The organism is Kribbella ginsengisoli (assembly GCF_039537185.1).
Classification (GTDB): Bacteria; Actinomycetota; Actinomycetes; order Propionibacteriales; family Kribbellaceae; genus Kribbella; species Kribbella koreensis.
The window spans coordinates 171,243-227,354 of sequence record NZ_BAABAA010000003.1 but is presented as its reverse complement, the minus strand read 5'-3'; the positions used below and the strand labels follow the sequence as shown (position 1 = coordinate 227,354).

Genomic DNA, 56,112 nt, shown 5'->3' with positions numbered 1-56,112 from the left:
CAGGCCTGGCGGTTCGTGCCGCTCGACTTCGGGATGGCCGGCGCGTACGGCGTACCGGAAGGAAGCGGGTTGGCCGATTGGCCGATCACGTACGCCGAACTCGAGCCGTACTACAGCCTGGCCGAGCAGCGTTTCGGCGTGAGTGGTGGCGGGGTGGATCCGTGGCACGACGCGCGGTCGGTTGCGTTGCCGATGCCGCCCTTGCCGCGGACCGAGCCGGCGCGACTGCTGGCTGCCGCGGCGGATCGGTTGGGGTGGGGGACTCTCGACGTACCGCTGCTGATCAACTCGGTGGAGTATCAGGGGCGGCCGGGATGTGCGCGCTGTGGGCAGTGTGTTGGATTCGCCTGCCCGGTCGAGGCCAAGTCGGGTATGCACAACACCGCGCTGCCGGCCGCATTGGCGACCGGGCTGTGCACACTCGTCGCGGAGACGACGGCCTCGCGCCTGGTGACCGGCGGCGGGGGCAGGGTCACCGGCGTCGAACTGGTTGCCATCGACAACGGTCGCGTCTGGCGGCGTACGGTGGACTGCGCTGAGGTCGTCGTCGCGGCGGGCGCCACCGAGACTCCGCGGCTGTTGCTCAACAGCGGGATCGGCAACGAGCACGACCAGGTCGGCCGCTATCTCCAGGCCCATGTCTACGCGGGCGCGATCGGCCTGTTCGACGACGAGGTGTCCGATCTGATCGGCCCAGGAGTGTCGATCGCGACCTGCGACTTCCGCCACGGCAACGACGGCATCATCGGCGGCGGCATGCTCGCCGACGAGTTCGTACCGACGCCCGCCGCGACCTACGACTATCTGACGGCCGCCGGCCTCATCCCGCGCACAGGCCTCGACAGCAAGCAGGCGATGCGCCACGAATCCCGCCGGATGATGCGCGTCGTCGGACCGATCCAGGAGGTCACCTCACCCGACTCCAGAGTCCGGCTCGACCCTTCGGTCACCGACCGCTTCGGCCTCCCCGTCGCCCGGATCAGCGGCTCGATCCACCCCGAAGACCTCCGCACCCAAGCGTTCATGAGCGCGAAGGCCCGCGACTGGCTCCTCGAGGCCGGCGCCACCCGTACCGCCGTCTCCGCCCTCACCACCCGCAACCAAGCCAGCGTCGGCCAGCACCAAGCCGGCAGCTGCCGAATGGGCACCGACCCCGCCCACTCCGTCACCGACCCCGACGGCCGCGTGTGGGGACACGAGAACGTGTACGTCGCCGACGCGTCCCTTCACGTCACGAACGGCGGCGTGAACCCAGTTCTCACAGTCCTGGCCAATGCCTTGAGAATCGCCGACCACCTGACGAAGGCCTAGGCGTTGGTGAGGGCCGAGTGTTTGCCGGTGGTGAGGGATTGGCCTCGGTCGATCATCTGCTCGGCGATCTTGTCGACCGCGGTGGAGAAGGCGGGGGCGTTGTCGGGGTCCCAGTCTTCGAGGCGGGCGAGGATCCAGACTCGGTAGGCGCCGACGAAACGCTGGAAGAGTTCTAGGCCGGGTTGGGTGAAGCGGTAGTGGCCCAGGGTTTCGGAGAGATAGCCGTCGGCGACCAGTTGGGCGGCCAGCGGTTCGAAGACGCCTGGTGGGACCTTGAGGTCGCCGGTGATTTCCTGCAGGGTGGCGGATCCGCTCTCGGCGCCGCCCCGGAAGACGCGCATGATCATCCAGGCCTGGGCGATCGAGAGCGGGATGCCGGACTCGGCCAGGACCTCGGGGCCGGGGTTGCGTTTGTGGTTCTGGACGACCAGGGCGAAGAGTTTCTGCAGCTCGTGCTCGGAGTCGAAGGACGCGGGTGCGGCGAAGCTGTCGCCGACGCCGGAGTTGCCGCCCGCCGCGACCCGGGCGGTGTCGCGGAGCGGGACCTCCTTCAGGAGCAGGGCAACGAGGAAGCCGACCACGGCAACCGGTACCGCCGCCAGGAACACCACGTGCAACGCGTCGGCGTACGCCGCGGTGATCGGTTCGCGCGCTGCCTCAGGCAGCTGCCGCAAACCCTCGACCGACGCGGCCGCCCGAGGATCGACGCCTGCAGGAATTGCCCCGGCCAGCTTGTCGGGCAGCGTCGATGCGTAGAAGGACCCGAAGACGGCGACGCCGAACGAGCTACCCATCGTCCGCAGGAAGCTCACCCCCGAGGTGGCCACCCCGAGATCCGCGTAGTCGACCGTGCTCTGGACGACAACCGTCGGCACCGGCATACACAGACCGACCCCAAGTCCCAGTACGACCATGAAGCCCGCCGTGGTCAGGTACGCCGTGTGGTTGGTCATCAGCGACAACAGGTAGAGCCCGCCCGCGATCAGCACCGTCCCCACGATCGGGAAGATCCGGTACCGCCCGGTCTTGCTGATGATCGTGCCGACCCCGATCGACGCGACCAGCAACCCGAGCACCAGCGGCAGCATCTGCAGCCCGGAGTCCGTCGCCGAGGCGCCGTGCACGTACTGCAGGTACGTCGGCAGGAACGTGACCCCACCCAGCATCGCGAACCCGATGATGAAGCTCAGCAACGCACAGACCGAGAACACCCCGGATTTGAACAACCGCATCGGCAGCAACGGCTCGGCCGCCCGCAGCTCGACCAGGATGAACAGCCCGAGCGCGATCAGCGACCCGACCGTCATCACGATGATCGTCGGCGACAGCCAGTCGTACTCGTTCCCGCCCCACGTCGTGACGAGGGTCAGCCCGGTCGCGGCCAGCCCGATCAGCAGAATGCCCAGGTAGTCGATCGCCGGTTTCACCGCCGCCTTGACCGACGGCAGCGTGATGGCCGCGACGATCAGCACGATGACGCCCAGCGGCAGGTTCACGTAGAACGCCCACCGCCAGCTCAGCTGGTCGACGAAGAGCCCGCCGAGCAGCGGCCCGGCGACCGTGGAGACGCCGAAGACCGAACCGATGAAGCCCTGGTACTTCCCTCGCTCGCTCAACGGCACGACGTCCGCGATCACCGCCGTCGCGGTCACCATCAGCCCGCCGGCGCCGAGCCCCTGGATCGCCCGCGACCCGACCAGCCAGAGCATGTCGTTCGCCATCCCGCAGAGCGCGGACCCGGCCAGGAACAGCACGACGCTGATCAGGAACATCCGTTTGCGCCCGTACAGGTCGCCGAACTTGCCGACCAGCGCCGTCATGATGGTCTCGGCCAGCAGGTACGCCGTCACCACCCAGGACAGGTGGTTGGCGCCGCCGAGATCGCTGACGATGGTCGGCAACGCGGTCGCGACGATCGTCTGATCGAGGGCCGCGAGCAGCATTCCGAGCATGATCGCGACCACCACGGCGTTCTGGGTGGCTTTTCCGACGGGCTGAGCCTCGGTCTCCATGAGCTGAATGTAGCGACTCAGGCACGGAGCGCTACCACGGAATCACCGCGATCGGGTCTCGGAATTTCCGGCCCGTACGATGGGCGGGTGCCATCGACACTGCCCGAGGGGGAGGTTGCGCCCCGGGACGGGTCGCTGCCGGAGCCCGCGATCCGCGAGGCTGCCACCAGGCCTTTCGGGTTCTACCTGCACGTCCCGTTCTGCGCCGCGCGCTGCGGATACTGCGACTTCAACACCTACACCGCCAAGGAACTCGGCGGCGGTGGTTCGCAGGCGTCGTACGCCGAAACCGCGGTGGCCGAGGTCCGGCTGGCGCGCAAGGTGCTCGGTGACCTCGACCGGCCGGTCGACACGATCTTCTTCGGCGGCGGTACGCCGACCCTGCTGCCGGCCGAGGATCTGGGGCGGATGCTGGCCGCCGTGCGGGACGAGTTCGGGCTGGCCCCCGGCGCCGAGGTGACGACCGAGGCGAATCCCGAGTCCGTCGATCCGGCGTACCTGGCCGCGATCCGCGAGGCCGGCTTCAACCGTGTCTCCTTCGGCATGCAGAGCGCCACACCGCACGTGCTCCAGATCCTCGACCGCAAGCACACGCCCGGCCGCGCGCTCGAAGCGGCCAAAGAGGCGACCGCCGCCGGGTTCGAGCACGTCAACCTCGACCTGATCTACGGCACGCCGGGCGAATCCCTCGAGGACTGGCGCAGGTCGCTGGAGTCCGCGCTGTCCGCCGAGCCCGACCACGTGAGCGCCTACGCGCTGATCGTCGAGGACGGCACCCAACTCGCCCGCCGGGTACGCCGCGGCGAGCTGCCGATGCCCGACGACGACGATCTCGCCGACAAGTACGTGCTGGCCGACGACCTGCTGACAAACGCCGGCCTCGGCTGGTACGAGGTCTCCAACTGGGCCCGTACGCCGGAAGCCCGCTGCCGCCACAACGAGCTCTACTGGCGAGGCGACACCTGGTGGGGGATCGGCCCCGGCGCCCACAGCCACGTCGGCGGGGTCCGCTGGTGGAACGTCAAGCACCCCACCGCGTACGCCGAGCGGCTCGCGGCCGGCGACAGCCCGGCGTACGCGCGGGAGACCCTGGACGCCGAGACGCGCCGGGTCGAGCGGGTGCTGCTCGAGATCCGGCTGGCCGACGGGCTGCCGCTGGACGTCCTCGACGAGGCCGGCCGCAACGCCGTGAAGGATGCGGTGGGCAACGATCTGCTGACCGAGCGGAACGGCCGGCTGATGCTCACGCGCCGTGGTCGGTTACTGGCCGACGCCGTCGTCCGTGACTTGCTGCCGTGATCCGGAACTGACAGGGAAAAGCCAGGAAAAACAGCGATCCGTCACCGGCGTGGTTCGCTCAGTGACATTTGTGGCGGGTATGTACTGACCAATGCCGGGTCATGTCTCAGCGTAACGATGTGGTCCTTGACACAGTCAGTTGAAACGCTCGAAACTCAATCCACTTTCCCTCACCGAAAGCGCTCTCAACCCGTCCTCTGTAACAGGGAGCATTTCCCATGCGGCCCAGTGCCCGCCAACGCAGCGCCGTAGTGGCCCTCGCCTGCAGCCTCACCCTGCTCGCGTCCGCCTGCGGCGGCAGCGACCAGCAGTCCTCCTCGGCCTCCGGCTCCGGCGACGACGGCCCGAAGATCGAACTGACCATCGCGACGTTCAACGAGTTCGGTTACGACGACCTGTACGCCGAGTACGAGGCCGAGCACCCGAACATCAAGATCACCCCGCGCAAGGCCAAGACGGTCGACGAGCACATCAAGAACCTCGACACCAACCTGGCCGCCGGTTCCGGGCTGGCCGACATCGAGGCGATGGAGATCGGCTGGATCTACAACTACCTGGCCAAGGCCGACAAGTTCGTCGACCTGCGCGACTACGGCGCCAACGACCTCGGCGACCGCTGGCTGGACTGGAAGGTCGCCGGCGCGACCACCAGCGACGGCAAGATCATCGGCTACGGCACCGACATCGGCCCGGAGGCGATCTGCTACCGCAAGGACCTGTTCGCCAAGGCCGGCCTGCCGACCGACCGGGCCCAGGTCGCCAAGCTGTTCCCGGACTGGGACTCGTACTTCGCCACCGGCCGCAGGTTCAAGGCCAAGGTGCCGGGCTCGGCCTGGTACGACTCCTCGGTGCTGGCCTGGGAGGCGATGCGCAACCAGCTGATCGAGGCCTACTACTCCAACAACGACCGGTACCTGGGGGACGAGAACCCGCTGCTGAAGCAGACCTGGGACCAGATCGTCGAGGGCTACCAGGACGGCCTGTCGGCCAAGCTGCCGGCCTGGAGCGACTCCTGGACGAAGGCCTTCCGCAGCGACGCGTTCGCGACGATGGCCTGCCCGGGCTGGCTGCTCGGCGTGATCCAGGACAACGCCGGGACGTTCGGCAAGGGCAAGTGGGACGTGGCCGACGTGTTCCCCGGCGGTGGTGGCAACTGGGGCGGTTCGTACCTGACCATCCCGAAGCAGTCGGGCAACCCGGCCGAGGCGGCCAAGCTGGCCGCCTGGCTGACCGCGCCGGAGCAGCAGATCAAGGTCTTCAAGAAGATCGGCTCGTTCCCGTCCACCGTCGACGCCTACGAGGCGCCGCAGGTGAAGAGCCAGGTGAATGCCTACTTCAACAACGCGCCGACCGGCAAGATCTTCATCGACCGGGCCAAGAGCGTGATCCTCAAACAGCACAAGGGCCCGCGCGAGGGCGAGGTCAACACGGTCTTCACCGACGCGCTGGCCCGGGTCGACGAGGGCAAGCAGAAACCCGACGACGCCTGGAAGCAGGCCCTGCGCGACGCGGAGAAGGCGGCCAACACCCGCAAGAACGGTTAGCCGCTCGGCAGACCAGCCCCGGCCCGTACGGCGGTGTTTCCGGCAGCCAGCCCCGATTGGTACTACGGTGGCAAAGGTCAGAATCAGCCGGGGAGGTCCGTAGTCGATGCAGGGTGGTCTGGGCAGTGGATCTCCGACGCTGGAGCAGGTGGCTGCGCTGGCCGGAGTCTCGCGCGCGACCGTCTCGCGGGTGGTGAACGGCTCACCGAAGGTACTGCCGGAGACGGTGGCCGCGGTCGAGCGCGCGATCGGTGAGCTCGGCTACGTGCCGAACCGGGCGGCCCGCGCGCTGGTGACGCGCCGGACGGACTCGGTCGCGCTGGTCGTGCCCGAGCCGGACAGCCGGGTGTTCTCGGACCCGTTCTTCGCCGGCATCCTGCGCGGGATCAGCATGACGCTGGCGCCGACCTCGTCGCAGCTCGTCCTGCTGATCGAGCCCGCCGAGGGTGACGACCAGCGGTTGCTGCGGTACCTGCGCGGCGGACACGTGGACGGCGCGATCATCGTCAGCCACCACGGTCGCGACAACGTGCTGCAGGAGCTGGCCCAACTGCCGCTGCCGATCGTGTTCAGCGCGCGGCCGCTCGGCGTCGAAGTACCGGTCGCCAGTGTCGACGTCGACAACGTCGCCGGGGCCCGGACCGCGGTCGAGTATCTGCTGTCGAAGGGGCGCCGCAAGCTCGGTACGGTCGCAGGTCCGCTCGACATGACGGCCGGCCTCGACCGGCTCACCGGCTATCAGGAAGCCATGAAGGAGGCGGGGATCGAGCAGGCCGTTGCCTATGGCGACTTCACCGCCGACGGTGGCGAGCAGGCGACGTTGCGGCTGCTCGACCAGCATCCGGACCTCGACGGGATCTTCGTTGCCAACGATCTGATGGCGACGGCGACGCTGCGGGTGCTGTCCCATCTCGGCAAGCGGGTGCCGGAGGATGTCGCGGTGGTCGGCTTCGACGACTCCGTGGTGGCGACGACGACCACGCCGATGCTGACCACAGTGCGCCAGCCGGTCGAGAAGCTCGGCGCGAGGCTGGCCGAGATGCTGCTGGCCAAGCTCGCGGGTGCCGACCTGACCAGCCCGGAGATCTACGACACCGAGCTGATCATCCGCGGATCTGCCTGACCCTTCCCCCCTTTGCTTTGTCTTTGTTGTCAGGGTGGGTCGTTCTGGAACTGGAACTGCACTCGGATCGAGCCGTCGAGTGGTACGACGAGAGTCGTGTCGGACGCACTCCATTGCTGCGGGACCAGGAACAGCCGGTTCTGGCCGACCACGAGCAGCCGCAACCCGCGGTACCGGTAGTTGAAGGTCTGCTCGGTGCCGGCCGTCCGCAGCGAGGTCTCCTCGATGCCGGGTGAGCGCAGTTGCAGGCGTTCCTTGGTGTCGAGGATGACGACGGGGAACTGCTTGAGGTCCTCGGCGTCCGACTTGGCCAGGCCGCGTCCGGAGTACTGCGCCGTCGTGGCTGTCGCCCAGAACGCGCAGATGGTGGTGACGACGGCGAGCAGTCCGAGCAGCATGTACTGCGGGGTGAGGCCGGCCGCTTTGCCGCCGTAGTACGAAAGGTAGGCGAGGGTTGCCGCTGACAGACCGATCACGGCCGGTACCACCAGGGCGTAGTAGGGGATGTGGCCGAGTAGGGGATAGCCGATCAGGCCGACGACGCCGAGGAGCAGGAGGGCGATCGTGACGATCTTGGCGCGCCGGATGGTCGTGGCGGTCGGCTGGATCGCGTTGTGCAGCAGGAGTCCGGCGACGGCGAGCAGGGTGACGCCGAGCAGGGGGACGAGCAACGGCTGGGGGCTGCGCATCACGTAGTCCTGGGTGCGCAGGCCGATCGTGTCGACGTCGATCCCGAAGTACTCGTACTGCGCGCGAGCCGACACGTAGCCGAAGTAGAAGAGCAACCCGCTGATCAGCGTCACCGGCGCGACGATGCGGGTCGCGAAGGTCACCCAGCGCTCGAGCTGGGACTGGTCGTCAGCCACTCGGCGGGCCCGGGGTGAAGGAGATCTGGCTGCCCGGCACCTGACCTTGGAGCGACGCGCAGTCGGCCTCGGTCGCGCACTCGGCCGATGCCGACAGGATCAGCTGGACGGCGTTGCCGCTGCCGATCTGCCGGACGCCGACGAAGCAGGGCTTGAAGGTGTTCGACTGCCAGACCAGGTCGGTGCCGCACGGTGGCGACTTGTCACCGCAGCCGGTCTGGTCCAGTTCGAAGACGCCGCCCGGTTCGAGGTGCGGCGAGCCGACCTTGACCGTCGTACCGTCCGGGATCGGGTTGCGGCCGAGCCAGTTGACCTCGGCGCACTGATAGCCGTTGTCGGTGCTCTCGACGTTGCCGCCGATCGGCGCCGAGGCGATCTCGATCGACGGTTTCTGCTGGCTGGGCTGGCTGCTCTCGGGTCCGGTGGGCTCGGTCGGTGGCTCGCTGGCGGCCGGACTGTCCGTGTCGATGGTGATCGGGTCGCCGCTCGAATCGTTGCCACCGCAGCCGATCAGCAGCGGTAGCAGGCAGAACGTCGCGAGCGCACGCGCAAGGGTCATCGCGACCACCCCCATAGTCGGCCCCTGTCATCAGCATGCGCGTTCGGGCAGGTCCCGACAACAGTTCGGCGCTCACGCTCTGTCGAAGGCCGTCGCGATCGTGGTACATCTACGAACAGACAAGGGGGGATCCATGTCCGATCATGAGATCCGGATCGCGCTGGTGCTGAACGGTGGCGTCAGCCTGGCGGTCTGGATGGGTGGAGTGACGCACGAGCTGGACCTGATCCGGCGGGCGTCCGGCGCGGCCGGGGCGCCGAAGGCGCAGGAGTACGACGAGGAGCTCGCGACTCGGTGGCGCGAGCTGTGCCGTCGTGGCGGTGAACGGCGAAAAGTGGTGGTCGACGTCATCGCCGGTACCAGCGCCGGCGGGCTGAACGGGTCGTTGCTCGCGACAGCCATCTCGCACGGGTCGACGCTCGATCCGCCGGGTGCCGACGGCGAGCGCGGGCCTTGGCTGCGGCAGCGTTGGGTGGGCCTGGGGTCGCTTGAGGTCGGCAAGCTCGTGCCTGCTTTCGGCGTCGCGTCGACGTCGGTGCTGGACGGGAAGTACTTCCTCAAGGAGCTGAAGAGCCTGCTCGATGGGGTCGCGAAGGCCGGTAAGCCGACCGCGGCCGACCCGGTCACGCTGTTCGTCACGGCGTCCGGGCTCGGGGTGCAGCAGTTCGAGGCGAAGGACGCGGCGGGACAGGCATTCGTCGTACCGGATCATCGGTACCTGTTCTGCTTCACCAGCGAGAAGGCTGCTGTCTACGACGGGGCCAAGCGGTCGTTCTCGGTGGATCCGAAGAACGGGTTGCACGACACGGATCTGCTCGCCCGGGCGGCGCGCGCGTCGGCGTCGTTCCCGGCCGCGTTCGGGCCGGTGCTGGAGACGCCCAAGATGGCTGCGGCGCCACCCCGGGTTCAGCCGACGCAGGCGAAGTCGGGGACCTGGCTGGTCGACGGTGGGGTGCTGGACAACGCGCCGTTCGGGCCGGTGCTGGACGTGGTCGCGCGGCGGCCGGTCACCGGACGAGCGAGCCGGTATGTGCTGTACGTCGTGCCGTCGGCCGGAATCGGTACCGCGGCCGAGACCCGGCTGGCGGACGCCAGCGAACCGGGCTGGCGGGTCTCGGCGATGTCAGCGGTGAAGTTCCCGCGGGAGGTCGACTTCCGGTCCGACGTGGAGCAGCTCGAACGGTTGCTGCTGGAGGCCGACGCGTCCTGGTCGGACTCACAGCGGCTCTTCGATCGTTGCATCGAGCAACAAGCTGAGCGGGACCGGTTGCGGCAGGCGGCCGGGTTGCTGCAGCCGGCGTACGCGCGTGGCCGTGCTGCCGGTGGGGTCTGGGAGGCCGTCACGATCGCGACGCACGACCAGTCGACGGTGCTGGATGCGGCGACCGCGTTGTCGGAGTCGGAGATCGACGAGATCCTGGCCACCGATCATCCCTGGGTGCCGGATCCCGATGGGTCGGTCGCGCCGCTGGTTAAGGACTTCGCCGGAAACCCCTCCTGGGCTTGGGGAACGGGCGCGGCCGAGCGGGTCGTACGGCTGGTCCTGCGGTCGCTGCGGACCAGGATCGACAAGGCGGCTCGCGACGAGCGGGCCGATCTCGAGCGGCGGTTGAAGGCGACGAGCGACAGCCTGCAGAAGGTACAAGCCGTTCGTGACGCGTTGTCCGAGGAACTCGCCGAGGCGGATCTGGATCTGCAGCCTGCCGGGGGAGCGGAGGCGGTCGCGGTCGCGCTGAATGACATCTTCGAGACGCTGCAGGTGCAGCGGGCGCTGGGGGACGAGTTCGCGGCCCTGATCGAGGTAGTCGGCTCCGATGTGGTCGAGACGGCGCTCGAGGTGGAGATCGTCTCGCGGTGCACATCGGCGCGGACCCCGCAGCAGCGGAGTGCGCCGTTCCAGTTCCTGCGGCTCGGACCGGACATCCCGCTCACACTGCTCGACTCGTTGCCGGCCGGGTCGATCGCGAACGACCTCAAGGAACGCATCCTGTACGGGTCGCAGGTCGGCCATTTCGGTGCCTTCGGGGCGTCGGACTGGCGGCGGTGGGACTGGCTGATGGGCCGGCTGCACTGCGTCGCCCATCTGGGCGCGATGCTCGGCGCCTCGCCGGACTGGATTCGCGAGACGCAACGGCTGGTGCTGGAGGCCGAGGAGTGGGAGCTGGACGACGTCGCCGAGCGGGTGCAGCGGCTGGCTCATGACTTCCCGGTCGACGCCGGGCTGGGTGCGCTCACGACGATGCGGAACGAGCTCAACACCAGCCGCGAGGGCATCGAGACGACCAGGGGACTGGCCGACCGGATGGTCGAGGTGTCCGGCGGGCTGGGGCCGTCGGTCGGGCACTGGGTCAAGTCGATGGCGGGACGGAAGTACAAGCCGGATACGTGGGTGCTGCAGGTCGCTCGGTGGTTCACGGAGCCGGCCAGGTTCAGCCTGTGGCATCGGCTGGTCAAGAATCCGGACCTGACGCCGGCGCGACGGCCGTTGATCTTTCAGCGGTGGCTGCCTGCCGCGTTGGTGGGTGCTGCGGTCGTGTTGCTCGTGGCGGCGGGCGTGGTCGATCTGGCGGCGGTGCGAATCGTCGCCGGGGTGCTCGCGGGCGTGTTGCTGACGCTCGGGGTGGCGCTTTTCGTGGGGTCGCTGTTCATCCGGCGGGTGCGGCGGCGGATCCGGGGGTGGATCGAGGAGAAGGTGCCGGCGATCAGTCCTGCGTCACGAAATCGATGAGCTCCTCGACCCGGCCGAGCAGTTCGGGTTCGAGATCGGCGAAGCTGCGGACCTTGGACAGGATGTGCTTCCAGGCCGCGGCGACGTCGGCCTGGTCGGTGGCCGGCCAGCCGAAGGTCTCCAGCACGCCCTTCTTCCACTCCTGACCGTGCGGGATCTTCGGCCAGGCGGCGATGCCGACCGAGGACGGCTTGATCGCCTCCCAGATGTCGATGTACGGGTGGCCGACGACGAGCACGTCGCGGTTGTTGATCTCAGCGGCGATCTTCGACTCCTTCGAGCCCTCGACCAGGTGGTCGACCAGGACGCCGAGGCGCCGGCCGGGACCGGGCCGGAAGCGGTTCACGATCGCCGGCAGGTCGTCGATGCCTTCCATGTACTCGACGACGACGCTCTCGATCCGCAGGTCGTCACCCCAGACCCGCTCGACCAGCTCGGCGTCGTGCCGGCCCTCGACGTAGATCCGGCTGGCGCGGGCGACCTTGGCCCGCACGTTCGACACCGCGACGGACCCGGACGCGGTGTGCGTCTTCTTGGCCGGGGCAGCCTTCTTGGGCGCGATCAGGTTGACGGGTTTGCCGTCCACCCAGAAGCCGGGTCCGAGCGGGTACGTCTTGATCTTGCCGTGCCGGTCCTCGAGATCGACCACGCCGTGCTCCCAGCGCACGACGGCCCCGACGTACCCGGAACTGGGCTCCTCGACCACCAGCCCCTTCTCGATCACCAGATCGACGGTCCGCCCGTTCTTGGGCTTGCGCCAATCCCCTGCCAGCACGTCGCGTCCATACCGATCAGCCACCGTCCAACCGTATGCGCTCGACGCCCCCTTCCCCGTCAACCACACACCCAGGTCCACCGCCGAATCCCTTCGGGTCAAAGAGGTCGGGACGGTGGGGACCGGCGCATGCACAACTCCCGCGGCAAGCGATTGCCTCCGGCGTGGCGGGGTGATTCCCGGGAGTTGTGCGTGCACGGGGGTCCGCCCGATGCCGTCGGTCGCGACGCGACTGGCGCGTTGGTGGGGATGGTGACCCCCGGGGCTGTCCCCTCGCCGCGCCGAACCCGCAGCCACGCCCGCCAAGGCGTTAGGTGACGTGCTGTCCGCGGTAGTTCTCCAGGTACCAGGCGCGGGTCGGATGGCGGGCGAGTTTGCCGCTGGAGGTTTTGTGGATGGTGCCTGCGGGGGCTCGGACGACTTCGTGGACGTGGAGGTTGTGGTGGTGGTTGATCGCGGCGCGGATGGTGTCAGTGGGGTCGTCGGGGGTGGTGTGCTCGACGACGATGATGAGGTGTTCGGAGGCTGCTGAGGGAATGGAGAAGGCGGCTACCCGGCCCGGTTTGAGGGCTGGGTGGGTTTGGTGGATGGTGGCTTCGAGGTCCTGGGGGTGGTGGTTGCGGCCGTCGATGATGATGAGGTCCTTCAGGCGGCCGGTGAGGTAGAGCTCGCCGTTGTGGAGAGTGCCCAGGTCGCCGGTGCGGAGCCAGGGGCCGGTGCCGTCGGCGAGGGTGGCGTCGAAGGCTTCCTGGGTTCTGGTGGGGTTGGACCAGTAGCCGCGGGTGACGTTCGGGCCGGCGATGTGGATCTCGCCGATTTCGCCTGGGGGGAGTGGGTTGCCTGCTGGGTCGGCGATCACGACTGTTTGGCCGCGGGGTGGGCCGCAGGAGACGAGGCCCCTGTGGTCGAAGGTGGTGATGGTGGGCTCGGCGTCGATGGGAGCGCTGGCGACGAAGACGACGGCTTCGGCGAGGCCGTAGGCCGCGACGTGGGCCGTTGGGGTGAAGCCGTGGTTCTCGAAGGCCTCGGTGAAGGCTTCGAGGGTTGCTGGGCGGATCGGTTCGGCGCCGTTGAGGAAGGCTTTGTAGTTGGACAGGTCGAGGTCGGACTTGTCCTTGATCCGCTGGACGCAATGGTCGTAGGCGAAGTTGGGTGCGGCCGTGTAGACGTCCAGGTCCTCGTCGGCCAGCTGGAACCAACGCGCCGGGCGCATCAGGAACGCGACCGGGTCGGTGAACGCCGATCGGTCACCGTGCAGGATCGGTACGCCGAACGCGAGCATCAGCCCCATGTCGTGGAACAACGGCAGCCAGCTCACCGTCATCGACCGGCCCGGTCTGAACTCGAACGCCTCGATCAGCTGGCCGATGTTGGCGACCAGGTTGGCGTGCGACACCATCACCCCGGCCGGCGAGCCCGTCGATCCCGAGGTGTACTGGAGATACGCGAGATCATCCGGATCGATCGCCTCCAGCTCCCACTCAGCGGTCGACCCGGTCGAGAGGCTCGCCGTGAACAGCGATCGGCGGGTCAGCGCCAGCCGCGTCGTTGCTTCAGCGGTCGACCCGGTCGTTGGTTCAGGGGTCGACCCGGTCGGCCGTACGGCGGTCGCGCCGGTCGCCGGTACGACGCTCGTTGCCGGCCCGGGGTCGTCGATGGCGATCGTTGGCAGACCGAGCCCTTCGCTGACGGTCAGGGCGCTCGTGGTGGTCAGGGCGCACACCGGGGAGCAATCGGCCAGTACGCCGTCCAGGCGCGCGCGATGGCCGGGCAGATCGGGTGGGAAGAGCGGGACCGCGATTGTGCGCGCGTAGCAAGAGCCGAGCATGGCTACGAGGTAGTCGAGTCCCTGAGGGGCGAGGATGGCGACACGGTCGCCCGGCTCGGCTTGGGCGCGGATTGCTGCGGCGACCGCCCGAGCCCGCGCATCGACTTCACCCCAGGTCAGCGTCGTCCGGGAGTCGGCGCGGTGGTCGACGTACGTGTAGGCAGGTTGGTCAGGCTTCTCCTCGGCCCAGCGTGTGACCAGGTCGACGATCGTGGTCACGAGCCCGGCCAAGGGGCGACCGGTACGTCGGTGACGCGGCCCGGCGGCGGGATGACAGGCAGGCCGAGCACTTCGAGCATCGCGAGCTGGGTGTGGAAGGCGAGCGCGTCGGCCGTCAGCTCGACGTAGATCTGGTGCCCGTCATCGGCCGCGCGGTCGAGCAGAACCTCGACTGAGGTACTCGGCTTCGTCCCGGCAATCCAGTACTCCGCGCCGAACGGCGCCGCGTCGGTCGAGGTCGTCGAGTAGAACGGCAAACGCACCTCCGCCGGCGCGAGATCGGCCAGCATCGGCCCGAGCTGATCCGGCGTCCGAGCCAGCGCACCAATCACCCGAGCGCCCTCGGTCGCCGTCAACGCACCAGCAACCACCGCGGCCGCAATCTCCCCACTCCCCTCAGCCACAATAGCCCCCGGCACCACCCCGCGCCCCCGCCAAGCCAACGCCAACCCCACCTGCACCGCAAACCCCACCACCAACTCATCCCCAGCCGCCACCACGTCCGTCAACACGGCATCCCGCAACGACACCCCAGTCGCCCAAACCATCAACGGATCAAGTTCGGCAATAACCTCCACAAACCCAGGCACACTCTCAGCCAACTCCCGCAACCCAGCAGGCTGTACGCCGTCCGCCTCACGCAGATGCGAGCCGACCAATGCCCCCGCCCCGCCGACCAATGCCCCCGCCCCGCCGACCAATGCCCCCGCCCCGCCGACCAATGCCCCCGCGCCTGCTACCAGCCCGCCCCCGGCGGCCGCAGCCCCCGGTCCAGCGGCCGATACCTCCGGGCCAGCGCCCGCCATCAGCCGGCCTCCGGCGGCCGCACCAGGCGGCACCGATGCCGGCCCCCGCGGCCGCGCTGAAGCGGATCCTCCCGGCTGTGCCGACGCAGACCCCGGCTGTCCCGGCTGTGCCGACGCAGACCCCGGCTGTCCCGGCTGTGCCGACGCCGATCCCGGCCGTGCTGGCGTGGGTTCTCTCAGCGGTTGGCTGGGGAACACCCATAGCGGTTGGGGCGGGGTGGTGCTGGCCTTGCCGGCGAAGTTGCCTGGGTGGGGGGTGCCTTGGGCTAGGGATGTCAGGGCGGCGGTTAGGTCGGCTCGTTCGCGGCCGGTGACGGTGGCTCGGAGAGGGCCTCGGCCGAGGCGGCGGGCGAGGGTGTGGGCGACATCCGCCGTGCTGCTGCCGGAGTCGGTTCTCAGGTGCTCGGCTAGTTGGCCGGCGTACGTGCGGATTCCGTCTAGGGACGTGTCTGACAACAGGAGGCGGGTGGGGCCGGTTGATGGGGTGGGGGCGGCGGGGCGGGCTCGGTGGATGACGGCTTCGGGGCAGGAGATGGTTGAGCCGACTGGGAAAGGGATGAGGTCGGGGGTGAGGCCGCGGTCGGCGGTTTGGACTGCTTCGAAGAAGTCGGCGGTGGGGTTGCCCTCGGGGTCGGTGCATAGGGCAAGTACCTGGTCCAGGTCGCGTCCGGCGTCGGCCAGGCGTTTGAGGACGACGACCCGGCACCCAGGACCGTCCAGGACCGCCACCGCCAACTCCACAGCTCCGGCACGCAGGTCAGCCATTGCTTCGGAGAGCGAGGTGCCGGTGAGGTCGCGCGGCGGCGTACCGGCGTGTTCGAGGGCTTCCCAAATCACCTGCCGCAGCGTCAGCCCGTTTGCGGCCGACTCGAGTAGTCGCTGGGCCAGTCCGATGACCGCGATCTCTGAGCCGGACAGAACCCCCGGAGGGGTGATCGCAACACCGTCGGGCTCGGCCGAGCTCAGCAGGCCGCGGACCAGTTGGTTGATGGTTGGGTAGCGCCAGACGGATGTCGGCTCCAGTCGGCGCCCGAGGACTTCCTCCAGCTCGCCCGTCGCCGCGACCGCATCCCGGGAGGCGATGCCGTACTGCTCCAGCAGCCGGTCCGGATCGAGGTCATCAGGCGACAGGTCGCAGGCGCGGGCGACCCGGTCGACCAGGAAGCGTCTGAGGTCGAGCTCGCTGATAGCCATCTCGCGAACGAAGATAAGTCATCGCTCGCGAGATGGCGGTGACCTCAGTAGCTTTCGACGGCGTGGGTCGGGGCGGGGTGCCGGATGGGGGAGACGATCGTGAGCAGGAGGTAGACGAGGAAGCCCGCCACCAGACCGACGACCCACGAGTAGTCGTAGAGGGGCTGGAGGAACGGGATCAGCCCGTCGGCCGGGAACGGACCGGCCCCGGGGTTCGAGTACGCGCCACCGACCGCGAGCAGGGAGCCGACGAGGGTGGCGACGACGGCTCGCCAGTTCCAGCCCGCGGCGTACCAGTAGCGGCCGTTGGGGAGGTACAGGTCGGCGAGGAAGAGGTTGGTGCGGTCGACGAACCAGTAGCCCGCGATCAGTACGCCCGCCACCGACGCGAGCAGGCCGCCGTAGAAGGACAGCCAGACGAAGATGTAGATCGACGGGTCGGAGATCAGCCGCCACGGCTGGATCACGATGCCGATCACGCCGGTCAGCAGGCCGGCGGTGCGGAAGTTCAGCCAGCGCGGCAGGGCGTTGGCGAAGTCGTACGACGGGCTGACCACGTTCGCCGCGACGTTGCAGGACATCGTCGCCAGGATCGCCATGATCAGGCCGATGGTGACCACCACCGGGTTCTCGAACCGCCGGGTCAGCTCGACCGGGTCCCAGATCGCCGAGCCGTAGACGATCACCGTGCCGGAGGTGGTGATGATCGAGACCAGCGCGATGAACGACATCGTCGTCGGCAGCCCGATGATCTGCCCGATCACCTGCTGGCGCTGGCCTTTGCCGAACCGGGTGAAGTCGGGCATGTTCAGCGACAGCGTCGCCCAGAACGCGATCATCCCCATCAGCGACGGCGCGAAGATCTTCCAGAAGTCGGCGTCCCAGCCGAGCTTCGACGGCTGCGACAGGATCGGGCCGAAGCCGCCGGCCTTGACCAGCACGGTGATCATCAGCGCCAGGAAGGCCAGCGTGACTAGCGGTGCGGCCCAGTTCTCGAACCGGCGCAGCGCCTCGATGCCGCGCCAGATCAGCACCATCTGCAGCGCCCAGAAGAAGAAGAAGCTCAGCCACATCGTCCACGGATGGCCGCCCACCGACGAAGCCCCGGACCAGCCCGAACCGGCCAGCTCGCCGACGATCACGTAGATCGCCTGGCCGCCGATCCAGGTCTGGATGCCGAACCAGCCGCATGCGACGAACGCCCGCAGCAGCGCCGGGAAGTTCGCCCCGCGGACCCCGTAGAAGGCCCGCGCGAAGACCGGGAACGGGATCCCGTACTTCGTCCCCGCGTGGCTGTTCAGCAGCAACGGCACCAGCACGATCAGGTTCCCCAGCGTGATTGTCAGGAAAGCCTGCAGCCAGTTCATCCCGAGCGCGACCAGCCCGGCCGCGAGCAGGTAGCTGGGGATGTTGTGTGCCATCCCCATCCACAGCGCGGCGTAGTTGTACGTCGTCCAGTGGCGCTCCGGCAAGCGGGTCGGAGCCAGCTCCGCGTTCCCGTACCGGCTGTCGGCGATGGACGCCGGATCGGACAACTCCACCCGCCCGTCCGGATGGGTGATCTGTTCAGGAGAAGCCTGGGCCGCATGCGCCATCGTCGCCACCTCGTCCGCAGTCGTGTTTCGCACCAACGTGCGGGATCGCGGACGCCATGTCAACGCATAACCCCACAGCGTGAGCGCTGATCGGTTCGGTTACTTCACCAAGCGCAGGGCGAAGGGGTACCGGTACGGCTTGCCGTTACTGGCCGCCATCGTCGCCATGATCGCGAACACGACCGCGAGGATCCAGATCGCCGGCAGCGTGATGAACCCGATCAGCAGGAACATCAGGATGTACGACGCGACGTACCCGATGGTCGCGGTGATCTGGAAGTTCAGCGACTCGACCGCGTGCGCGCGGACGGTCGGCGAGTCGTTGCCCTTGACCAGCAGCACGATCAGCGGCGCCAGGAAGCCGAAGATGATGGTGCCGACGTGCGCGACCAGCGACCAGGTCCGCTCCTCGTCCGGCCGCATCGGCTGTCCGGAGTACTGCGGTGGCGGCGGCGGATAGTTTTCAGTCATGACGCGAACGCTAGATGCCGCGTCAGGACCTCAGCGCCGTCCTGCTGGATCAGTGCGCACTCGACTTCCCAGCCGTGCGCTTTCAGGCAACTACTCGTCTTTGGCGAGGCCCAGCAACGGCAGGGTGGGACGCCGGGGAGCGCCTAGGGCGGCGTAGCCGCGGCGTACCGCCTGCTCGAGGTGGGCCTGCGGCCAGGGCCAGTCGTCGGTGTGGGCGAGCGCGTCCTCGAGCGAGGTTCCGTTGTGGTGCAGGCCGGAAATGGTGTTCGCGACCGTGCCGATGTCGCCGTTCTGGTCGCGGACGAACTCGGCGTCGACGACCGCGCCGTGCCCTGGGACGACCTTGGCGGTCGCGGACAGCAGGCCGATCAGCCGGTCGACCGTGTCGGCCCACTCCAGCGGATACGAGTCCTCGCCGTACGACGGGGGCGCCGACTCCTCGATCAGGTCGCCGGCGAAGAAGACATCGACATCCGGTACGACGACCACCACGTCGCCGTCGGTGTGCCCGTTGCCCAGGTGCAGCACCTCGACCCGCCGGTCGCCCAGCTCGATCACCTTGGCCACGGCGAACGTGTTGTCGATGGCAACGGTCTCCGCGACCGCGGCGGCGGTGTTCTCCTGCGCGTAGCTCGTCGCGTCCTTGAAGGCAGGGTTGCCGAAGACGTGGTCGAAGTGCGCGTGCGTGTTGACGATCCAGCGGATCGGCGCGTCGGTGATCTCGCGGATGTGAGCCAGCAACTCCTCACCCTCGGCCGGAGTACCGCGTGTGTCGATCACCAGCGCGCCCGCACTGCCGACGACCAGCCCGATGTTCACGTCGTACTCCGCGTACCGCCGGACCCAGGTCCGGTCGCCCAACTCCACCCACGCACTCATACCGCGACCCTAACCGGAGGGGTCAGCGCGAGATGACGTCGCCTGCCAGTACCTGACTCTTGTCGATGCCTTCGAGCAGCAGCCCGACGTTCTCGCCCGCGCTCGCCGTCTTGAGCACCTTGCGAAACGCCTCGACCCCGGTGACACGGGTCATCGCCACCTGCTGCCCGGCGCGCATGATCAGCACCTGGTCGCCTTCGGACACCGTGCCGCTCGTGATCCGGCCGGTCACCACCGTCCCGCGCCCGGTGATCGAGAAGACGTCCTCGACCGGAAGCACGAAGCTCCCCGCGTCCTGCGGCCGCGGCGCGTCCTGCAGCGGACCTGCCGCGTGCGCCTGGTTCAGCAACTGCTGCGGATCCATCGGGTTCGGCTCGCGCTTCCAGAACTTCCATCCCATAGCCGCCGACTCTAGTGGTATCCACCCGCCGGGACGGGGGTTGAAGGCCCCCGATCGGCCGCCTAAGGTCGCAGAGCTGAACCGATTCATCCGATCTCTACACCGATGAAGAAATCGAAGGGTGGCGGCGTGACGACACGACGGGCACTGGTGGTCCGGGGTGGCTGGGAAGGGCATGTCCCGGTCGAGGCGACCGAGCTGTTCATCCCCTTCCTGAAGGAGAACGACTTCGAGGTGACGGTCTCGGACACCACCGAGAGCTACCTCGACCTGGCCGGCGTCGACCTGGTGCTGCAGTGCATCACCATGAGCGAGATCACCGCCGAGCAGGTCGAGGGCCTGGAGGCGGCGGTCCGCGCCGGTACCGGTCTGGCCGGCTGGCACGGCGGCATCATCGACTCGTTCCGCAGCAACACCGACTACAGCTTCATCACCGGCGGCCAGTTCGTCTCGCACCCCGGCGGCGCCGTCGACCACCGGATCGAGATCGTCTCCGACGATCCGATCGTCGAGGGTCTGACGCATTTCGACCTCCGCACCGAGCAGTACTACGTGCACGCCGACCCCACCAACAACGTGCTCGCCACGACCACCTTCCGCGCGCACCCGGACTTCCCGTGGATCGAAGGCGCGACGATGCCGGCCGTCTGGACCCGCACCTGGGGCGATGGCAAGGTCTTCGTCTGTACGCCGGGCCACTCCGTCGCCGACCTCGACACGCCAGAGGTCCGCACCATCATCGAGAGGGGCCTGCTGTGGGCGAGCAAGTGACCAACGTCGGCATCGTCGGCACCGGTGTCATCAGCGGTACGTACCTCGAGCACCTCGCCAAGCTCCCCGGCGTCCAGGTGGTCGCCGTCGCCGATCTCGACCTCTCCAGGGCGCAAGCGATCGCCGACCAGAATCCGGGCGTCCGGGCCCTGACGTCCGAGGACCTGTTCGCCGACCCCGACGTCGACATCGTCCTCAACCTGACCATCCCGGCCGCGCACGCACCGGTCCACCAGGCGGCGCTGCAGGCCGGCAAGCACGTGTACGGCGAGAAGCCGCTGGCTGTCGACCGTGCCGAGGCGGAGCCGCTGCTCAAGCTCGCGGCCGCCAACAACCTCCGCATCGGCTGCGCGCCCGACACCGTGCTCGGCACCGGCACGCAGACTGCCCGCGTCGCGCTCGACCGCGGCGACATCGGCGTACCGACGGCAGCGTCGGCCTACTTCGTTACGCCCGGGCATGAGCTGTGGCACCCAGCCCCCGAGTTCTACTACCAACAAGGTGGCGGCCCGCTCCTCGACATGGGTCCGTACTACATCACCAGTCTCGTCACGCTGCTTGGACCGGTGAAGCGGGTCACTGGCCGGGCTGGGCGCTCGCAGGAGCAGCGGAAGGTCCACACCGGGCCGCGGGCGGGGGAGACGTTCCCCGTCGACGTACCGACGCACGTGACCGGCGTACTGGAGCACGAGTCGGGTGCGCTCACCACTGTGCTGATGAGCTTCGACGTGTGGGCCGCACGGCTCCCGCGGATCGAGATCTACGGCACCGAGGGCAGCCTGTCCGTCCCGGACCCGAATGGCTTCGACGGCACGGTGGAGATTGCCACTGCGACCAACCGTGACTGGACGCAACTCCCTGTAGCCGGTGGGTACGCCGGTGCCGGCCGCGGCGTCGGTGTGGCCGACATGGCTCGCGCGCTGCGCAACAACGAGCCGCACCGGGCCGATGGAGCGCTGGCATATCACGTGCTCGATGTGATGGAGTCGCTGCTCGAGTCTGCGGCTCAGGACCAGTCGGTGGACGTGGCGAGTACGGTCCAGCGGCCTGCCGCCGTACCTTTGGGGGCATCCCCGGAATTAGCCTGAGACACGGCCCACGCCGTTACGCGTCGGTAGGTGTCGTGCGGGCTCGGTAGACTGGCACTCGAAACTCGGGAGTGCCAGCCCGAGGGGCCGACGTGAGAGGGGTGGTGCGCGTGCTGGACGAACGCAAACTGGACGTGCTCCGGGCCATCGTCGAGGACTACGTGGCCACCCATGAGCCGGTCGGCTCGAAGACCCTGGTCGACCGGCACAACCTCGGCGTCTCCCCGGCCACGGTCCGCAACGACATGGCCGCGCTGGAGGAGGAGGGGTACATCACCCAGCCGCACACCAGCGCCGGCCGGATCCCGACCGACGCCGGCTACCGGCTGTTCGTCGACAAGCTGAGCACCGTCAAGACGCTGTCGCCGGCCGAGAAGAAGGCGATCTCGTCCTTCCTGGTCGGCGCGGTCGACCTGGACGACGTAGTACGGCGTACCGTCCGGCTGCTCGCGCAGATCACCCGGCAGGTCGCCATCGTGCAGTACCCGACGCTGAGCCGGTCGAGCGTGCGGCACGTCGAGGTGGTGACGATGACACCGCGGCGGCTGTTGCTGGTGCTGATCACCAGCACCGGCCGGGTCGAGCAGCGGATCGTGGAGACCCACGACGACGTCGACGAGCAACTGATCGCCGACCTGCGCTCCCGGCTGAACACGGCGCTGACCGGCCAGCGGCTGACCGACGCGGCCACCTCGCTGGAGAGCGTCACCGAGACCTTCGCACCGCCGAACCGGCCGCTGGTGGCCGCCATCGTGACGAGCTTGCTGGAGGCCTTCACGGTCGAGGGCGAGCAGCGGATCGCGGTCGGCGGCGCGGCCAACCTGACCCGCTACGGCGACGACTTCGAGCGCAACGTGAAGCCGGTGCTGGAGGCGCTCGAGGAGCACGTGATCCTGCTCAAGCTGCTCGGCGAGGCCACCAACCCGCAGACGCTGACGGTCCGGATCGGCCACGAGAACCCGTACGAAGGACTTGCCACCACCTCGGTCGTCGCCACCGGCTACGGCTCCAAGTCGGAGGCGCTGGCCACCCTCGGCATCGTCGGCCCGACCCACATGGACTATCCGAGCACGATGGGCGCTGTCCGCGCCGTCGCGCGCTACGTCAGCCAGATCCTGGCCGACTCGTGAACCACCACCACACACTGCCTACCAAGTGGCTTGGAGTATGAGCACCGATTACTACGCCGTCCTGGGCGTCAGTCGCGACGCGACACAGGACGAGATCAAGAAGGCCTACCGCAAGCTGGCCCGCCAGTACCACCCGGACGTGAACGACTCCGAGGACGCGCACCACAAGTTCCAGGAGATCGGCCGCGCCTTCCAGGTGCTCAGCGACCCGCAGAAGAAGCAGGTCCACGATCTCGGTGGTGACCCGTTCGCGAGCGGTCCGGGCGCGGGCGGCGGCGCCGGCTTCGGCCAGGCGTTCACCTTCACCGACATCATGGACGCCTTCTTCGGCCAGACCGGCGGGGCGACCCGCGGGCCGCGGCCACGCACCCGGCGGGGCCAGGACGCGCTGATCCCGCTGCGGATCGACCTCGCCGAAGCGGCCTTCGGGACGACTCGCGAGCTGAAGGTCGACACCGCGGTGCTGTGCCCGACCTGTTCCGGCTCCGGCGCCCAGGTCGGCTCCGAGCCGGTCACCTGCGAGATCTGCCACGGCCGGGGCGAGGTCACCCACACGCAGCGCTCGTTCCTCGGCGAGGTCCGGACGATGCGTCCGTGCCCGAACTGCCGCGGCTTCGGCACCACCATCCCGAACCCGTGTGTCGAGTGCGCCGGCGACGGGCGGGTGCGCTCCCGGCGTACCGTCACGGTCAAGATCCCCGGTGGCGTCGACAGCGGCACCCGGGTCCAGCTGACCGGCCAGGGCGAGGTCGGCCCGGGCGGTGGCCCGGCCGGCGACCTGTACGTCGAGATCGAGGTCGAGCCGCACGAGATCTTCACCCGCAGCGGTGACGACCTGCACTGCACGGTGACCCTGCCGATGACGGCGGCAGCGCTCGGTACGACGATCGACCTGCCGACGCTCGAGGGCGAGACGACGCCGCTCGAGATCCGGGCGGGGACGCAGTCGGGGACGGCGATGACGCTGACCGCTCGCGGCGTACCGCGGTTGCGGCACGCGGGTCGCGGTGACCTGATCGTGCAGGTGATCGTCGAGACGCCGACCAAGCTGGACGACGCGCAGAAGGCGTTGCTGCAGCAGATCGCCGCCGCGCGGGGCGAGGAGCGGCCGGTCGGTCATGTCCAGGCGGCGCACAAGGGTGTCTTCGGGCGCCTGCGCGACGCCTTCGGTGCGCATTGAAAACGACTTAGGCTGCCGGGCGATGGGACTCGCGGTCTTCTACCTGCCTGACCTCGACGGCCCCGAGCTGGTACTGGACGGGGCCGAAGGGCGTCATGCGGCCGTCGTACGCCGGATCGGTCCGGGCGAGCGGATCCGGCTGACCGACGGCCGGGGCTCCTTCGCCGAGGGGGCGGTCACGGCGTCGTCCAAGACCGGCCTGACCGTGGCGGTCGATCACCGTGGTGAGGTCGACGCTGCCAGCCCGCGGCTGGTCGTCGTACAGGCCCTGCCGAAGGGGGAGCGGGCCGAGCTGGCTGTCGAGATGCTCACCGAGGTGGGGGTCGACCTGATCGTCCCGTGGAACGCGGACCGCAGCCAGTTCCGCGCCAACCCCGAGCGGGTCGCCAAGACCGAGAGCAAGTGGCAGTCCTGGGCCTTCGAGTCCAGCAAACAGTCCCGCCGCTCCTGGTTCTGCGAGGTGGCCCCCATCGCCTCGACCTCGGAGGTCGCCAAGCTCCTCTCTGACGCCGCCCTGGCCGTCATCCTCCACGAAGAAGCCACCACCCCGATGGCCTCGCTGGAGTTGCCCGCGGCGGGCGACATCGTGATCGTGGTCGGCCCCGAAGGCGGCATCGCTCCGGCCGAGCTGGAGGCCTTCGCCGCCACCCCGGTCCGCCTCGGAAGCACAGTCCTCCGTACGTCGACAGCGGGCGTGGCCGCCGCCTCAGCCCTACTCGCCCGCTCCCGCTGGAGCTGACCCGATGGACTGGCTCGACTGGCACCAGGACTACGACGACCCGTCATCTGACCTGAGCGGCCGCCTCCGCTCGGTCCAACGCGCGATCCGGAACCACCTCGACGCGCACCGCGACGGCCCGATCCGAGTCATCAGCGCCTGCGCCGGCCAGGGCCGCGACCTGATCGAGGTCCTAGCCACCCACCCCGCCCGCGACCGGGTATCTGCCCGCCTGGTTGAGCTAGACCCCCGCTTGGCCGACACAGCCCGCACAGCAGCCGCTGCCCACGGCCTCACCGGCATCGAGGTCGTAGAAGCCGACGCCGGCTCAACCGCGAGCTACGCAGGCGCAGTACCAGCCGACCTGGTCCTCTTCTGCGGCGTCTTCGGCAACATCACCCCCGCCGACACGGAGACCACGGTCCGCGCCCTCCCCGCCTTCTGCACCCCCAACGCCACCGTCATCTGGACCCGAGGCCGCCACACCCCGGACATCCGCCAAGACATCCGAGCCTGGTTCACCGACACCGGCTTCAAAGAACTGACCTTCGACGCCCCCGACAACGTCGCCTGGTCGGTCGGCACCAACCGCTACCTGGCTACCACCGAACCACCCACTCCACCGGAGCGCCTTTTCACCTTCCAGTGAGTCGGGTGCCGTCATTTTCCGGATCTTCGAAAAGCTTGTGACGGGTCGTCACTGACTGTTGCCTTGAGTAGCAATCAGTAATCGACGAAAGGTTCGTGAAGATGACTGAGCACAAGACTGTCCGGCGTTTGGCCGGCGTGGCCGGGCTGGCCGTGGCGACTGTGGCGCTGGCTGGGGTGACGAGCGCGGCGGCGGTGGATGCGCCCGCGACTCCGACGGTGGCCGCTGCGGTCCGGCCGGCGAGTGTGCTGGCGATCGACTGTTTCGTGACCACCATCGGCGTACCGGCCTATGACGTGCCGAACCGCAATGTGAAGTTCTGGGCCGGGGAAGGGCAGGGGTTCCGGGTCATCGGGTCGAACGCGTACTGGCGGGTCGGCACGCTCTGGGGCGGGGAACAGCTCGGCAACCTCTGGATCCACTCGAACTACCTGCGGCGGAACGGATCGCACCCCAGCAATCCGCTCTGCAACCTGTGAACTGAGCGGGCCGGCTACTTGACGTAGATCGTCTTCGAGTCGGTGTCGGTGATGTGGCCGTCCTCGGGGGAGGTCAGGTAGACCTCGAGGAGCCACTCGCCGGCACCGAGCTTGGGGGTGAAGCCGTAGTCGGAGAACTTCATGCCTTCCCTGGTCATCGTGAAGTTCTTGACGACTGCCTTGGTTTTCAGGTTGGTGGCCTTCCAGTCGACGGTGGCCTCGTAGGCGGCCGCGGTGCCGGTGACCTTGAAGGGCTCGGTGACCGTCTGGTTGTTCGCCGGGGTCTCGATCCAGACCATCGCCTGGACGTTGAGGGCCTGGGCGCGCTGGAGCGGCTCGTTGGTGTCGATGACGCCGAACAGGCTGGACGGGGTGCGGCCGTCCTCGGTGACCTGGACCGGTGACCTGGACTGCCCGAGGGCGCCCTGGACCGTGTAGACGAGTTGCTGGGCGGCCACGTCGGCCATGTCCGGCTCGAGCGTCGCGTCCGGGAGGCGCTTGAAGTCGACCAGGATCAGGTCGTCGGTGTAGCGGACCGAGTTGATCGCGGCGCCGTCCCAGGGGGAGACGTAGTCGGGGTCGCCGGCGACCTTCGACATCGTCATCAGGCGGACGGCCTCTTCGGCCGGGCGGCCGTTGATCGACTGCCAGGTGCGGTACAGGCGGTAGTCGGGGCCGTTCTTGTTGCCGACGACCTTGCCGAGCCAGTAGATCGGTACGGCCTTCTGCTTGACCGCGGGCTCCTGGATCGCGCGGGTCTTGTCCACCGGGCCCGTGGTCGGCGCCACGGTCGGCGCCTTCGTCGTCGGGACCGGCTTGGGGGTCGGCGGGAGCGTGGGAGCGGTCGACGGGTCGGCCGAAGCGCTGGTGGTGGTGTCTGGGCCGCCGGCGATGCTGGGCTCGTCCGCCGTCTTGGTGTTGTCGTTCAGTACGGCGAACGCGCCGATCGCCGCCGCCGTACCGAGCACCGCGGCGCCCGTGGTGATGACCCAGGGGCGCCGGCTGACCGGTGCGCGCTGGGTGCGCACCCGGGCCTGGATCTCGTGCAGGCCGTCGGCCGGCTCGATCCGGTCGGCCTCCTCGGCCAGACTTCGCCGCATCAGCTCGTCGAAAGGGTCGTCCCCGTGGTTGCTCATGCGCTCTGCTCCAGAACCTGGCGCAGCGATCTGGTCGCTCGCGCGGCGTGACTCTTCACGGACCCCCGGCTGATCCCCATCGTGTCGGCGATCTCCGCCTCGGACAGGTCACCGTAGTACCGCAGCACCATCACGGTGCGTTGCTTCTCGGGCAGGGTTCGCATCGCCTCGATCACCCGGTCGGTCTCCGCGGTGCGCAGTACCGCCTGCTCCGCGCTCGGCTCGTCCGGCAGCGACTTCGGCAGGTGCTTGTCGACCACGACGAGGTGCCGTTGCCGGGACCGGCAGCGGTTGACCACCGCGGTCCGCAGGTATGCCAGGGCCTTGTGCGGGTCGCGGAGCCGGTTCCAGCGGCCGTGCATCGCCACGAAGGCGTCCTGCACGATCTCCTCCGCCGAACCGGTGTCGCGCAGCAGCAAGGCGCCGAGCCGGACCAACGACGTGTAATGCGCCGTGTAGACAGCCGTCAGCGCCTCGTCTGCATCCCACGAGGACTCATGTGCCACGCACTCTTCGTACACCACGGCCGGTTGTGCCACACAACGAAGACGCCAAGGTCGGGTTCCAGGTTGACAACCTTCGGCGAATATCGCCCCGGCCGGGCGGTTTCGGGGCCGCCTGAGGGTTTTATCGGGTGAGGCTGTCGGACCGGGCCGCTAGCATGGGTGGAGTCACACCATCGGGCATTTGGAGGAACAGGCTGTCCAGGCCACGCAGTATCGAGCCGTCGCACCCGGATGCGGCGCGCGCTGACGGCAGCGCAGCGGGGGCCGGCCACAAGGCGTCCCACAAGATCGTCGTACCGAACAGTATCGACATGGTGGCGTTGCTCGGGGCCCGCGACGAGTTCCTCCGGATCATCGAGAAGGAGTTCGACGCGGACATCCTGGTCCGCGGCAACGAGATCACGATGACCGGCGAGCCGGCCGAGCTGGCCCTGACCGAACGGCTGGTCGACGAGCTGATCGCCGTGGTCCGGACCGGTCACGGGCTGACCGCGGACTCGGTCGAGCGCAGCATCGCGATGATCAAGGCCGAGACGGCCGAGAGCCCCGCCGACGTGCTGACCCAGAACATCCTGTCCAGCCGCGGCCGGACGATCCGGCCGAAGACGCTGAACCAGAAGCGCTACGTCGACGCGATCGACAAGAACACGATCGTCTTCGGGATCGGCCCGGCCGGTACCGGCAAGACCTACCTGGCGGTCGCCAAGGCGGTCCAGGCGCTGCAGGCCAAGGAGGTCAACCGGATCATCCTGACCCGGCCGGCCGTCGAGGCCGGCGAGCGGCTGGGCTTCCTGCCCGGCACCCTGTCGGAGAAGATCGACCCGTACCTGCGGCCGCTGTACGACGCGCTGCACGACATGCTCGACCCGGACTCGATCCCGCGGCTGATGACGGCCGGGACGATCGAGATCGCGCCGCTGGCGTACATGCGCGGCCGGACCCTGAACGACGCCTACATCATCCTGGACGAGGCGCAGAACACCTCGCCGGAGCAGATGAAGATGTTCCTCACCCGGCTCGGCTTCGGCTCCAAGATGGTCGTCACCGGCGACGTCACCCAGGTCGACCTGCCGAGCGGGACGAGTTCGGGCCTGCGGGTCGTGCAGGACATCCTGGAGGGCGTCCAGGATCTGGCGTTCTGCCGGCTGACGTCGCACGACGTGGTCCGGCACAAGCTGGTCGGCCGGATCGTGTCGGCTTACGAGAACTACGAAGGCAGCGCTGACAACCACCGATGAACGTAGAGGTCAACAACGAGTCCGGCGTCGAGATCGACGCACACGGACTGATGCGGCTGAGCCGCTTCGTGATGTCGTCGCTGCGCCTGCACCCCGAGTGTGAGCTGTCGATCAAGCTGGTCGACGAGGACACGATGGCGCGGTACCACGTGGAGTTCCTGGACCTGCCGGGCCCGACCGACGTGATGTCGTGGCCGATGGACGAGCTGCGCCCCGGCGGGGACAGCACCGATGACGCCGACCTGCCGCTCGGGCACCTCGGCGACATCGCGCTGTGCCCGACGGTCGCGGCCGCCCAGGGCGCGAAGGCCGGCCACGGCACCTGGGCCGAGCTGGAGCTGCTGACCGTGCACGGCATCCTGCACCTGCTCGGCTACGACCACGCCGAACCCGCCGAGAAGGCGGAGATGTGGGACATCCAGGGCCGCCTGCTGGAAGCATGGCGCGCACCTGGAAACAGACTCGGGCAGGAGTGACGAACCAGTGAGTTCCCACGACGGCGTTCTGCTGATTGTGGCTGCGGTGCTTGTGCTGCTCGCTGGGCTGTTCGCGGGGGCCGAGGCGGCCTTCTCGGCGTACTCGAAGGTGCGGGCGAACGAGCAGGTCGAGCAGGGCAACCTGCGCGCGGTGAAGCTGCGCGACCTGCTCAGCGACGCCCCGCGGTACCTGAACTCGCTGCTGCTGATCCGGCTGAGCTGCGAGATCACCGCGATCGTGCTGGTCACCCAGGCCCTGTCGAACATCTTCACCGTGACCTGGCAGCACATCCTGATCACCGCGGTGCTGATGGTGCTGGTCTCCTACGTGATCATCGGCGTCGCGCCGCGCACGCTGGGCCGGCAGCACTCGGACCGGTTCGCGATGATCTCGGCCGGCCCGATCATGGCGCTGACCCGGGTGCTCGGGCCGCTGCCGAAGCTGCTGATCCTGGTCGGCAACGCGCTCACCCCCGGCAAGGGCTTCGCCGAGGGCCCGTTCGCGACCGAGGCGGAGCTGCGCGCGCTGGTCGACCTGGCCGAGAAGTCGTCGGTGATCGAGAAGACCGAGCGGCAGATGATCCACTCCGTCTTCGAGCTCGGCGACACCATCGTCCGCGAGGTGATGGTGCCGCGCACCGACATGGTCTACATCGAGCGGCACAAGAAGCTGCGCCAGCTCACCTCGCTGGCGCTGCGCAGCGGCTATTCGCGGATCCCGGTGATCGGCGAGTCGCTGGACGACATCCTCGGCGTCGTCTACCTCAAGGACGTGATGCGCCGGGTCTACGACAACGCCTCGGCCGAGTCGACCGAGCGGGTCGAGTCGGTGATGCGGCCGTGCATGTACATCCCCGACTCCAAGCCGGTCGACCAGCTGCTGCGCGAGATGCAGGCGGCCCGGATGCACGTGGCGATCGTCGTCGACGAGTACGGCGGTACGGCCGGCCTGGTCACCATCGAGGACATCCTCGAGGAGATCGTCGGCGAGATCACCGACGAGTACGACGAGGCGCCGGAAGCCGTCCAGGCCCTGTCGGACGGCGCCTACCGGGTGTCCAGCCGGTACCCGATCGACGAGCTGGGCGACCTGTTCGGCGTACCGCTGGACGACGACGACGTGGACACCGTCGGCGGCCTGATGGCCAAGCTGCTCGGCAAGGTGCCGATCCCCGGCGCCCAGGTCGAGATCCTCGGGCTGTCGCTCACCGCGGAACGGCCGTCCGGCCGCCGCAACCAGGTCGGTACCGTGCTGGTCCGGCGCGGACAGCTCGCCGACCAGCCGCAGGACAGCAGTCACCAGAACGCCTGATCCACACCGCCTGGCACACTTCGATCACATGGAGCCATCTTTGCCTGCCGACCTCTCGGCCGAGGACGCCAAACTGGTCACCCTGGCGCGCGCCGCCCGGGCCCGTACCCGGGCCGCCGAAGGAGCCGCCGTCCGGGACACCGACGGGCGGACGTACGCCGCCTGCACGGTCCAGCTGGACACCGTGCTGCTGAGCGCATTGCAGCTCGCGGTGGCGATGGCCGTATCGTCAGGTGTCAAAGGCATCGAGGCAGCCGCCGTGGTCACCGACCACGAGCCCGCCGCGGTCGATGTCGAGGTGGTCCGTTACTTCGGCGGCGCCGCCCTTCCGGTAGTCGTTGCCGATGGCAACGGAGAGGTTCGTGATGTCGTCCACACCTGAGAACGTGCAGCCGGAGTTCAAGTCCGGTTTCGCCTGTTTCGTCGGCCGCCCGAACGCGGGCAAGTCGACGCTCACGAACGCCCTGGTCGGGCAGAAGATCGTGATCACCTCGTCGAAGCCGCAGACCACCCGGCACGCCGTCCGCGGCATCGTGCACCGCGCCGACGCGCAGCTGATCCTGGTCGACACCCCGGGCCTGCACAAGCCGCGGACGCTGCTCGGCGAGCGGCTGAACGACATCGTCAAGACCACCTGGGCCGAGGTCGACGTGATCGGCATCTGCCTGCCGGCCAGCGACAAGATCGGCCCGGGCGACCGGTTCCTGGTCGCCGAGGCCGCCAAGGTGGCCAAGACGCCGAAGGTCGCGCTGGCGACCAAGGCCGACCTGGTCTCGCCCGAGCGGATGATCGAGCACCTGTCCGAGATCCGGACGCTGGGCGAGTCGGTCGGGATCGAATGGGCCTCCGTCGTGCCGGTCTCGGCCACCTCGGGGTATCAGGTCGACACCGTCGCGGACGAGCTGGTGAAGTTCCTGCCGGCCGGCCAGCCGCTCTACCCCGACGGCGACGTGACCGACGAGCCGGAGGAGATCCTGGTCGGCGAGCTGATCCGCGAGGCGGCTCTCGAAGGCGTCCGGGACGAGCTGCCGCACTCGATCGCGGTCACCATCGACGAGATGGGGCTGCGCGAGGGCCGGCCGGACGACAAGCCGCTGCTCGACATCTACGCCAACATCTTCCTCGAGCGGGACAGCCAGAAAGGCATCGTGATCGGTCACAAGGGCGCCCGGCTGCGCGACGTCGGCGCCAACGCCCGCCGCCAGATCGAGGCCCTGCTCGGTACGCCGGTCTACCTCGACCTGCACGTGAAGATCGCCAAGAACTGGCAGACCGACGCCAAGCACCTACGGAAGCTCGGGTTCTGATGGCCGGAGCCCAGGTGCTGCTCAACCCTTCGTACTACGCACTCACCGGCCCGCACGCCGCGCTGGCCGAGAGCCGTGGCCGGGTCCATCGCTACCCACCCGAGGTCGCGCCCTTCCTCGGCCTGCCGGACGACGTGACCGAGCAGGACTGGGCCGATGCCGCCGAGCTTCTCGGGGTCGGGCACAGCGCGGCGTACAAGCGTCACGACCTGCCGCTGCCGAGCAGCTTCAAGCTCGTCCAGAAGTTCGGCCTGGTCCAGTTCGTGGCACCGGACGCGTTCGGCGAGCCTGATTCCGAGGCCGTCGTGCTCGGCCCGGACGATGTGCCCGAGATGGTCGCACTGACCGCGTTGACCGAGCCCGGCCCGTTCCGCACCCGGACGATCGAGTGCGGCCGGTACGTCGGTCTGCGCCGCGACGGTGAGCTGATCGCGATGGCCGGCGAGCGGTACAAGCTGCCCGGGTACACCGAGATCAGCGCGGTCTGCACGCACCCGGCGTACCGGGGTCAGGGACTCGCCAGCCGGCTGATCCGCGATGTCGCCGCCGGCATCGAGGCGGCCGGCGATCGCCCGTTCCTGCACACGGGCGCCACCAACGCGAGCGCGATCCGGTTGTACGAAGGACTCGGCTGGTCGGTCAGCAACCGGATGTCGGTGTCGATCGTCGAGCCGGTCTGACCAGCAGCGCCTCGCTCAACGGCTTGCGGTCGAGGTCGGGGACCTCGCAGTCGCCGGCGGGATAGCCGACCGGGAAGATGATGTACGGCCGTTCGGACCGCGGCCGGTCGAAAACCTCGCTGAGGAACGCCATCGGGTTCGGCGTGTGGGTCAGCGTCGCGAGACCCATCCGGTGCAGCGCGGCGATGAAGAAGCCGCAGGCGATGCCGACGCTCTCCGACACGTAGTAGTTCTTGCGCAGGCTGCCGTCGGCCCGCGGGGTGTGCTTCTGCGCGAACGCCACCACCAGCCAGGGCGCGACCTCTAGGAACTCCTTGTTCTCGTCGGTCTCCAGCCGGGCAAGCGCCTCGTGCCACTCCGGCAACTCACGCTCCAGGTAGAACCGGCGCTCCTCCTCTTCGGCGGCCAGCCGCACACTGCGCTTGATCTCCGGGTCGTCGGTCGCGACGAACGTCCACGGCTGATAGTGCGCCCCGCTCGGCGCCGTGTTGGCTGTGGCAACCGCCAACTCGATCGCCTCCAGCGGCACGGGCTCATCCGAGAACCAGCGCACCGATCGGCGCGACTCCAACCCGTCCCGGAACTCCGCCCCACGGCGCAGCCCTTCCTCGATCGGAACGCGTGCGGGTGCGTAGGGGATGAAGGGGTGCTGATGGCTGCGGCTCACTTCATCGACGGTAGTCAGCCAGCTCATCATCAGTCCAGCTTGAGAAAGTAGAGCAACCCATATGCTTTCCTTATGCCTCTGCCCAACGTCTCGCCTCGCCAGTTGGAGTATCTGGTGGCCATCGCCGAGACGGGCGGGATCACGACGGCCGCCGCGAGGTGCCAGGTCTCGCAGTCCGCTGTGTCGCTCGCGATCGGGGAGCTGGAGCGCGCGCTCGGTGTCACCCTTGTACTCCGCGGCTCACGCCGAGGCACCGGACTCACCCCGGCCGGGCAGCAAGTGGTGACCGACGGGCGCAAGGTGCTGGCCGCCTTGTCGGAGCTCGGGGCCGGTGCGCGCAGTCTCGGCCAGGAGATCGACGGGCGGCTCACGATCGGGTGCTATGCGCCGATCGCGCCGTTCCATCTGCCGTTGGCGATCGCCGGGTTCCGGGAGACGCGGCCCGGCGTGGAGATCGACTTCATGGAGGGCACGCTGCCGGATCTGCAGGGCGCGTTGCTCGACGGTCGCTGCGAGCTCGCTTTCCTTTACCAGCAGGACTTGCTGCCGGGGATCGAGACCGTGGTGCTGCACGACCGGCCGCCGTCCGTACTGCTTCCCGGTGGGCATCGGCTCGCGCGACGGCGGTCGATCCGGTTGGCCGCGTTGACGGGGGAGCCGTTCGTGCTGCTCGACGTACCGCCGAGTGAGCGGTACTTCCAGGCGGTCTTCGACGCGGCCGGGGTGGAGATGACGCCGGCTCATCGCGCGGGCAGCTTCGAGTTGGCTCGCGCATTGGTTGCCCGGGGCATCGGATATTCGCTGGCCGTGCAGACACCGGCGGTCGAGCTGAGTTATGAGGGTTTGCCGGTGGTCACGCGACCGCTGGCGGACGGAGTACCGACTACTCCTGTGGTGCTGGGGTGGGCCGCCGGGGGACGCCTCACCCGGCGGGGTGAGGCGTTCCTCGGCTACTGCCGGAAGGCGTTCAGATCGTCTTCTGGTAGTCGAGCCCGCGGCCCACGATGAAGTAGCCCAGCTGCTCGTTGATGCCGATCATGTGGTTGTTGGACTCGGCGTTCCAGGTGTCGATCTGGGTCAGCGCCGGCTCGGCCTCGCGCAGCCAGAGCAGCATGGCGGTCTTCACCAGGGCGCCCAGGCGATGGCCGCGATGGTCACGGGAGACCGCGGTGTCGTTCTGGTGGCCGATGTGCGGGCGCTCGCGCTCGACGGTGACGACCGTGTGGCCGGCCGGTTCGCCGGTCGTGCGGTGCCGGGCGATCACCCGGTACATGGTCTCGTTGTGCGCCTCGCGAGCCTGCTCGTAGGCGCGGATCCGGTCCGCCGAGATGGCGTCGTCCTCCATGTCGAGGTCGTCCTTGGGAGCGTCGTTGATCGAGGCGGTGACCGCGACCATGCCCTCCAGGAGTTCCTCGGGGACGGCCCCGACGAACCGCAGTACCTCGTAGTCGGCGGCCGCGAGCACCGCCTCGTCGTACAGCTTCTGCGCGGTGGCCCAGTCCAGGTTCGCGATGTCCTGGCGGCGGTTCACCTCGACCGCCTTCTGCTCGAAGCCGTTCGCCCGGATGACCTCGTCCCGGTCCGGCCGGTCCCAGGCCGCGATGCCGACCAGGTGCCGGTCGAGGTCGAGGGCGAGCTGTTCGGCGTACCGGATGAGCTCGTCCTCGATGCCCTGGCCGCGATGGTCCGGATGGACGTCGACCTCGAGCCAGACCGAGTTGGTGTTGTCGCGGGTCGGCGCGAAGAAGTCGAGCAGGCCGACCAGGGACCCGTTCTCGTCGCGGGCCAGGTAGGCGCGGCCCGGGTCGCCGTCCCAGCCGTACTTGAGGTGCGCCTGAAAGCCGAGCGGGGTCGACACGACGGCCGCCGGGCAGTCGACCTTGTGGGTCGCCGTCAGCAGCGCCACTGCCTCGGCGCAGCCGGCAGCGTCGTCTGGGTCAAGTCTGGTGATGTCCACCAGGCCAGAGTGGCGGCAGGAGGCCGGTCACCGCGAGTCATTTATGGCCGGTGGAGAATTTCCTCGCTGAGCTTCCACAGCCGCCGGGCCGCGTCCTGGTCGATCGCATACGGCAGGACGCCGAAGGCGCCCGGGGTCAACGCCAGTACGTCGGTGTCCGGCAGATCTCCCGTGTGCAGGGTGGCGACGTCGACGTCCTCGCAGTACAGACCCCCGAGCCCGTCGAGCTGCGGACTGGTCGCGCACCAGACCTGGGTCGCGGCACCCTGCTCGGGGGTCTTCAGCCCACGACTGGGGTCGATGATCGGTGCGTAGTCGTCGTCCAGGAAGCCGCCCTGCCGCAGTACTTCGCGATCGGTGCCGCCGGCCAGATTGGTCATGATGCTGCCGGGATGGACGGCGAACGCGCGGATGCCGTTCTCCCGCTCACGAGCGTCGAGCTCGACGACGAACAGGACGTTGGCCGTCTTCGACTGCCCGTACGCCTGATAGGGGCCGTACTCGCGATGCTCGAAGTTCGGGTCCTCGAAGTCGACGGCGCTGTACCTGTGACCGCGCGACGACAGCGCGACGACCCGGGCGCCGCCGGCCTGGCGCAAGGCGGGAAGGAGGCGCGTGGTGAGCTGGAAGTGGCCGAGGTGATTGGTGGCGAACTGTGACTCGAAGCCACGGGCGTCGCGGCGCAGGGGAGTGGCCATGATCCCGGCGCTGTTCACCAGGAGGTGGAGCGGGCGTCCGGTGGCGAGGAATCGATCGGCGAAGGCGTCGATGCTGTCGGGGTCGAGCAGGTCCAGCTCGTAGACGACCACGCCTTCGATGCCGGCCAGTTGCCTGCTCGCCCGGGCTGTGTCGCGGGCCGGGACGATCACCTCGGCGCCGGCGGCCAGGAAGGCCCGGACGGTCTCCTTGCCGAGACCGGAGTAGCCGCCGGTGACGATCGCGGTCTTGCCGGTGAGGTCGATGCCTTCGATCACCTCGGCCGCGGTGGAGGCAGCGGTGAATCCGGATCCGATGGGTTGTTGTGTGCTCATACCTTGAAGCTAGTTCGACCCGGTCGTACTCTGAATGCTTGTGAGTCCTGAAAATTTGCGCGAGAGTACGGCTGATCCGCTGGCGCAGACACTGGCCCTCACTGAGGCGCGGTGCCATGTCTCGCGCGGCTTCGAGGCGTACGGCGACTGGGCGCTGCGCTACCCGGCGTCGCGGCGGCTGAAGTTCAGCGCGATGGTGGAGGGGACTTGCTGGCTCGACTTCGAGGATGGCCGGCCCCGGATCGGGCTGGAGCGCGGTGACGTGGTGCTGTTCGACGGCCGGCGGACCTTTCTGAAGGGCAACGCCGACGTACCGGTCGAGGATGCCGTCGAGGCCTTCGGCGCGTACGACGGGCCGATCGCCCGGTTCGGCAGCGGCGCGGCCGATCGCTCGGGGACCAAGGTGATGGGCGTCGGTGGGCACGTCAGCGTGAACCGGACCGGCGAGGAGCTGCTGATGCGCGCGCTGCCGCCGGTGATGGTGCTGCGCGCCTCCGATGAGCAGGCCCCGGTCTTCCGCTGGTTGCTCGACCGGTTATTGCATGAGGCAACGACTACGCAGCCGGGGGCGAGTCTGGCCGCCGACAACGTGGCGCATCTGTTGTTCGTGGAGACGTTGCGCGCCTGTCTGACCGAGGCCGAGTCGCTGCCGGTCGGCTGGTTGCGGGCGATCGCCGACGAGCGGATCGCCCCCTCGCTCCGGCTGATGCACGACCAGCCGGGGCGCGCGTGGCAGTTGGAGGAGCTGGCGCAGGCGTCGGCGATGTCGCGGACCACCTTCGCGGAACGGTTCCGGTCGGTTGCCGGCGTACCGCCGCTGACGTACCTGACGAACTGGCGGATGAGGCTGGCCGAGCGAGCGCTGCGCGACGAGGACACCCCGTTGTCCACGCTCGCCCGCTCACTCGGCTACACCTCCGACAGCGCCTTCAGCAACGCCTTCAAGCGGGTCAACGGAATGGCCCCGAAGCGCTACCGCGACGCGGCTACATCCCGTACGAGTGCTCCACGCGCATCGTGAACAGCAGCCGCTTGTCGGCCACCATCGCCCGCCGGTAGTCGTCCCAGTCGGGGTGCTCGCCGGAGGCCTCGCGGTAGTACGCGACGAGCTGCTCGACGGTGTCGTCGTGCTCGTCGGCCGCGACCGCGGTGAGCTCGGCTTTGCCTTCCAGCACGACGTACGAGCGACCACCCGGGCCGTTGACGTAGAGGCTGGCCCGCGGATCGCGACGCAGGTTCTTGGTCTTGGCGCGATCGTCGGTGAGCGACACGCGAATCCGCTCACCGTCGTACAGGTAGGTGACGTTGGACAGCTGCGGACGGCCATCGCGCTTGATCGTGACAAGCACGCCGAGCCCGGTCTTGCCGGGGAGGTCAGAGGTCATGAGTGGAGCCTAATTTTTCAAGCAGACTTGAAGTCAACCCCGCCGCGAGTCGCCCGGTGGGGTGAGGAGCCAGGTGCGGGTGTGTTTGAGGACTTCGGAGCGGGTGTAGGGGCCGTGGTCGGCGGCGATGAGGTGGCTGCCGATGTAGGTCGAGTAGACGAGCAGGCTGCGGGTCTCGACGTCGGCCGGGTCGGGGCAGAAGGCGCTGAAGAGTTCGCGGAGGTAGGCCATTCGGCGGTTGTCGACGCGGCGGAGGCGGTCGGCGACGGCCGGGTCGCGCCGGGCCCAGTCGCGGATCGCGAGGTCGACGGTCACCTCGGAGGTGAGCCGGTCGGCGGAGGCGACGATCGTGATCAGCCGGTGGAGCTTCGTCGCGGCGTCGCCGCCCTCGCTCTCGACGCGCTGGATCAGTTCCTCGGTGCTGCCCAGTTCCCAGCTGTCCAGCATCTCCTCGAGCAGGGCGCCGCGATTCTCGAAGTACCCGTAGAAGCCGCCCTTGGTGACGCCGAGCGCCTGCGCGATCGCCTCGATCCGGACGGCCTCCGGGCCGCCGTCGGCGAGCGTGCGCAGTCCTTGCTCGATCCACTTCGCGCGAGGGGTGCGGGCCAGCGCCACGAACGTGTCTCCTCTCACTGGAACCAGGTCTATACGCAACCGTACAGATCTTGCTAGCTTCGATCTATACGGAAGCGTACAGACCTTGGAGGAACCGATGAGACTCCCGCTCGCCGCCCACACGGACCAGCCCTGGCGGATCCACGAACTGACCCCGGATTTCACCGTCGAAGACGTCTGGGCGCTGCCGACCCCGGGTGGTCCAGGAGAGCTGCCGCGGCTGCTGACCGCGTTCGGAGCAGAGGGGGCCGACGGAGCGAGAGGGGCGGGAGGGCCTGGCGGCGACGCTGAGGAAGGCTTTCCGGCGGGCGCGCCGCTCATCGTTCGGTTTTTGTGGGAGGCCCGGTGGAAGCTCGGCCGGGTCTTCGGCTGGGACGACGAGGGCGGCGGCCTCGGTGGGCGGGTGCAGACGTTGCGCGACCGCTTCCCGGACGACCTGCGCGCGGTTCCGGCCGGCCCGGAGATGGGCAAGCTGCCCTTCGAGCCGCTCTACCTGCTGGACGACGAGTGGGCCGCCGAGATGGCGAACCGGACGGTGCACGGAGTGCTGCATCTCAGCTGGGTGCCCGACGGCGCCGGGGGCTATCGCGGGCAGATGGCGGTGCTGGTGAAACCCAACGGGCGGCGCGGGGCGGCGTACATGGCGGCGATCAAACCGTTCCGGTACCTCTTCGTCTATCCGGCGTTGCTGGGACTGATCGGACGCAACTGGCGGGCCGGCGCCGCTGCCTGAGCCGTCACTCTCCGTCTCGGTCCGCGAGACCCCTGGTTCGACCTCCGATCAGGGTTGTGCATAGACTCACAGGCATCATGCGGCACCAGCTTCTTCTCCTTCGCTGCCGCGGCGAGGCCTGACGTAGGCCGGTTTCCTCGCCGCGGAGTTTCGTCGTACGCCGGTCGATCCCGACCCAGCTGTACACAACTTCCCGCGAGGAGACCCGCACTCATGGCACCGAAGAACCAGCCCGAACCCGTTCAGCAACCGTCCGGCATGCCGATCGGCCGGTACAGCGCGTTCCCGCCGATCGCGCTGCCGGACCGGACCTGGCCGGCCAAGTCGGTCGACAAGACGCCGCGCTGGCTGTCCACCGATCTGCGCGACGGCAACCAGGCACTGGTCGAGCCGATGTCGCCGGCCCGCAAGCGGCGGATGTTCGACCTGCTGGTGAAGATGGGCTACAAGGAGATCGAGGTCGGTTTCCCCAGCGCCAGCCAGTACGACTTCGACTTCGTCCGCAGCCTGATCGAGGGCGACGCGATCCCCGACGACGTCACCATCTCGGTGCTGACCCAGGCCCGCGACGAGCTGATCGAGCGGACCGTGCAGTCGCTGGAGGGGTCGCCGAAGGCCACCATCCACCTGTACAACGCGACCGCGCCGCTGTTCCGCCGCGTCGTGTTCAACGTCGACAAGGCCGAGTGCCGCAACATCGCAGTACGGGGCACCGAGACGGTGATGAAGTACGCGGACGAGATCCTGGGCGACTGCGAGTTCGGCTACCAGTACAGCCCGGAGATCTTCACCGGCACCGAGCTGGAGTTCGCGCTGGAGGTGTGCGAGGCGGTCAGCGACGTCTGGCAGCCGGCCGAGGGCCGCGAGATCATCCTGAACCTGCCGGCCACCGTCGAGATGTCGACGCCGAACGTGTACGCCGACCAGATCGAGTGGTTCGGCCGCAACCTGACCCGGCGCGAGCACAGCACCATCAGCCTGCACCCGCACAACGACCGCGGTACTGCGGTGGCCGCCACCGAGCTGGCGCTGATGGCAGGCGCGGATCGCGTCGAGGGCTGCCTGTTCGGCCACGGCGAGCGGACCGGCAACGTCGACCTGGTCACGCTGGGGATGAACCTGTTCAGCCAGGGCATCGACCCGCAGATCGACTTCTCCGACATCGACGAGATCCGCCGGACGGTCGAGTACTGCACCCAGATGCGCGTCCCCGAGCGCCAGCCGTACGCCGGTGACCTGGTCTACACCGCCTTCTCCGGCTCGCACCAGGACGCGATCAAGAAGGGCCTGGAGGCGCTGGACAAGCAGGCCGCGGCCGAGGGCATCCCGGTCGGCCAGATCCACTGGGAGGCGCCGTACCTGCCGATCGACCCGAAGGACGTCGGCCGGTCGTACGAGGCGGTCATCCGGGTCAACTCGCAGTCCGGCAAGGGCGGCGTCGCGTACATCATGAAGTCGGAGCACCGGCTCGACCTGCCGCGCCGGCTGCAGATCGAGTTCAGCCGGGTGATCCAGCAGCACACCGACGCCGAGGGTGGCGAGGTCGGTCCCCAGCAGATGTGGGACATCTTCGAGGCCGAGTACCTGGCGCCGGGCAAGCTGTCGCTGCTGACCGTCAACTCGACCTCGGGTGAGGGGCAGAACGACGCGCTCCGGGTGCAGGTCTACTCCAACGGCGTTCCGCACGAGCTGGTTGGCGAGGGCAACGGTCCGGTGTCGGCCTTCGTCGACGCGATCAGGCCGCTGAAGTACGACGTACGGGTGCTGGACTACCACGAGCACGCGCTCTCGGCCGGCGGTGACGCCCTGGCGGCGGCGTACGTCGAGTGCGAGGTCGGCGACGACGTCTACTGGGGAGTCGGGCGGGACGCCAACATTCTCACTGCCTCGCTGAAGGCGGTCGTCTCGGCGATCAACCGCGCCACCCGGTAATTGCATGGTGTTTCACGCCCGGAGCTGATTGGCTCTGGGCGTGATCACCGTCCGCGAGATCGACCCCCACGACGCGCAGGCCTTCGACGCTTGGTACGCCGTACTCCGAGCCGGTGCCGTCGCCGATCGCGAGGTACCACTCGTCTTCAGCCACCAGGCGACGGCGAACTCCCTGCGCTCGGACAACCCGATCAAGACCAGGCTCCCGGTCGCGGCATTCGACGGGGAGCGGGTGGTCGGCGCGATGCTTTTCGAGTACTACCTGAAGAACGATCTCGACGCGGTCATCGTGGAGATCGACGTGCTGCCCGCCGAGCGGCGGCAGGGGATCGGCACCGCACTGTGGGGCTGGGCGCGGTCGAAGGCAGCGTCGCTCGGCCGGACGATCTACCAGGCCGAGCTCGCCGTTCCCGACGGCTTCACGCCCGAGACCTGGCCCGGGTCCCTGTTCGCCGCCAAGCTCGGGTTCGTGGTCGAGCATGTCGAGGACCATCTCGTCGTACCGCTGCCGTACGAGCACCGGGTGGAACTGGAGCCGCTGGAGGGGTATGAGCTGATCTCCTGGGCGGGTCCGTGCCCGGAGGAGTACCTGCCGGTGTACGCCGACCTGCGCAGCGCGATGGCTCGCGACGTACCGATCGGCGGGATGTCCCGGGAGCCGAAGGTCTGGACCGCTGACGAACTCCGCCAGCTGGAGGAGCGAACCGCCAGAAGCTACCAGGCCTTGGTCGTGCTGGCCCGCACTCTCGATGGCCGCCCGGCCGGCTACACGGTGATGTACCTGCCGCTGACCGACCCGGACAACGTGCAGCAGTTGGACACGCTCGTCCTGCGCGACGACCGCGGCCACAACCTCGGCGCGCACCTGAAGGCCGCCAACCTGGCGCAACTCGCCGAGCACCGGACCACCCAGAAATGGCTGCACACCTGGACCGCCGAGACGAACGGCGCGATGCAGAAGGTCAACGCCCGTTTCGGTTTCGTGGCCCGCGAGAAGAACGTCGAGTGCGAGCTGGAACTCCCCGCGCCGACTCTTCGGCCTGCCGCGCGAGCTGTCGTGCTGGACCCGGAGGACCGGATCCTGTTGCTGCGCTTCGAGTTCGCCGATGGGCACGCCGTGTGGGCGCCGCCTGGTGGTGGGGTGGAGGCGGGGGAGTCGTTGCCGCAGGCACTCGCCCGCGAGCTGGCCGAAGAGATCGGGATCGAGCCGCCTGCCGATGCGCCGCACCTGTGGCATCAGGTGACGGTCGCTGATGGGCATGCCGCAGGGTTCGACGGAGTGACGAACGACTACTTCCTGGTGCGGACCGATGCGTTCGATCCGGCCGGTTCGATGTCGGTGGAGGAGATGCAGGCGGAGAACGTGCATGGGTACCGCTGGTTGACCTTCGAGGAGATCCAGAGCCATCGTGGTCCGGAGTACCTGTCGCCGCGCACGCTGCCTGTGCTGCTGTCCCGGTTGCGCGACGACGGGCCGCCCGCGGAGCCAGTATTCATTGGCTTGTGAGAGGTCTGTTGGGAAGGTATGTGAAGGGTGTGAGGACGCGAGTCTGCGGCGGGTAGGCGATCTAGCGTTGGGGCTGTGACTACATCTACTGGTGATCCCGTCCCGTTATTCGTGCCTACCCGTAGCGCTGGGGCGCTGGACGTCGCGGCTCTGCAATGGGGGCATCGGCCGGACGGCGTACGGGTGGGCATCGCGTTCAGTTCTGCTCAGTTGTTGCGGGCGGCAACGGGGCCGCGGCAGGAGTGGGTTCGGTTGCATGAGAGTTCGCTGCGGGAGATGCTCGCGCCGTTCGGCATCAGCGTGATCCAGCTCGACCCGATGCTCGTCGGCCCGGACGTGGCTCAGATCCGTACGCCGGAACTGGTGGGCCACCATGGCGGTTGAGCCCTACGACCCGCACCCACGCCGGGAGCGCTTCGATCCCGAGTTCGTCGCGATCGTCCGGATCGTCGTCGTGATCGGCGCGCTCGCCGCCCTGCTCTACTGGCTCGGCTGATCAGAGCCGGCGTTCCCAGCTGAGGTGTCCCTCGTCCATCAGGGCGTGGCCGTCGGCGCCGGCGGCCACGCTCGGGTCGTGGGTGGCGATGATGACCGCCGCGCCGCGGTCCGCCTCGTCGCGCAGGAGGGCGAGAACGCGCTCTCTGTTGGTGCTGTCGAGTTCGCTGGTGGATTCGTCGGCGAGGATCACCTTGCCGCGCTGGGCCAGCCCGCGGGCGACGGCGACGCGCTGTTGCTCGCCGCCGGACAGCTCCTCGACAAGGTGGTCGCCACTGTCCTCCAGCCCGACGTCAGACAGCGCTTTCGCGATGATGTCGTCGATCGACTCCAGCGCCTCGTCGCGGTCCTGGTCGTCGGATGGCAACTTCCGCTCGGCCAGCAGCGGCATCGACAGGTTCTCGCGCGCCGTGAGGACGCGGGCCAACCCGTTGCCCTGCGGGATCAGTACGACGCCGTGCGCCGCCGCCCGCGGCCGGTCGACGATCTCGAGCCCGTCGACCTCGACCGAGCCCGACTTGGCCGAGACCGCCCCGGCGATTGCCCAGAGCAACGAACTCTTGCCGGCCCCCGACGGCCCGCTGACCGCCAGTACGTAGCCGGGCGGCACCCGCAGTGACACGTCGGCCACCGCGACCAGGTCGCCGTAGGCGACGGTGAGGTTGGTGACGGTGATCATGCCTCGCCCTCCTGCTCGACCGGCGTCAACCGGACCTCGCCGTCCTCGGTGGTGGTCACGCGCAACAGCGTTCCCGGTGGCAGCAGCTCCGCGACATGCGGCGGCAACGGCAGCGAGCCATCGGTCGCGACCACGGCGAACTCCTCACCCGAGCGGCCTTCCGACGCGATCCGCCCGTCCTTGATCGTGATCGTCCGCGGGAGCACGGCGGCCACGTCCGGGTCGTGGGTGATCAGCAGCACGGTCATACCGGTCGCCTTGTTGATCGTCGAGATCGCGGCCAGTACCTCGTCGCGTGCCCGGTGATCGAGCTGGCTGGTCGGCTCGTCGGCCAGCAACAACCCAGGGAACGTGGCGATCCCGACCGCGACCGCGCACAGCTGGATCTGACCGGGTGTGAGCCGTTCCAGCGGAGTGTGCGCATGGTTGCTCAGGCCAACGAGATCCAGCACTTCCTTCGGCGCCGGCAGCGGTCGGCCTTTTGCTGCGGCGCGTTGCGCGTACCGGACATTGTCCTCGGGCGAGAGGTACGGGATGAGATTGCGCCCGGCCCCCTGCAGCACGATGCCCACGTCGCCGGCACGCATCCGGTCCAGCTCGGACTCGGTCATGGTGGCGATGTGATGCTCGCCGATCTGCAGTCGCCCGGCGCTCGGGGTCAGCAACCCACCGCAGAGCTGCAGCAGCGTGGACTTCCCGGCGCCGGACGGCCCGAGCAACCCGACCAGCTCGCCCGGCCGGACACTGATCCCGATTCCGGACAGCGCGGCGACGTCGTGCCCTTGGCTGCGGTAGATGTGCACCAGGCCGGTCGTGTTGATCGCGAGGCCGGTCATGACAGCTCCTCCCGGATCCGGGTATAGCCGGCCCGCCGGTTGACGCCGGTGCCGAGCAAGAGGGTCGCCGCGGTCATGATCGCCGTACTGATCACCGTCAGCGCCAATGCGACGCCCCAGTTGGTGGCGAGGTCGAGGGGGATCGGCGACGGTTGGCTGGTCGGGGCGAACAGCGGGATCATCGGCAGCGCGACATGGGCGCCCAGGATGCCGCAGGCCGAGCCGAGCAAGGCGGCCAGTGCGACCGGCCCGGTCTGCTCCCACCTCGCCGCCCTGCCAGTCGTAGCAGCCGGTACGCCGGTGATGCGCAGGCTCGCGTAGTCCTGGGCCCGGGAGCGCCACGAGGTGACGATCATCAGCAGCAGCACGATGATGGCGAGCGCCCAGCCGGCCACGCCGATCACCGGCGTCAGCTGGAGGGCCAGCGCGCTCGCGGAGCGGCCGTAGGTGGCGACCTGGTCGGACTTGCGGTCGATGAGGGTCGCCAGGATGCCGGCCTTGCCCAGCTCGTCGATGATCTGTTGCGAGTGGGCCAGGCCGTCCTTGTTCAGCCAGAGCTCGAAGTCGGTACTCGTGTCGGCCACGCTGCCGCCCAATCGGCGTACCGTCTCCAGATCGACGACCGCGGTGTGTTCGCTGTAGCGCGGGATCGCGGTCTGCAGCCGGTCGAGCTTCTCGACCATGAACGCGAGGCCGTCCAGGCCGGGCACGGTCTGGGACTGGGTGACCGCGTACTCCGGGCTGATCAGCGCCGGCACGGCGACCGGGATCCGGGTGGTCTGGACGCTCACCTCGCGGCCGATGCTGGTGATGCCGAGGATCAGGCCGCCCGGCGGGCCGTCGGTCGCGCTGATGCTGCCCAGGTTGACGGCGTCGCCTTCGGCCTGGTCGGGCGCGTTCCAGCTGCCGGCCTTGCCCAGCGGGATCGACGGCTGGGTGTCGGTGGCGACCTTGTCGATGGTGATCTCGCCGCGGATGCCGGCCGAGTCGCCCAGCTCGCGGGTGACGCCCAGCCGGATCAGGTCGCAGGTCTCGGGGCAGACGATCTGCTTGCTGAGCTGGACCTGTTTGCCGGCGTCCAGCTTCATCGGCGGGAAGTCGACGGTGAACCGGGACCCGGTGTCGTGGCTGAAGAGCGAGGCCTGGAGCACGACGGACTTGGCGGGTGGCCCGACCGGGACCTCCTCGCCGTCCCCGGTGGGTGGGTAGTAGGGCTGCAGTGCGCCAGGGGTCGCGGTGATGGTCAGCCGCTCGCCCTTCAACGTGATCGGCGGTGGCTCGGTCGGGGCCTTGAGCTGCCGGAAGCCTTGGGCGTCGGTCAGCTGGTCACCGCGGAAGGCGACCCGCTGGTAGCTGTCGGGCTCGATCATCAGCGTGCGCAGGCCGTCCGGGTTCGACGGGGAGGAGAGCACGACCGGGGTCATCCAGCGCCGGTCGTGGTCGATCTTGTCGATCGCGGTGCTGAAGTCGGAGAAGACCCGTACGTCCATCGACAGCACGCCGTCGGCGCCGACCTCGTACCCGGCTCGGTAGTCGCGGTTGCGGTCGGCCACGGACGAGGCCTGGCCGGCGAAGGAGACCAATGCCGTCGCCACGGCCACCACGGCGACGATCCGGGTCACTGCCGGGCGGCGGGCCACCTGGAGCGCTCCGAGTGCTAGGCCGAGCTGTCCCCGGCGCAGTGCTTGCCTGCTGATGAGGCCCGCTGTCGGGAGAAGGAGGTGGGCGAACGTCAGGCCCACCGCCAGGGCGAGCAGGCTTGGGGTCAGTACGGGCAGTGGACCCCGACCACCGCCGGTCAGCGCGCCCAGCAGCCCGGCCGAGGCGACCACGATGACGATGACATCGATCAGACCGATGGTCCGGCCCCGGCGCCGCGGCACGATCCGGCGGAGCAGGGTCGAGATCGGCTGGCTGATGACCGCCCGGATGGTCCAGGCGACCACTGCGAGTCCAACGAGAGCCGCGAGGGCCGCGGCGGCCGGTACGGTCCAGGGCAGCTCCAGCGGAGCCCCGTCGTTCAGCCAGGTACTGCGTACCACCAGCAGCAGCCCGAACCCGACCAGCCCGCCCAGCAGCGTGCCGACCACGACCGGCACCGCGAGCTCGGTGGCCAACGACCGGCCCGTACGCCGTGAGCTGGCGCCGCGCAGCCGGGACACGGCCAGCTCGGGCCTGCGCTGGTCGACGACAGCGGCCAGTGCGAGGGCGAGCACCACGACGCCGAACAGGGCCACCTGGACCATCACCAGCGGGATGATCGTGGCGGCCTGCTTGCGCTCGGCGGTGATCCCGTCGATGACACTGCTCAAGGCGGAGGTGTTGGCCGTCTCGAGCGAGGCGCCGTTGACGTTGGAGTCCTCGGTGGCCTGACGGAGCTTTGCCAGGTCGTCGACCCGGGCTTTGCCTGGCAGTGGGTGGACATCCACGGTCGAGTGGGCGCCCCAGACGCCCTTCTCGAGGGTGTCGCGGGTGGTGAAGATGTAGTCGGCCGTGGCCGGGCGGGTCTCGCTGGCTGGGAGCGAGTGGCCGGTCGGGCCGAGGCCGTACCAGTACGGGTCGTTGTTGTCGGCGCGGTAGATGCCGACCACTTTGAGCTTGCCGCCACCGGCGTACTTGCTGGACTGGGCGTTCAGAGTGGAACCGATGTCGGCGCCGAAGTTCTTCACGTCCTGGGTCGAGACGGCGGCCTCGTTCGGGGCGCTCGGACACTTGCCTGAGGTCAGTACGAGCTTGTCGCAGTAGCCATCCCGCCAGACCACCTTGCCGGTCTGATCCGGCTTGCCGAGCGCCCAGCCGACCTCGACCGACATGCCGTAGATCGGCGGGCTGAACAACGGGCGCAGGTCGTCGGGGATCAGGGTGGCGATCCGCTCGGGCAGCACGGAGGCGTTGGGGCCACTGAGCAGTGGCGGTGGTGTCGACTCGAGTTGCCAGCTTGCTTGCAGCCACTGGCTGGTCAGGGTCTCCGTGGTGACCGTCTGCTCGACCGCGCGGGAGAACCACGGCGCGAACGTCGCGCACGCGCCGATCAGCACGCTCACCCCGGCGAGCACCAGCATCTGGGACCAGCGGTACCGCAGCGCCTGCTTCAGAAACATCAGTGGCTCACCCCTAAGCCGTTCCGCCCCTTGGACATCGATTCACTACCCGGCCGAAGATACGGATATCCGGGGTCGGGCAGCTCGTCAGAGGTCAAATGACACAGAGTCGTTACTGCGGTATAGGTTTCTTGGCATGCGTGAATCCCACCTCGGAGAACTGACCGTTTCGGCCCTCGGCCTCGGCTGCATGGGGATGTCCCAGTCGTACGGCGTGCAGAGCGACGACGCGGAGTCGATCGCCACCGTGCACGCCGCGATCGACGCCGGCTGCACGTTCATCGACACCGCCGACGTGTACGGCGACGGTGCCAACGAGGAACTCGTCGGGCGGGCGCTGGCCGGCCGGCGGTCCGAGGTGGTGCTGGCGACGAAGTTCGGCTTCCAGCGGGTCGGCTCGGACATGCCCAACGTGGTCAACGGGCGGCCGGAGTACGCGGCCTCGGCTCTTGATGCGTCGCTGCGACGGCTCGGAGTCGACTACGTGGATCTTTGGTACCTGCACCGGCGTGATCCGGAGGTGCCGATCGAGGAGACGGTCGGGGCGATGGCTCTCGCCGTGGAGGCGGGCAAGGTCCGGTACCTGGGGTTGTCGGAGGTGTCGGGGGAGACGGTGCGGGCGGCACATGCGGTGCACCCGATCAGCGCAGTACAGAGTGAGTGGTCGCTGTGGACGCGCGACCCGGAGACCGGCGTACTGCCGACCCTGCGCGAGCTGGGGATCGGGTTCGTGCCGTTCAGCCCGTTGGGGCGTGGCTTCCTGACCGGGCAGATCACTTCGCCGGACGACTTCGAGCCGGACGACATGCGGCGGGGGATGCCGCGGTTCAGCGGGGAGAACTTCCAGCGCAATCTGGATCTGGTGGCGCGCGTGCAGTCCCTTGCCGCGTCGAAGGGCGTGCTGCCGAGTCAGCTGGCCCTGGCCTGGCTGCTTGCTCAGGGCAACGACGTGGTGCCGATTCCGGGGACGAAGCGGCGGAAGTACCTGGCTGAGAACCTTGGTGCTGTGGACGTTTCGCTGTCTGCTTCCGAGTTGGCGGAGCTGGATGCGGCGTTCCCGCCGGATGCTGTGGCGGGGGATCGGTACGCGCCTGCTGGCATGAATCAGGTGGGCAAGTGATCGGTGTGACCGGGTCTACCGGTCAGCTGGGGTCGCGGATCGCTCGGTTGCTCGCGGCGGACGGGGTGGCGCAGCGGTTGATCGTGCGGGATCCGGGGCGGGCGCCGTCGTTGGCCGGGGCGGAGGTGGCGCAGGCGGCGTACGGGGAGAAGGCCGCGTTGCTGAATGCGCTGGACGGGGTCACGACCTTGATGCTGCTGAGCGCGACGGAGTCGGCGGACCGGGTTTCTTTGCATAAGGCAACTGTTGATGCCGCGGTGGCGGCGGGGGTGCAGCGGATCGTCTACACCTCCTTTGTCGGTGCTTCGCCGTCGGCGACTTTTACGTTTGCGCGGGATCATTGGCACACCGAGGAGCATGTGCGCTCGACCGGTGTGGACTTCACGTTCTTGCGGGACAACCTGTATCTGGACTTCTTGCCGGGGTTCGTCGGCGCTGATGGTGTGATCCGCGGGCCGGCGGGGGATGGGCGGGTCGCAGCGGTCGCGCGTGATGATGTCGCGGCGGTGGCGGCTCGGGTGCTGGTGTCGTCTCAGCACTCCGGGATGACGTATGACCTCACTGGGCCTTCCGCGTTCACGCTGACCGAGGCGGCTTCCTTGATGAGCTCGGCGTGGGGGCGGCCGGTGCGGTACGAGCCGGAGACGCTCGACGAGGCGTACCGGTCGCGCGAGGGCTTCGGTGCGGCTGCGTGGGAGGTGGCCGGGTGGGTCACGTCGTACGCCGCCATCTGCAGCGGCGAACTGAGCGGCGTGAGCAGCGCCGTCGAAGACATCACCGGCCACCCGGCCATCAGCCTCCCCGACTACCTCGCCAAGTCCTGAACCTCGCCGGCGGAACCTGCGCCCTGCGTCGCCGTATCAGCCTCGTGGGGATTGTCGACGGGACCTGAGAGAATGATCAGATGCCGCTCTATCGTGACGAGGCGATCGTGCTCCGGGTCCAGAAACTGGGCGAAGCCGACCGGATCGCCACGCTCCTGACCCGCGGCCACGGCAAGATCCGCGCGGTCGCCAAGGGTGTCCGCCGCACCTCGTCCCGCTTCGGTGCCCGCCTGGAACCCTTCAGCCACGTCGACCTCCAGCTGGCGACCGGCCGCACCCTGGACGTGGTCACCCAAGCGGTCTCCATCGCCGCCTACGGCGAAGGCATCGTCAGCGACTACGCCCGCTACACCACCGGCGCGGTCATCCTGGAAACCGCCGACCGCCTGGTGGTAGAAGAAAAAGAACCCGCCACCCAGCACCACCTCCTGCTGGCCGGCGCCCTAAGAGTCTTGTCATCCGGTGAACGCACCCCCGGCCTGGTCCTGGACTCCTTCTTCCTCCGCTCGCTGGCCATCTCCGGCTACGCCCCATCCTTCGACGACTGCGCCAAATGCGGCGAACCAGGACCCCACCGAGCCTTCAACCCGGCCGCCGGCGGCATGGTCTGCAGCACCTGCCGCCCACCCGCCTCCACCATGCCGTCCCAAGCCACAGTCACTCTGTTGGCGGCCCTCCTAACCGGCGACTGGCCCACCGCAGAACGCACAGACCCCAGAACCCGCCGAGAAGCCACCACCCTCGTCTCCGCCTTCACCACCTACCACCTGGACCGCCTCCGCTCCCTCCGCCACCTAGACCTAACCCCCACCACCGCTCCCCAACTAAACCTCAACTAGCCCCCGCCCGCCCTGCGCCCGCGCTGCCCGCACCGCCCCGCGCCCGCCCTGCGCCGCGCTGCCCCCGCGCTGCCCGCTCTGCCCCGCGCTGCCCCCGCGCCGCCCGCTCTGCCCCGCCTCGCGCCCGCTCTGCGCCGCGCTGCCCGCTCTGCTCCGCCCCGCTCTGCTCCGCTCCGCCCCGTGCTGCGTTGCCCCGCCCCGCCCCGCCCCGCGCTGCGTTGCGGGCGGCGCGCCCGCCGGTCAGTCCGGCAGCCAGTGGAGCTCGTGGGCCAGGGCTTTGGCGACCGTACGGATGCGGCGGTGGAGTGGGGACTGCAGGCGTGGGAGGACCAGGTGGATCGTCAAGGCGGGTGCGCCCCGCAGTGGTCGCCACGTGAGACCGGCGGCTAGTACCGTGACCGCCGCTTCACCAGCCGGGGCCAGGGTGAGCCCGTCGCGGAGGTCTTGCTGAAACATGTCGAAAGAGACCGCAGGCGTGCGGAATCGGGGGCTCGGCCGGACGTCGCGGAACAGTGCGGACAGCTGATCGTGGATCACGGGGTTGGCCGTACGGTCGGGGAGGCGCAGCGGATACGCGGCCGCATCGGCGATCTCGATCTCCGGGTGTTCGGCCAGCGGATGATGCTGCGCCAATTGGACCCCGACGCGCTGACGCCGCAGCAGGATCCGGCGTACGCCACGACCCGGCTGTTCACCGCGGGTGATCCCCGCATCGATCCGGCCGTCGGCGACCGCAGGGGAGATCTCCGGTGTCGCCATCGGGACGGCGCTGACCTCGAGCCCCGGGCTGCTGCGTATGAGCCTGTCCACCAGAGCCGGTGCCGTCTCGGCCCCGGTGCTGAGGCTGTATCCGATGCGCAGCGTGCCGAGTTCACCGGCCGCTGCGCTCCGGGCGGTATCCCATGCCCGGTCCAGAGCCGCCAGCGCGGGTGGCGCGGACTCCGCCAGAGCCACACCGGCCGTGGTCAGAACGACGCTACGGGTGGTACGAACCAGCAGAGCCGTACCGAGTTCCGACTCCAGCCGGCGCATCCGGGCGCTGAGGGCGGGCTGTGCGATCCCGATCCGGGCGGCCGCACGGGTGAAGTTCAACTCCTCCGCCAGCACCAGGAAGTACCGCAGACTCACCGTATCCGGCGCCACGTGCCCTCCCTGCCGATTGATAACCAGCCGTTCTGAGTCTAGTCCGAACCGGTCTTTCCCTCGGCCGCACCTCGAGCCCTAGCCTGCGAAGAGGACGACCGTCCACCCGAACACAGGAGGTTTCCATGCCCAAGGGCTACTGGGTCAGCGTCTACCCCGCCATTTCCGACCCGGAGGCTCTGACTGCCTACGTCGACCTAGCCGGCCCGGCTGTCCGCGCCGCAGGCGGCCGCACCCTCTCCCGCGGCGCCCGAGTAGTAGCCCACGAGTCCGGCATCACGGAACGCGTAGTCCTAGTCGAATTCGACACCTTCGAACAGGCCGTCGCGGCCTACGAAACCGAGGCCTACCAAAAGGCACTGCTCACCCTCCCCACCGCCTTCCAACGCGACTTCCGCATCATCGAAGCCATCACCTGACCCCCGCCAGTGCCGCCGCCGACGACGCCGCTGCTGTCGTTGCCGATGCCGCTGACGCCGCCGCTGACGCCGCCGCTGACGCCGATGCCGATGCCGATGCCGATGCCGATGCCGACGACGCCGGCGGTGCCGATGCCGACGATGCCGCCGCCGACCACGACCACGCCGACGACGCCGCCGACGCCGACGACCACGCCGCCGACCACGACCACGCCGCCGACCACGACGCCGCCGCCGACGCCGCCGACGCGGCTGATGACGCCGCCGACGCGGCTGATGACGCCGCCGCCGACGATGCTGCTGACGAGCGGACTGGTGCGATGACTGAGGTGGTGGTTGTCGATGCGTGTCAGCGGCAGGGCCGGGGTGGGAGCCCGACGGCTGTTCTCGACGAGGCGTCGTAGACCGACGAGGAGCGATGCCGCATTCCGGCTGAGCTGGGCACATCGCACGCCGTCTTCATCCGTACCACCGGAGTCGCGCGTGGCCGTCCGTCGTACTCGCTCCGGTTCTTCACCACCGAAGGCGAACTGCCTGCCTGCGGCCACGGCACCGTCGCGGCCCTGGCGCTGCTCGCCATCCGCAACGGCGGCAGCACCTTCCACGCCGTGCTGTCGACGAAGAGCCGCACCTTCGAAGGCTGGGCCATCCGAACCCGTGACAGTTCCGTCGACACACCGCACCGTACTGACCACCGGCCACCTCAACCAGGCAGCGTGACAGCGACGTTCGACCCAGGCCCGATCACCCTGCGCGCCGCCCACGCATCCGAACTGAAGGCGATCACCACCAGTCTCGGCCTGGACGGCGAAGGGCGTCTCCGAGGTCGCCGCCAGGCAAGCGAAGGCGTCGCCGGCAACGCCTGCGTGGCCTCGAACGGGCGGCCGAGACTTCTCCTACCAGTCCGATCGCGCGCAGCGCTGGCCAACCTCTCCCCAGACTTCGATCTGCTCCGTGCCGCCTGCGACCGCTACGGCTTGCTCGGCTGCTACGCCTACTCCATCCCAGACCGGCACGGCCGCGCAGCCGCCCGGATGTTCGCCCCATCAATCGGCGTCCCCGAAGACATCGCCAACGCCAACAGCACAGCCTGCCTAGCCGCACACCTGACCCAATCCGGCACGACCCACCTGACCCGATCCGACACGACCCACCTGACCCGATCCGACACGACCCGCCCCAAGAGACCCGACACGAACCACCTGACGCGACCCGAGACGACCCACCTCATCGTCGACACGACCCACCTCGCCGCCGACAAGTCCCACGTCGCCGTCGACAAGACCCACCTCATCGTCGACATGGGCGACCACCTCGGTAACCCCTCCACCATCACGGCCACCATCGACGCCACCCACCCGGACCACCCAGTACGCGTAGGCGGCCAAGCAACCATCGCCCGAACAGTCGTGCGTCACCCCTGACGCACGACGCCCTCGGAGACGCCGACCATGGCGATCTTGCGGGTCCTTCGACGCCGACATCCGGCAGCACCCGGCCGGCGACTGCGGCCGCGCGGTACGCCCAACCAGACCGCCCTCTACTGCGATCCCCGCAGGCGTCTCAAGGCGGACTGACACCTCGGCTCCGGGCGCCCATACCGGCGGACGCTCGGCTGTCGCTTGTACTGCGCGAGGTCAGCCGAGTAGATGCTGTACTACGGGAGCGCCGCCCGGGTGACAGAAGTCAGCAGTTGTCAGGTGATTCGACCGTCGGCTGACCGCCACCCGGATCCACCAGAACCGGCACCGCCTCGCCGATCCGCAGTTGCGTCGTCGCCTGCTGGGTCATGTCGATCTGCCCGGTATCACCCAACGTGCTCTCCCAAGTGATGCTCCACTGAGCAGTCGCACTCACCGGGTACTGACAGTTCGGTTGCGAGTGCGAAGTCTTCCGATACCGATACCCACAATCAGGCGAGTCGCTGATCCCTTTCGCCTTGCTGTACGGCGTACCGGCCCCCTCACACCGAACCGTCTTCCCATCCCCCATCTTCCAATCGATAGCCTTCACAACCCCCGTCGCAGTAACCCGAAGCCCAGGCACCTCAGCAAACCGAGTAATCGGCCCGTACGTACTCTCCGACCTCTCCACCCACAACCACACCGGCATATTCACCAACCCAACCTCCCCAACCCCCGGCGCAGACCGCACCTGCGGCGCCTGCAGATTCATCTTCGCGATCGCCTGATAGGCAAGCGTTACGGGATCAGTCACCACCGTTTCTGGAGGTCCAGGCAGCCAGAGCCACCTGGTCACGTAGTGGCGGCCAAGGTTGTAACCCTGTTCGCGCACGCATGCCCAGACGGAACCATCCGTATGGCCTTCCCATCGAGGGTCGCCGGGTGGTGGATCCGGCACCTCACGCTGGAGGTAGCACTGCTGGCTGTTGGACCAATTTCCGAGAACAGAATTCGTACAGGCTTGCGCAGCGCCCTTGAAGTTGCAGGCAGGCTTGGCGGTCTTGCCGCCCGGCTTACCAGGGATGTGCTTCCTCTGTCCTGGGTCATGCACGGCTGACCGCAGTCGCCAGGTGCATTCGCCGCTGAGAGGATCACAGGTCAGGACATAGTCACCCACCGGTTTCGGCGGGTTGCCGTAAGCCTGATTCGGTGACACGAGCGCCACCAGCGCGATGACAGTGCATACGACGGCTCTCTGAAGTGAGGTCGGCCGGTTGGCTAACATGCTCCTGCGACCTTCTCTTCTACGAGGAACCACATCTTCTTGCCGCCGGCATCAGGCGCATAGACGAGCCGCGATTGAAACTTGTGCCGGGGGCCGTCGCTCGAGCCCTCTGGAACGGGCTGACCGTTGGATTGGTAGCGGGTTACCAGGCTGGTGCTGTCGATACAACTGGTGAGCCGCACCTCAGGCTGGGTCGACGTCAGATTTACCGACTTGACCGCTGTCGAGACGATCTTGGCGGCTCCGGTCTGGTACCAGCCGTTCTCTTGTTCAGTGGCGATTTGGTCTGCGATGGCGTTGACCCATTCACCGCCGTTTCCGGCCTTCTCCAGCGCAGCACGGGTGGCTTTACCCGGTTGCGCGAGTGCAGCGCCCGCGGCGGCTCGCGCGACGGCGTAGCGGGCTTTGGCCGCGGTGATAGCGGCTTGTTCTTCTGAGGTGTACGTGGGGGTCGAGGGAGCGGTGGGGGTCGGGGTTGTTGAGGTGGCGGGGGCTGTGTTGGGTTGACCGGCTTCGGGGGAGTTGTTGCAGGCGGCTAGGGGGAGCGCGCAGAGGGCAACGGTTAGGAGAAGCGGTCGGCGGGGCATTGGGGAGGGCTCCGATCGGGTGGGTTGCGGGCGGTACAAGGGTTGCATACGGAGGGTGTTCAGGGGTGGGGTTGTCCACAGGGGTGCAGGAAGTTGCAGCGGGAGGGGTTTGGGAGGATTTGGGTATGTCGCCTATTGGTCGTCGTCGGGGTCGGGTATCGGAAGGTCGGCGCGGGGAGGTTGTTGCTCCGGAGATGCATCCTTCGGGGGCTCGGCCGCCGGTCATTCCCAAGGAACTGGTGCCTAATCACGTGGCGATCGTGATGGATGGCAACGGGCGGTGGGCGAAGGCGCGGAATCTGCCGCGGACCGAGGGGCACAAGGCGGGCGAGGCTTCGCTGCTCGACGTGATCAAGGGCGGGATCGAGATCGGGGTCAAGTACCTGTCGGCGTACGCCTTCTCGACGGAGAACTGGGCGCGGTCGCCTGATGAGGTGCGGTTCTTGATGGGGTTCAACCGGGACGTGATCCATCGGCGGCGCGATGAGCTGGACGCGATGGGCGTGCGGGTCGTGTGGTCGGGGCGGCGGCCGCGGCTGTGGAAGAGCGTGATCGACGAACTCGAGTACGCGCAGGAGCGGACCAAGAACAACGACACGATCACGCTGCAGTTCTGTGTGAACTACGGCGGCCAGGCGGAGATCGCGGACGCGATGCGGTCGATCGCCGCGGAGGTTGCCGCGGGCAAGCTCAACCCGGACCGGATCACCGAGAAGACGATCGCGAAGCACCTGTACCACCCGGAGATCCCCGCGGTCGACCTGTTCGTGCGGTCGTCGGGGGAGCAGCGGACGTCCAACTTCTTGGTGTGGCAGCTCGCGTACGCCGAGATGGTCTTCCTCGACACGCTCTGGCCGGACTTCGATCGTCGCGATCTGTGGCGCGCGATCGAGCTCTACGCCCAGCGCGACCGTCGCTACGGCGGCGCGGTCCCCAACCAGGTCGAGCAGACCTGACCACACCAGCCGGTACTACGTAACGCCGGGTGAGCCCGTCGAGGGTCTAGGCTCGCCAATCGACCGATGGATGTCGTCGCAGAAGGAGCCGAGGACCGTGCAAGAGCAGCCGACGGGTGAGACGCCGGAGCAGGCACTGGCGCGGGAGTTGCAGGGTGCCCAGACGGAGATCCGCGGCGTCGGCTCCGTACTTGACGACGCCCTCGCCGAAGACGACCGCCTGGCCGCCCTCGCCGCCAACCCGCCGAGCAGCGCTGACACCGGGCCGGGCAACGTTGCGGCCGGCAACGGCACGACAGCCGACAACGGTCAGGCGGAA

The 56,112-nt window shown here is 68.6% G+C and carries 55 protein-coding genes (2 of these 55 running past the window's edge); 32 read left to right on the top strand and 23 right to left on the bottom strand.

All coding sequences use genetic code 11. The annotated features are described in order from the left end of the window. A protein-coding gene (locus ABD768_RS14740; RefSeq protein ID WP_344841008.1) for a GMC oxidoreductase crosses the window boundary here: on the top strand, window positions 1-1,311 show its 3' portion. It extends 702 nt beyond the left edge of the window; only the last 1,311 of its 2,013 coding nucleotides appear in the window; its start codon lies beyond the left edge, outside the window; the stop codon is at window positions 1,309-1,311. Here the strand turns inward: ABD768_RS14740 and ABD768_RS14735 are convergent. Further along, on the bottom strand, window positions 1,308-3,323 hold the full coding sequence (locus ABD768_RS14735; RefSeq protein ID WP_344841006.1) for an MDR family MFS transporter: 2,016 nt from the start codon (window positions 3,321-3,323) through the stop codon (window positions 1,308-1,310). The two genes, ABD768_RS14740 and ABD768_RS14735, sit on opposite strands and share 4 nt — an antisense overlap. An 87-nt stretch (window positions 3,324-3,410) precedes the next feature. Between ABD768_RS14735 and hemW the strand changes: the two genes are divergently transcribed. The 3 genes from hemW (at window position 3,411) to ABD768_RS14720 (ending at window position 7,289) form a co-directional block, all read left to right on the top strand. Then, complete coding sequence (hemW, locus tag ABD768_RS14730) at window positions 3,411-4,622, top strand: radical SAM family heme chaperone HemW (protein ID WP_344841004.1); 1,212 nt, start codon at window positions 3,411-3,413, stop codon at window positions 4,620-4,622. 218 nt (window positions 4,623-4,840) lie between these two features. Then, a complete protein-coding gene (locus tag ABD768_RS14725) occupies window positions 4,841-6,166 on the top strand; it encodes an ABC transporter substrate-binding protein (protein ID WP_343984046.1) in 1,326 nt (441 codons plus the stop codon). A gap of 106 nt (window positions 6,167-6,272) precedes the next feature. Continuing rightward, complete coding sequence (locus ABD768_RS14720; protein WP_343984044.1) at window positions 6,273-7,289, top strand: LacI family DNA-binding transcriptional regulator; 1,017 nt, start codon at window positions 6,273-6,275, stop codon at window positions 7,287-7,289. A 29-nt stretch (window positions 7,290-7,318) separates the two neighbouring features. Here ABD768_RS14720 and ABD768_RS14715 read toward each other — a convergent pair whose 3' ends face one another. Both ABD768_RS14715 and ABD768_RS14710 read right to left on the bottom strand, forming a co-directional pair. Beyond that, entirely contained in the window at window positions 7,319-8,155 is an 837-nt protein-coding gene (locus ABD768_RS14715; RefSeq protein WP_343984042.1) for a hypothetical protein, read from the bottom strand. Then, a complete protein-coding gene (locus ABD768_RS14710; protein WP_344841002.1) occupies window positions 8,148-8,714 on the bottom strand; it encodes a hypothetical protein in 567 nt (188 codons plus the stop codon). Before ABD768_RS14710 ends, ABD768_RS14715 begins: the two co-directional genes overlap by 8 nt. A 133-nt stretch (window positions 8,715-8,847) precedes the next feature. On the opposite strand from ABD768_RS14710, the gene ABD768_RS14705 reads away from it, so the two are divergent. Further along, window positions 8,848-11,442, top strand: coding sequence for a DUF3376 domain-containing protein (locus ABD768_RS14705; RefSeq protein ID WP_344841000.1), 2,595 nt, complete (start codon window positions 8,848-8,850; stop codon window positions 11,440-11,442). Here ABD768_RS14705 and ABD768_RS14700 read toward each other — a convergent pair. The 7 genes from ABD768_RS14700 to ABD768_RS14670 form a co-directional block, all read right to left on the bottom strand. Next, window positions 11,417-12,241: a DUF3097 domain-containing protein gene (locus ABD768_RS14700; protein WP_343984036.1), complete on the bottom strand. Its 825-nt coding sequence runs from the start codon at window positions 12,239-12,241 to the stop codon at window positions 11,417-11,419. The genes ABD768_RS14705 and ABD768_RS14700 overlap by 26 nt on opposite strands. A 286-nt stretch (window positions 12,242-12,527) precedes the next feature. Further along, window positions 12,528-14,264, bottom strand: coding sequence for a fatty acyl-AMP ligase (locus ABD768_RS14695; protein WP_344840998.1), 1,737 nt, complete (start codon window positions 14,262-14,264; stop codon window positions 12,528-12,530). Next, window positions 14,261-16,264: an acyltransferase domain-containing protein gene (locus ABD768_RS14690; protein ID WP_344840996.1), complete on the bottom strand. Its 2,004-nt coding sequence runs from the start codon at window positions 16,262-16,264 to the stop codon at window positions 14,261-14,263. The genes ABD768_RS14695 and ABD768_RS14690 overlap by 4 nt, the downstream gene beginning before the upstream one ends. 44 nt (window positions 16,265-16,308) lie before the next feature. Further along, entirely contained in the window at window positions 16,309-17,892 is a 1,584-nt protein-coding gene (locus ABD768_RS14685) for an NCS1 family nucleobase:cation symporter-1 (RefSeq protein ID WP_344840994.1), read from the bottom strand. 66 nt (window positions 17,893-17,958) lie between these two features. Next, window positions 17,959-18,330 carry a DUF4870 domain-containing protein gene (locus ABD768_RS14680; protein ID WP_344840992.1) on the bottom strand — a complete coding sequence of 124 codons (372 nt, stop codon included), beginning with the start codon at window positions 18,328-18,330 and terminating at the stop codon, window positions 17,959-17,961. Between the two features lie 90 nt (window positions 18,331-18,420). Then, on the bottom strand, window positions 18,421-19,209 hold the full coding sequence (locus ABD768_RS14675) for an MBL fold metallo-hydrolase (protein WP_344840990.1): 789 nt from the start codon (window positions 19,207-19,209) through the stop codon (window positions 18,421-18,423). Between the two features lie 22 nt (window positions 19,210-19,231). Further along, complete coding sequence (locus tag ABD768_RS14670) at window positions 19,232-19,609, bottom strand: EF-Tu/IF-2/RF-3 family GTPase (protein WP_343984024.1); 378 nt, start codon at window positions 19,607-19,609, stop codon at window positions 19,232-19,234. Between the two features lie 129 nt (window positions 19,610-19,738). Here ABD768_RS14670 and ABD768_RS14665 point away from each other — a divergent pair, with 129 nt between their 5' ends. The 7 genes from ABD768_RS14665 to ABD768_RS14635 all read left to right on the top strand — a co-directional run bounded on the left by ABD768_RS14665 (window position 19,739) and on the right by ABD768_RS14635 (window position 25,624). Continuing rightward, window positions 19,739-20,380: a ThuA domain-containing protein gene (locus ABD768_RS14665; RefSeq protein ID WP_344840987.1), complete on the top strand. Its 642-nt coding sequence runs from the start codon at window positions 19,739-19,741 to the stop codon at window positions 20,378-20,380. Beyond that, entirely contained in the window at window positions 20,365-21,468 is a 1,104-nt protein-coding gene (locus tag ABD768_RS14660; protein ID WP_343984020.1) for a Gfo/Idh/MocA family protein, read from the top strand. Before ABD768_RS14665 ends, ABD768_RS14660 begins: the two co-directional genes overlap by 16 nt. A 110-nt stretch (window positions 21,469-21,578) precedes the next feature. Further along, window positions 21,579-22,598, top strand: coding sequence for a heat-inducible transcriptional repressor HrcA (gene hrcA / locus ABD768_RS14655; RefSeq protein ID WP_343984192.1), 1,020 nt, complete (start codon window positions 21,579-21,581; stop codon window positions 22,596-22,598). A 37-nt stretch (window positions 22,599-22,635) separates the two neighbouring features. Beyond that, window positions 22,636-23,778, top strand: a complete 1,143-nt coding sequence (gene dnaJ / locus ABD768_RS14650; RefSeq protein WP_344840986.1) for a molecular chaperone DnaJ — start codon at window positions 22,636-22,638, stop codon at window positions 23,776-23,778. A 22-nt stretch (window positions 23,779-23,800) separates the two neighbouring features. Then, on the top strand, window positions 23,801-24,517 hold the full coding sequence (locus tag ABD768_RS14645) for a 16S rRNA (uracil(1498)-N(3))-methyltransferase (protein ID WP_344840984.1): 717 nt from the start codon (window positions 23,801-23,803) through the stop codon (window positions 24,515-24,517). 4 nt (window positions 24,518-24,521) lie between these two features. Continuing rightward, complete coding sequence (locus tag ABD768_RS14640; protein WP_344840982.1) at window positions 24,522-25,145, top strand: SAM-dependent methyltransferase; 624 nt, start codon at window positions 24,522-24,524, stop codon at window positions 25,143-25,145. Between the two features lie 101 nt (window positions 25,146-25,246). Further along, window positions 25,247-25,624, top strand: coding sequence for a hypothetical protein (locus ABD768_RS14635; RefSeq protein WP_344840981.1), 378 nt, complete (start codon window positions 25,247-25,249; stop codon window positions 25,622-25,624). Between the two features lie 14 nt (window positions 25,625-25,638). Here ABD768_RS14635 and ABD768_RS14630 read toward each other — a convergent pair whose 3' ends face one another. Together ABD768_RS14630 and ABD768_RS14625 are read right to left on the bottom strand one after the other, a co-directional pair. Further along, window positions 25,639-26,760, bottom strand: a complete 1,122-nt coding sequence (locus ABD768_RS14630) for a Gmad2 immunoglobulin-like domain-containing protein (protein WP_343984010.1) — start codon at window positions 26,758-26,760, stop codon at window positions 25,639-25,641. Next, window positions 26,757-27,266, bottom strand: a complete 510-nt coding sequence (locus tag ABD768_RS14625; protein ID WP_343984008.1) for a SigE family RNA polymerase sigma factor — start codon at window positions 27,264-27,266, stop codon at window positions 26,757-26,759. The genes ABD768_RS14630 and ABD768_RS14625 overlap by 4 nt, the downstream gene beginning before the upstream one ends. 311 nt (window positions 27,267-27,577) lie before the next feature. Here ABD768_RS14625 and ABD768_RS14620 point away from each other — a divergent pair, with 311 nt between their 5' ends. The 6 genes from ABD768_RS14620 to ABD768_RS14595 are packed head-to-tail and all read left to right on the top strand — an operon-like array spanning window position 27,578 to window position 32,279. Continuing rightward, window positions 27,578-28,504, top strand: coding sequence for a PhoH family protein (locus ABD768_RS14620; RefSeq protein WP_343984006.1), 927 nt, complete (start codon window positions 27,578-27,580; stop codon window positions 28,502-28,504). Further along, window positions 28,501-28,980, top strand: coding sequence for an rRNA maturation RNase YbeY (gene ybeY / locus ABD768_RS14615; protein WP_343984004.1), 480 nt, complete (start codon window positions 28,501-28,503; stop codon window positions 28,978-28,980). The genes ABD768_RS14620 and ybeY overlap by 4 nt, the downstream gene beginning before the upstream one ends. A 7-nt stretch (window positions 28,981-28,987) precedes the next feature. Next, a complete protein-coding gene (locus ABD768_RS14610) occupies window positions 28,988-30,292 on the top strand; it encodes a hemolysin family protein (protein WP_344840977.1) in 1,305 nt (434 codons plus the stop codon). A 28-nt stretch (window positions 30,293-30,320) separates the two neighbouring features. Continuing rightward, window positions 30,321-30,674: a cytidine/deoxycytidylate deaminase family protein gene (locus tag ABD768_RS14605; protein ID WP_425558422.1), complete on the top strand. Its 354-nt coding sequence runs from the start codon at window positions 30,321-30,323 to the stop codon at window positions 30,672-30,674. Beyond that, on the top strand, window positions 30,658-31,599 hold the full coding sequence (gene era / locus ABD768_RS14600; RefSeq protein WP_344840976.1) for a GTPase Era: 942 nt from the start codon (window positions 30,658-30,660) through the stop codon (window positions 31,597-31,599). Before ABD768_RS14605 ends, era begins: the two co-directional genes overlap by 17 nt. Further along, on the top strand, window positions 31,599-32,279 hold the full coding sequence (locus ABD768_RS14595; RefSeq protein WP_344840974.1) for a GNAT family N-acetyltransferase: 681 nt from the start codon (window positions 31,599-31,601) through the stop codon (window positions 32,277-32,279). Before era ends, ABD768_RS14595 begins: the two co-directional genes overlap by 1 nt. On the opposite strand, the gene ABD768_RS14590 is transcribed toward ABD768_RS14595, so the two are convergent. Then, entirely contained in the window at window positions 32,239-32,946 is a 708-nt protein-coding gene (locus ABD768_RS14590; protein ID WP_344840972.1) for a nitroreductase family protein, read from the bottom strand. The genes ABD768_RS14595 and ABD768_RS14590 overlap by 41 nt on opposite strands. Window positions 32,947-33,018: 72 nt before the next feature. Between ABD768_RS14590 and ABD768_RS14585 the strand changes: the two genes are divergently transcribed. Further along, complete coding sequence (locus tag ABD768_RS14585) at window positions 33,019-33,954, top strand: LysR family transcriptional regulator (protein ID WP_344840970.1); 936 nt, start codon at window positions 33,019-33,021, stop codon at window positions 33,952-33,954. On the opposite strand, the gene ABD768_RS14580 is transcribed toward ABD768_RS14585, so the two are convergent. Together ABD768_RS14580 and ABD768_RS14575 are read right to left on the bottom strand one after the other, a co-directional pair. Then, window positions 33,914-34,903, bottom strand: coding sequence for a GNAT family N-acetyltransferase (locus ABD768_RS14580; protein ID WP_344840968.1), 990 nt, complete (start codon window positions 34,901-34,903; stop codon window positions 33,914-33,916). The two genes, ABD768_RS14585 and ABD768_RS14580, sit on opposite strands and share 41 nt — an antisense overlap. Window positions 34,904-34,944: 41 nt before the next feature. After that, on the bottom strand, window positions 34,945-35,934 hold the full coding sequence (locus tag ABD768_RS14575; RefSeq protein WP_344840967.1) for an oxidoreductase: 990 nt from the start codon (window positions 35,932-35,934) through the stop codon (window positions 34,945-34,947). Between the two features lie 40 nt (window positions 35,935-35,974). Between ABD768_RS14575 and ABD768_RS14570 the strand changes: the two genes are divergently transcribed. Next, window positions 35,975-36,955: an AraC family transcriptional regulator gene (locus ABD768_RS14570; protein WP_344840965.1), complete on the top strand. Its 981-nt coding sequence runs from the start codon at window positions 35,975-35,977 to the stop codon at window positions 36,953-36,955. Here ABD768_RS14570 and ABD768_RS14565 read toward each other — a convergent pair. Together ABD768_RS14565 and ABD768_RS14560 are read right to left on the bottom strand one after the other, a co-directional pair. Beyond that, window positions 36,921-37,319 (bottom strand): PPOX class F420-dependent oxidoreductase, encoded by a 399-nt coding sequence (locus ABD768_RS14565; protein WP_343983988.1) that lies wholly within the window; start codon window positions 37,317-37,319, stop codon window positions 36,921-36,923. The genes ABD768_RS14570 and ABD768_RS14565 overlap by 35 nt on opposite strands. Window positions 37,320-37,352: 33 nt before the next feature. Next, entirely contained in the window at window positions 37,353-37,952 is a 600-nt protein-coding gene (locus ABD768_RS14560; RefSeq protein ID WP_344840962.1) for a TetR/AcrR family transcriptional regulator, read from the bottom strand. Window positions 37,953-38,031: 79 nt separating this feature from the next. Between ABD768_RS14560 and ABD768_RS14555 the strand changes: the two genes are divergently transcribed. The 5 genes from ABD768_RS14555 (at window position 38,032) to ABD768_RS14535 (ending at window position 42,602) form a co-directional block, all read left to right on the top strand. Beyond that, the gene (locus tag ABD768_RS14555; RefSeq protein WP_344840961.1) at window positions 38,032-38,667 is read left to right on the top strand and encodes a DUF2867 domain-containing protein; all 636 of its coding nucleotides are present in this window, start codon (window positions 38,032-38,034) and stop codon (window positions 38,665-38,667) included. Between the two features lie 213 nt (window positions 38,668-38,880). After that, window positions 38,881-40,599: a 2-isopropylmalate synthase gene (gene leuA / locus ABD768_RS14550; RefSeq protein ID WP_344840959.1), complete on the top strand. Its 1,719-nt coding sequence runs from the start codon at window positions 38,881-38,883 to the stop codon at window positions 40,597-40,599. Window positions 40,600-40,639: 40 nt separating this feature from the next. Next, window positions 40,640-42,106 (top strand): GNAT family N-acetyltransferase, encoded by a 1,467-nt coding sequence (locus ABD768_RS14545; protein ID WP_344840957.1) that lies wholly within the window; start codon window positions 40,640-40,642, stop codon window positions 42,104-42,106. Window positions 42,107-42,181: 75 nt separating this feature from the next. Continuing rightward, a complete protein-coding gene (locus tag ABD768_RS14540) occupies window positions 42,182-42,490 on the top strand; it encodes an SAV_915 family protein (RefSeq protein ID WP_344840956.1) in 309 nt (102 codons plus the stop codon). Then, the gene (locus ABD768_RS14535; protein ID WP_344840954.1) at window positions 42,480-42,602 is read left to right on the top strand and encodes a hypothetical protein; all 123 of its coding nucleotides are present in this window, start codon (window positions 42,480-42,482) and stop codon (window positions 42,600-42,602) included. The genes ABD768_RS14540 and ABD768_RS14535 overlap by 11 nt, the downstream gene beginning before the upstream one ends. On the opposite strand, the gene ABD768_RS14530 is transcribed toward ABD768_RS14535, so the two are convergent. The 3 genes from ABD768_RS14530 to ABD768_RS14520 are packed head-to-tail and all read right to left on the bottom strand — an operon-like array spanning window position 42,603 to window position 47,217. After that, window positions 42,603-43,280 carry an ABC transporter ATP-binding protein gene (locus tag ABD768_RS14530; RefSeq protein WP_343983974.1) on the bottom strand — a complete coding sequence of 226 codons (678 nt, stop codon included), beginning with the start codon at window positions 43,278-43,280 and terminating at the stop codon, window positions 42,603-42,605. Beyond that, window positions 43,277-44,116: an ABC transporter ATP-binding protein gene (locus tag ABD768_RS14525; RefSeq protein WP_343983972.1), complete on the bottom strand. Its 840-nt coding sequence runs from the start codon at window positions 44,114-44,116 to the stop codon at window positions 43,277-43,279. Before ABD768_RS14525 ends, ABD768_RS14530 begins: the two co-directional genes overlap by 4 nt. Continuing rightward, window positions 44,113-47,217 carry an FtsX-like permease family protein gene (locus ABD768_RS14520; RefSeq protein ID WP_344840953.1) on the bottom strand — a complete coding sequence of 1,035 codons (3,105 nt, stop codon included), beginning with the start codon at window positions 47,215-47,217 and terminating at the stop codon, window positions 44,113-44,115. The genes ABD768_RS14525 and ABD768_RS14520 overlap by 4 nt, the downstream gene beginning before the upstream one ends. Before the next feature lie 136 nt (window positions 47,218-47,353). Between ABD768_RS14520 and ABD768_RS14515 the strand changes: the two genes are divergently transcribed. The 3 genes from ABD768_RS14515 to recO all read left to right on the top strand — a co-directional run bounded on the left by ABD768_RS14515 (window position 47,354) and on the right by recO (window position 50,000). Continuing rightward, complete coding sequence (locus ABD768_RS14515; RefSeq protein ID WP_343983968.1) at window positions 47,354-48,337, top strand: aldo/keto reductase; 984 nt, start codon at window positions 47,354-47,356, stop codon at window positions 48,335-48,337. Continuing rightward, window positions 48,334-49,161, top strand: coding sequence for an SDR family oxidoreductase (locus tag ABD768_RS14510; protein WP_344840952.1), 828 nt, complete (start codon window positions 48,334-48,336; stop codon window positions 49,159-49,161). Before ABD768_RS14515 ends, ABD768_RS14510 begins: the two co-directional genes overlap by 4 nt. 80 nt (window positions 49,162-49,241) lie before the next feature. Then, window positions 49,242-50,000, top strand: coding sequence for a DNA repair protein RecO (recO, locus tag ABD768_RS14505; RefSeq protein WP_344840950.1), 759 nt, complete (start codon window positions 49,242-49,244; stop codon window positions 49,998-50,000). A gap of 240 nt (window positions 50,001-50,240) precedes the next feature. On the opposite strand, the gene ABD768_RS14500 is transcribed toward recO, so the two are convergent. Further along, the gene (locus tag ABD768_RS14500) at window positions 50,241-51,143 is read right to left on the bottom strand and encodes a LysR family transcriptional regulator (RefSeq protein ID WP_344840948.1); all 903 of its coding nucleotides are present in this window, start codon (window positions 51,141-51,143) and stop codon (window positions 50,241-50,243) included. A 125-nt stretch (window positions 51,144-51,268) separates the two neighbouring features. Here ABD768_RS14500 and ABD768_RS14495 point away from each other — a divergent pair, with 125 nt between their 5' ends. After that, a complete protein-coding gene (locus ABD768_RS14495; RefSeq protein ID WP_344840946.1) occupies window positions 51,269-51,562 on the top strand; it encodes a DUF1330 domain-containing protein in 294 nt (97 codons plus the stop codon). Window positions 51,563-51,987: 425 nt separating this feature from the next. After that, window positions 51,988-52,986 carry a PhzF family phenazine biosynthesis protein gene (locus tag ABD768_RS14490; RefSeq protein WP_344841408.1) on the top strand — a complete coding sequence of 333 codons (999 nt, stop codon included), beginning with the start codon at window positions 51,988-51,990 and terminating at the stop codon, window positions 52,984-52,986. 262 nt (window positions 52,987-53,248) lie between these two features. On the opposite strand, the gene ABD768_RS14485 is transcribed toward ABD768_RS14490, so the two are convergent. Continuing rightward, window positions 53,249-53,419 (bottom strand): hypothetical protein, encoded by a 171-nt coding sequence (locus ABD768_RS14485; RefSeq protein WP_343976896.1) that lies wholly within the window; start codon window positions 53,417-53,419, stop codon window positions 53,249-53,251. An 824-nt stretch (window positions 53,420-54,243) separates the two neighbouring features. Then, the gene (locus ABD768_RS14480; RefSeq protein ID WP_344840944.1) at window positions 54,244-54,837 is read right to left on the bottom strand and encodes a hypothetical protein; all 594 of its coding nucleotides are present in this window, start codon (window positions 54,835-54,837) and stop codon (window positions 54,244-54,246) included. A gap of 194 nt (window positions 54,838-55,031) precedes the next feature. Between ABD768_RS14480 and ABD768_RS14475 the strand changes: the two genes are divergently transcribed. Both ABD768_RS14475 and ABD768_RS14470 read left to right on the top strand, forming a co-directional pair. Then, the gene (locus ABD768_RS14475; protein WP_344840943.1) at window positions 55,032-55,793 is read left to right on the top strand and encodes an isoprenyl transferase; all 762 of its coding nucleotides are present in this window, start codon (window positions 55,032-55,034) and stop codon (window positions 55,791-55,793) included. 97 nt (window positions 55,794-55,890) lie between these two features. Continuing rightward, on the top strand, window positions 55,891-56,112 hold the 5' portion of the coding sequence (locus ABD768_RS14470; protein WP_344840941.1) for a hypothetical protein. Its footprint extends 15 nt past the window's final position; the window shows 222 of its 237 coding nt (coding positions 1-222); it begins with the start codon at window positions 55,891-55,893; its stop codon lies beyond the right edge, outside the window.

What these genes read in the sequence shown, in the direction of transcription:
- ABD768_RS14735 (WP_344841006.1), bottom strand. Translation starts at nt 3,323, where the DNA reads ATGGAGACCGAGGCTCAGCCCGTCGGAAAAGCCACCCAGAACGCCGTG.
- ABD768_RS14725 (WP_343984046.1), top strand. Translation starts at nt 4,841, where the DNA reads ATGCGGCCCAGTGCCCGCCAACGCAGCGCCGTAGTGGCCCTCGCCTGC.
- ABD768_RS14720 (WP_343984044.1), top strand. Translation starts at nt 6,273, where the DNA reads ATGCAGGGTGGTCTGGGCAGTGGATCTCCGACGCTGGAGCAGGTGGCT.
- ABD768_RS14710 (WP_344841002.1), bottom strand. Translation starts at nt 8,714, where the DNA reads ATGACCCTTGCGCGTGCGCTCGCGACGTTCTGCCTGCTACCGCTGCTG.
- ABD768_RS14705 (WP_344841000.1), top strand. Translation starts at nt 8,848, where the DNA reads ATGTCCGATCATGAGATCCGGATCGCGCTGGTGCTGAACGGTGGCGTC.
- ABD768_RS14690 (WP_344840996.1), bottom strand. Translation starts at nt 16,264, where the DNA reads ATGGCTATCAGCGAGCTCGACCTCAGACGCTTCCTGGTCGACCGGGTC.
- ABD768_RS14680 (WP_344840992.1), bottom strand. Translation starts at nt 18,330, where the DNA reads ATGACTGAAAACTATCCGCCGCCGCCACCGCAGTACTCCGGACAGCCG.
- ABD768_RS14675 (WP_344840990.1), bottom strand. Translation starts at nt 19,209, where the DNA reads ATGAGTGCGTGGGTGGAGTTGGGCGACCGGACCTGGGTCCGGCGGTAC.
- ABD768_RS14670 (WP_343984024.1), bottom strand. Translation starts at nt 19,609, where the DNA reads ATGGGATGGAAGTTCTGGAAGCGCGAGCCGAACCCGATGGATCCGCAG.
- dnaJ (WP_344840986.1), top strand. Translation starts at nt 22,636, where the DNA reads ATGAGCACCGATTACTACGCCGTCCTGGGCGTCAGTCGCGACGCGACA.
- ABD768_RS14645 (WP_344840984.1), top strand. Translation starts at nt 23,801, where the DNA reads ATGGGACTCGCGGTCTTCTACCTGCCTGACCTCGACGGCCCCGAGCTG.
- ABD768_RS14640 (WP_344840982.1), top strand. Translation starts at nt 24,522, where the DNA reads ATGGACTGGCTCGACTGGCACCAGGACTACGACGACCCGTCATCTGAC.
- ABD768_RS14635 (WP_344840981.1), top strand. Translation starts at nt 25,247, where the DNA reads ATGACTGAGCACAAGACTGTCCGGCGTTTGGCCGGCGTGGCCGGGCTG.
- ABD768_RS14630 (WP_343984010.1), bottom strand. Translation starts at nt 26,760, where the DNA reads ATGAGCAACCACGGGGACGACCCTTTCGACGAGCTGATGCGGCGAAGT.
- ABD768_RS14620 (WP_343984006.1), top strand. Translation starts at nt 27,578, where the DNA reads ATGGTGGCGTTGCTCGGGGCCCGCGACGAGTTCCTCCGGATCATCGAG.
- ybeY (WP_343984004.1), top strand. Translation starts at nt 28,501, where the DNA reads ATGAACGTAGAGGTCAACAACGAGTCCGGCGTCGAGATCGACGCACAC.
- ABD768_RS14605 (WP_425558422.1), top strand. Translation starts at nt 30,321, where the DNA reads ATGGAGCCATCTTTGCCTGCCGACCTCTCGGCCGAGGACGCCAAACTG.
- era (WP_344840976.1), top strand. Translation starts at nt 30,658, where the DNA reads ATGTCGTCCACACCTGAGAACGTGCAGCCGGAGTTCAAGTCCGGTTTC.
- ABD768_RS14595 (WP_344840974.1), top strand. Translation starts at nt 31,599, where the DNA reads ATGGCCGGAGCCCAGGTGCTGCTCAACCCTTCGTACTACGCACTCACC.
- ABD768_RS14585 (WP_344840970.1), top strand. Translation starts at nt 33,019, where the DNA reads ATGCCTCTGCCCAACGTCTCGCCTCGCCAGTTGGAGTATCTGGTGGCC.
- ABD768_RS14575 (WP_344840967.1), bottom strand. Translation starts at nt 35,934, where the DNA reads ATGAGCACACAACAACCCATCGGATCCGGATTCACCGCTGCCTCCACC.
- ABD768_RS14565 (WP_343983988.1), bottom strand. Translation starts at nt 37,319, where the DNA reads ATGACCTCTGACCTCCCCGGCAAGACCGGGCTCGGCGTGCTTGTCACG.
- ABD768_RS14555 (WP_344840961.1), top strand. Translation starts at nt 38,032, where the DNA reads ATGAGACTCCCGCTCGCCGCCCACACGGACCAGCCCTGGCGGATCCAC.
- leuA (WP_344840959.1), top strand. Translation starts at nt 38,881, where the DNA reads ATGGCACCGAAGAACCAGCCCGAACCCGTTCAGCAACCGTCCGGCATG.
- ABD768_RS14535 (WP_344840954.1), top strand. Translation starts at nt 42,480, where the DNA reads ATGGCGGTTGAGCCCTACGACCCGCACCCACGCCGGGAGCGCTTCGAT.
- ABD768_RS14530 (WP_343983974.1), bottom strand. Translation starts at nt 43,280, where the DNA reads ATGATCACCGTCACCAACCTCACCGTCGCCTACGGCGACCTGGTCGCG.
- ABD768_RS14525 (WP_343983972.1), bottom strand. Translation starts at nt 44,116, where the DNA reads ATGACCGGCCTCGCGATCAACACGACCGGCCTGGTGCACATCTACCGC.
- ABD768_RS14520 (WP_344840953.1), bottom strand. Translation starts at nt 47,217, where the DNA reads ATGTTTCTGAAGCAGGCGCTGCGGTACCGCTGGTCCCAGATGCTGGTG.
- ABD768_RS14515 (WP_343983968.1), top strand. Translation starts at nt 47,354, where the DNA reads ATGCGTGAATCCCACCTCGGAGAACTGACCGTTTCGGCCCTCGGCCTC.
- recO (WP_344840950.1), top strand. Translation starts at nt 49,242, where the DNA reads ATGCCGCTCTATCGTGACGAGGCGATCGTGCTCCGGGTCCAGAAACTG.
- ABD768_RS14495 (WP_344840946.1), top strand. Translation starts at nt 51,269, where the DNA reads ATGCCCAAGGGCTACTGGGTCAGCGTCTACCCCGCCATTTCCGACCCG.
- ABD768_RS14480 (WP_344840944.1), bottom strand. Translation starts at nt 54,837, where the DNA reads ATGCCCCGCCGACCGCTTCTCCTAACCGTTGCCCTCTGCGCGCTCCCC.
- ABD768_RS14475 (WP_344840943.1), top strand. Translation starts at nt 55,032, where the DNA reads ATGCATCCTTCGGGGGCTCGGCCGCCGGTCATTCCCAAGGAACTGGTG.